Genomic DNA, 57,671 nt, shown 5'->3' with positions numbered 1-57,671 from the left:
GGCTGGCGAGAATCCCGCGCGGGGAAACCAACCGCGCCCTGATCCGACCGCCAGGTAGTGGAACGCCGCGGCATCCCACGACGAGAACGATCGACCTGCCGAATGCGCATAGTGGGCGGGATCGACGGTTCCCGGCGTGAGGCCGTACCGGCGGCAGATGGCGCGCGTCCAATCCGGCAGCATTCGAGCGAGGGCCGCAGCCGCCTCGTTGCGGCCACGCACAGCAGAGAGCAGCAGGTCGCTCGTCGTCCTCGGCGATCGCCGGTCGCTCACTGGACCACCCAACGATCGCGCAGCTCGAGCAGCGATTCCAGAAGCCGGTCCGTATCCGCGGCCAACTCGCTTGGCAGCACATGGCCGCGGCCGAGCCGACGCAGGCGTGCCGCCGGCGCACCGATATCGAATGCGATCACGGGCAGCCCCTGCTTCAGTGCCGCCGTCAGCACGAACGACCAGGTTTCCGGCCATATGGCCGGAAGCAGGACCGCGTGGGGAGCTGCTTCGACGAGCAGCCTTTCCAGGTCCTCCGACAGGAAGGCGCCACTGACCGTCACATTCTGCGGCAGCGGTTCCGAAGCTGGTCCCAGGACCGACAGCACCACGGGCGCGCCGGCCTGCCCTGCCGCGTCGGCAAGGGCTTGTACGACGCGGAGGCCCTTGCTGACGTTCAGGGAGCCCAATGTGACGATGCGCAGCGGCTCGGTTGCCAGGACACGCGGTGCACGCTCGGGCGGATAGCCCGCGTCGCTCTCGGGCTCCCACACGGTGATCGGCTTGGGCAGGTGGTCCCGCATCCGGGTGGCGACATCGTCACTCGGCGCCACGATGCGCTCCGCGCCTTCGAGGAAGGCCAGGTGGTCACGTCGCCAGGACAGCGGATCGAATTCCCGCACCTCGGCACCGTAGTTCACGACACACTGCGCGCAAGTCTCGGGCGGTGCGACATCGCAAAACACCCCTTCCCCTGTGATCAGGTCGATCCGCGGGCACAGCATGAAATAGTCGTGCAGGATAACGTCATAGGGTATGTTCAGTCGCTCGCCGAGGTCGCGCACCCACGCCATCATCTCAAGCGGACGATCGATGAGGTGATTGACCACTAGCCTCGTCACGCGACGCTGGCGGGCAAAATCGATCAGCAGATCGCGACCGGACGAGAGGTTGAACGTTCGATCGTCGATGACCGCGAGAATCGGCGCCTTGAGGATCGTTCTGGCACGGAGGACATTGCGCCCCGTGTGCTCGATATCATGCTCGAAGAGATCGAGGAAATGGCTGCTGCCGCCGCCGCGCCCATGATGCAACACAAGCACCGCCTCAGCGCCTTCCCGCCACGGCGGACGATCGGTCCGAGCCTCCACTTCGTTGCGTGGGGATTTCTGCGAGGGCGGTTTCTCCAGATGATGGAACAGGGGATCCATTCCCCGCGGCCGCTGCAGGTTTCGGCGCCGGTAGAAGGCGGGATCGAAACCGGGGGCCGGCGCGCGGCCCGTCCGCCAGCCCAGAAGCGCGTAGTGGAGCAACGGAGCCCGCGCGACGCGCTGGCGGTGTGCCTCTTCATCGAACTGGCGGAGGTAGAAATCCGGGTCAAAACCGCGTTCGAGCACAGCCAGCCGCGGCGCCAGGACATGAAGCATGGCGGGCCAGAGCACACCGCCGAACACGCGCCCGAGCACCATGCCTTCGACGAACAGGGTGCCAACTCCCGCAGAGACCGCTTCGATCGCGACATCGGCCGCGGGTCCAAGCCGTCCGGTCCACCGTGGGTAGGGCTTGTATCGCGAGGGCGTGCGGACGCGCATCGCGCTAGCGATCCAGGCTCGTGCGCCGCGCCGTGAGTGACAGCGCCGGATGGAAGCAGGGATCGTCGAGGATGGCATCTTTCCAGGTCTCGAGGAAATGCCGTCTCTCCTTCGCGTAGCGCCTCGCCACATTCGATCTGCCTCGCGTCGCTGACTCGTGATGCGTCAGTACGGCGTCGGGTGTGAAGACCGTCGTCCATCCGCGCTGCCTCAGTCGCAGACAAAGATCAACGTCGCCGAGTTCGATCGGATATCGCTTCGCATCGAAGCCGCCGATCGCGTCGAATTTTCCCTTCTCGACGGCCAGGCAAGCTCCCGTGACGGCTGAGACTTCGTGCGGAACCGTGAAGCGGTCGAGATACCCCCGGTGCGTGGCCCCTTCACCAATGTCGATATGGGCTGCATAGCCGCCGAGGCCAAGCACGAGCCCCGCGTGCTGAAGGCGCCCGGACGGATAGAAGAGCTTGGCTCCCACCGCGCCGACGTCGGGTCGTACGGCCCAGTTCACGAGATTCGCCAGCCAATCGGGTTGCATCGCCACCGTATCGTTGTTCAGGAAGACGAGAACCCGTCCTTCGGCATGTTCGGCAGCTCGATTGCAAAGAGCAGAAAAATTGAATGGTCCTGCGACATCGAGGACCCGGGCCCAGGAGTGCATTCTCGTGCGATCGAGGAGCTCGCGTGTGGCCGGCTCTTTGCTGCCGTTGTCGACAATCACCAGATCGAAGTCGCGGGGCCTGGTTTTCTCGAGGCTGGACAGACACGCTGCCAGCAGGTCGGCGCGGTCGCGCGTTGGAACGATCAGCGTCGCGGTGGCCCTTTCCGTGGCCGGTTTGGCCAGGATGGCGGGAGCGCCCGACTCCGCTGGCTTCCACGGCTTCGTGAGCAGCAGCCGGCGTACGTGACCAACGGGGCCGACCTGGCCGGCAAAAAGCGCGTTCCAGGTGGACGGGCGCAACAACGTCGCCGAAGGGACTTCTGCATGCGCCTCGAGCGCTTGGCGGCGAAAATAGACGGCGCGGCCGACATAAGGCCGTGCCCGATGAAAGATCGGGCTCCAGTCGGGCTTGAGTTCGGGCGCGACGTACCTTCGTCCCGTGTCGATCGAGTCTTCGTCGGCATAGAACATCGGGCAGTCGGAGCGACCCGACGCGAACTCTACCAGTGCTGCCATCGCGTAGTCGGCGACGACGTCGCCGGCCAAGACCGGCATGACGATGTCGGACGCTTCGAGCCCTTCCCACAGGAGCCCGGCCCTCGCGCCGCCTTCGACACGAAACGCCTGTCGGTCCCCGTTATACGTCATGTCCGTACCGACGAGAGCGAGCGACCAGTTTGGGTAACTCTGCCGATGGAGCGAGGCAATGGTCTCATCGGGCGCTTCGGCACCCTTCTCGCCAACAGCATGGACGATTACCCGGATATGCGGCCCCTCGCGCCAGCTATCCCGCCGCGCATCCAGCCCCGCCAGGTCCGGCTCCCGACCCTTGAGCGCCCGCCAATCGTGATAGCGTTCGAGTGAGGTGGCTCCGAGGATCTCCTCGAGAGTGCTGTTCATTTCGCCACGACGGCCGATTGCGGCCAACCCCGCCACCAGGAGGGCCTTGCCCGCGCTCCCATTCCACGCGAGGCGAAATACTTCCCTGAGTGACAGGACTTCGCAGGAAGCGAGGTTGAAATCGGTAACGGCATAGCCCGCCGGCAGAACTATGCTGACCCGGCGAGTTCCCTCCGGGATCAATCCAACCCACTCTCCAGCCCCGAAAAACGCAGCTGGCATCGCGGTTTGCACGTCTCCCCCGTCAGCACCGAAGCGAATGGCAAGGCGGCTGGCCGAGCAATAAAGGGACGTCGAATATCGCAACCGTATCCACTGGCCAGCCGGCAAGTTATCAGTAAAAGCCAGCTCGAATTGCACATTAGTCGCAGTTGAATTGTAAGAATCGATACTCTTCAGGGAGAAGCTGCGTTCAACCACGATCAACGGCCGACAAGGCCCCTAAAACTGACGCCGTTCTCACAACTTTATCACTCCCTGAAGCACATATTGCATCGCACAATTTCATGGCATTGTTTATCATATGGCCACTGAAAGCTCTCTGGAACGGAGAGGCCTGCATATCGATAGCTTCGACGCAAGGACAACACAATTTCGCGCTTTGGTAGGGTCAGTAGTTTGATGTTACTTACATGTAGTGTGGGGGCATCGAGCCGGGGAGAAGAAATTTGATGTTGTGCGCAGGGTCGAAGATGCCGTTTTGCTGCGTCGGCGAACGAGCCTTCCAATGACCCGCCGGGACGAAGTTGCGATTGTCGGTTATGCCTGCCGCCTTCCCGGCGCACGGGACAGCGAAGGCTTTTGGAAGCTCCTGCGCCACAACCAGTGCAGCGTCACCCAGATCACGCCCGATCGCTTCCCAACTCAGTCATTCTATCACCCCTCTCCCGACCAGATTGGCCGCAGCTATTCCTTCGCAGCCGGCGTGATCGACGATGTGTGGGGCTTCGATGCCACGGCGTTCGGCATGAGCCCCCGAGAAGCCGAGCAGGTCGATCCTCAGCACCGTCATCTCCTCGAAGTGGCCCACGACGCGCTCGCGAATGCGGGCATCCGCCCGTCGCTTCTGGCCGGCAGTCCCGTCGGCGTCTATGTGGGTGCTTCCTCGGTCGACCACGCGGCACGCTTTTTCGCCGACCCCTCCGCTGCCGGAATGCACATGATGACGGGCAACTCGCTCAGCATCATGGCCAATCGCATTTCCTACACGTTCGATCTGAGAGGTCCGAGCCTGGCGGTCGATACTGCCTGCTCGTCCTCCCTCGTCGCGCTGGATCTCGCGGCTGAAGCGATTCGCAGCGGCGCCATCGAGACCGCGATCGTCGGCGGGGTCAACCTGCTCTTGTCGCCGTTCTCCTACGTCGGTTTTTCCCGCGCTTCCATGCTGTCTCCGACCGGGCTGTGCCGTCCGTTCGACGCGTCGGCGGACGGCTATGTCCGTTCCGAAGGCGCGATTGTCGTGGTGCTGCGCTCGATGTCCTCGGCGCTGAAGTCCCGCAGCCGCATTCATGCGGTGATCGTCGGCTCCGGCGTGAACCAGGATGGCCGCACGACCGGAATGTCGCTGCCCTCCGCCGATTCACAGCGGCGCCTTCTGGAGCAGGTCTACGGAGATTTCCGTGTCGACCCCGCCGACCTGGACTTCGTCGAGGCGCACGGCACCGGCACGCGGGTGGGCGATCCCATCGAGGCCGACGCGCTTGGCAAGGGCCTCGCGCAGAAGCGTACGCAGCCGCTCCCCATAGGCTCGGTGAAGTCGAATGTGGGCCACCTCGAGCCTGTGTCGGGGCTGGCGGGTCTGCTGAAATCGGTCATGGCCCTCGATCGGGGACTCGTTCCCGCGACCCTGCATCAGCGCGCGCCGAATCCCGACATTCCATTCGACGAACTCAACCTTGAGGTGATTGCTCAGAATCGCCGCTTGGCGGATCGGCGGGGCCCGCAACTCGTCGGCGTCAACTCGTTCGGATTCGGAGGCACCAACTCACACGTCATCCTGCGCAGCGAAAAGGCCGTCGCGCACCTCGTCCAGGTCAGCAATGCTGCTACGCCCCCGCCGCTGCTGTTGACGGCGCACAGTGGCGACGCCCTGACAGAACTGGCAAGCCGCTATGTCGAGGCGTGGCCAGCCACCACACGCGAAGCCACCGCCTTCATCTCCGCTGCCGCCTACCTGCGCGATGCGCTGCCGCACCGCCTCGTCGCACGAGGCGATACGACGGACGAGGTCCGGCATCATCTCGCCTCCTTCGTGAAGGGCGAGGAGTCCGCTGCGGTGCTCACCGGCCAGGCGCTGGGCATCGACCAACCGCTCGCCTTTCTCTTCTCGGGTAACGGCTCCCAGTGGGCAGGCATGGGCCGCGACGCGTGGGAGAGCAATCCCGTCTTCCGCGATGCGCTCAGAGATGTCGACGGCCATTTCGCAAAAGCGCAGAAATGGTCGATCGTCGACACTCTGTTCGCCGATGATCTGGCCCCCCGCCTGCGGCGGGCAACGTATTCGCAGCCCCTGCTTCTTGCGCTGCAGGTCGCCACAGTACGCGCGCTCGAGGAGCGAGGTGTCGTGGCGAGCGCCACCCTGGGTCACAGCGTTGGCGAGATTGCCGCCGCCTGGTGTGCCGGCGCGCTCAGCCTCGACCAGGCCATCGATGTCGTGGTCGCCCGCAGCCGCAATCAGGAAAGCGTGCGAGGCAGCGGGGGCATGGCAGCGCTCATGCTGAGCGACCGCGAGGCTCGACGCTTTCTCAAGACCGCCGGCGCGCACAGCGTCGCGATCGCGGCCATCAACAGCTGGCGCAGCGTCACGGTCTCAGGAACCTTTGCCGACATCGACCGCGTGCTACAGGCGGCGGCCGACATGCGAATCAGTGCGCGGCGGCTCGACCTGGACTATCCATTCCACTGCGCGTTGATCGATCCCGTTCGCGGTCCGCTGTTGAACGAACTGCAGGGCCTGCGCCCGTTGCCTCCCCACAAGAAGTTCGTGTCGTCCGTCACGGGCGGCGCCGTTGCTCCGGAGACGCTCGGCGCAACCCACTGGTGGCGCAACGTTCGCGAGCCTGTCCAGTTCGAACCGGCGTTGAACGCCCTGTTGAGCGACGACATTCGCGTGTTTCTCGAAGTCGGACCGAGGCCCATTCTGGCCAGCTATGTACGCGACATGCTCCGGGAAGCCGGAGCGCGGGGCGTCGTCATCGAGACGCTGAGCGAGACCGATGGACAGTCCGCCTTCGATCCGATCGAGCGGGCGGCGTCGAAGGTTGCGCTGGGCGGCGGCAAGATCGAGATGCAGCGTTTCTTCGGCCCTGCTCCGGCTTCCGCCATCGCCCTGCCGCTCTATCCCTGGCAGCACGCCCAGTTCAAGGTGTCGACGACCGACGAAGCGAGCACCACGCTGATGCCGCATGCCCATCCGCTGCTCGGCGCAGGTCTCCGCAAAGACAGCCTCGAGTGGTATTCCACGGTCGATCCGGAACTCTACCCCTGGATTGGCGACCACAAGGTCGGCGATGTCCCGGTGCTTCCGGCGACAGCCTATGTCGAGATCATGCTGGCGACGGCACGCGAAACCCATACGGAAGGGGCTCTGGAGCTTCGCGACCTTGATATCCTTCGGCCGCTCGTCTTCGAAGGCAAGATCTCTTTCGAGATATGCGTCCGGCTGGCGCATGAGACGGGAATCGTCGAATTGCTCTCGCGACAGCGCGGCGGAGGAGCAGGCGCCGACTGGACCTTCAACGCGCGAGGCATCATCGGCCGGTCGCCGGTCGCCGGCAAGACGACCGTCCCGCCTGCGACGCCGGCTCATGCCGTCATCGTCCCCCAGAGCAGCGTGTATGCCTGGGCTCGAGATCTCGGCTTCGACTACGGCCCGACGTTCCAGCGCACCCGCCAGGTCGTCTTCCCGGAGCCGAAGTTCGCGATCGCCACCCTCGACCAGCCCGAAGCATTGGTACACGGGACGCGTATCATCGATATCACGGCTCTCGATGCTGCATTCCACGCCCTGTTCGCTACCGAAGAAGCAGGCGTGGCAGACATGCCGATGAAGCGAATGCTGCCTGTCCGCTTCGGCTGCGTTCGCGTGTTCCGGTCTGGCACAGTCGCCACACGCGTCACCGCACGCACCCTAAGGCAATCGCCCAGCTCGCTCGTCGTCGATATCGACCTGTGGGACGAGAGCGGGTCGATCATCGCGACAGCCCAGAATGTGCGGCTTGTCGAAGCCCCGGCCGAGTTGGCCGCTGATCCCAGGTCGCTCACGTACCGCACGGAGGCTTGGCATCTCGAACGCGCCGGCAAGCGCTCGACGATGGCATCGAGGCATATTGGCCTGGAACAGCCGGTGGGTAGCGCTGCCGCTCTCTCCGAAGCCTTGCTTCTGCTGGAGGCCGGAACGCTCCGCGCAACCTGGTCTGCACTCCACAACCGCGGGCCCGGCGAAGCACTGGACCGTCAGGGCCCGGTCGGCGATGACGACGGCGCATCCTGGGCTGCGTTTCTCCGGACTGCGCTGCTCTGGCATCTCGAGGCGAAGAACCTCGCCGTGGATCTCGATGGCGTTCGCAGGCTGGTTCCTTCATGTGACCTTCCCGAGATCGACTCCATCGTCAGCACGCTGCTGCTGCGCCACCCGAAGATGTCGGCCGAAGCCGCCAGCGTTTCGCGTTTCGAGAGCATCATCGGTCGCCTGAGCGTCGGGGACCCGACGGCGGTGAGCGAACTCGGCTCGGCGCACTGGCGCAATCTGGGCGTGGCCTCGAATCAGATTGGCTTGCTGCGCGATGCCGTGGTGCGCGACGTCGCGGATTCGCTGTCGCGTCATGACAGCGGCTCCCTGTTGCGGCTCCTGATGTTGGGCGCCGATCATTTTGCCACGGCCGTCGATCTCAGCATGCGTTTCGCGAACGTCGAGATCATCGTGACCGATCCGGACGACGACCGCCTCGAACAGGCACGGGCGGCCATCGGCGATGGCGCCCCGCTCGTGCGCTGCCTGACCTGGGGCCAGCTGGAGACCCTGCCTCCTGCTTCGCTGGACCTCGCCTTCGCCGTCGATTGTCTGAGCGAGATTGCCGCCGGCAGTGACGGCGGGATCGCGAACATTACAAGGTTGCTGCGTCCCGACGCGCCGCTCATCGCCGGCGAACTGGCCCCCGGCGCCTTCTGGGATATCGTTCGCGGCAGCCGGCGGCGCTGGTGGGCGCGCTCGGCCAACGCCGAATTCCCGGTCGGGGCTTTGCTGACCGACCAGGAATGGATCGACGAACTCGAAACGGCAGGATTCACTGGCACATCGGTGTCTCCGGCCTTCGGTGAAGCTCGCGTCGGGGTGGTCGTCCATGGCCTGGCCGGGAGCAGCATCGACCGCGATGCGACGACCGCGGCTGAACCGGCCAGTTTCTCGTGGCAGGGTACTGCGGCAGCCGATCTGCAGGCTCTCGTGGGCCATCGCGGATCCGAGGCCACGCGACCCGAGCCGGTCGCGTCGGCCGATCACGTGCTTTCGATCTCGCCGGACGACAGCTCGGCTGACCCGGTCGAGGCTCTCAGCGAGCACCTCGATGCGATAGCCGACCAATGTCGACAGCTGGCGGACGCGTCCGGCCGCCTCTGGGTCGTCGTTGACTTCGGCCCGGTGGACGGGCTGGTGCCTCTCGAGCAGCCGCTCTGGTGTGCCCTCATCGCCGCGACCCGTGTTGCGCGCAACGAATATCCGGGCCTGCAAATACGCTGCATCGGATTGGCGGGCCAAGCGCGTCTCAGTGCGATCAAGCGAGCTGCCGACGAAATGCTTGCCCCCGGCGAGGAACGCGAGCTGTTCTTTCTCGGCGACAACCGTATCGTCTTCCGCGTCGAGCGGGGAACCGCTGCTCCTCGGCCGCCCCAACCCGTTGCAAACGACATGGCCCTGCGCCTTGTGACACGTCAGGGCTCCGGGCGCGGCGCGCTCGGATGGATTCTGGAAAAGCGCCGGGTACCGGAGGGCGGCGAAGTCGAAATCGAGGTCGCCACCACCGGCCTCAACTTCCGCGATGTGATGTGGAACCTGCGCCTTCTGCCGGAGGAGGCCCTGGAAGACGGTTACGCCGGTGCCGGCCTCGGTATGGAATGCGCGGGCACGATCGTCCGCACGGGACCCGATGTCGAAGGCCTGGCAGTCGGTGACCGCGTCCTCGCCTTCGCACCGGGCGCCTTCGCCAGCCACCTCGTCGTGAAGACTTTCGCGGTGAGCAAGCTGCCCAGCCAGCTGTCGTTCGAGGACGCGACGACCCTCCCCGTCGCATTCCTGACCGCCTACTACTCCCTCGTCCATCTGGCCCGCCTCGAGCCCGGGGAGACCGTCCTGATTCATGGTGGCGCGGGCGCGGTCGGATTGGCCGCCATGCAGATCGCCAAGTACCGGGGCGCAACCGTCATCGCGACGGCGGGCAGCGGTGAAAAGCGCGCCCTCCTGCGCAGCCTCGGCGCCGACTTCGTCTGCAACTCCCGCACCCTCGCCTTCGCCGAGGAGGTGATGAGTTTCACGGATGGGAAGGGCGTCGACGTGGTCCTCAACTCGCTGGCCGGCGAGGCGATGATCCGTTCGATGGACTGCCTCAAGCCGTTCGGTCGCTTCATCGAACTGGGCAAGCGCGACTTCTACGCCAACACCCATCTCGGGCTGCGGCCTTTGCGCCGCAATCTGAGCTATTTCGGCGTCGACATCGACCAGCTCATCGGTGCCCACAAGGCGCTGTCGCACCAACTCTTCGCCGATGTCGTCGCCCACTTCGCGGCGGGCGATTTCTCGCCGCTTCCGCATCGTGTCTTCGACGGTGCGCATATCGCCGAGGCGTTCCGGTTGATGCAGCGGGCTGGCCATATCGGAAAGATCGTCGTGACGCCGGCCCGGCGGGCCAGCGTCTCGGAGGTGCCTGCCAACACCTTTCCAGTCAGCGCCGACGGTTGGCACCTCGTTGTCGGTGGCACCAGCGGCTTCGGCTTCGCGGCGGCCGAATGGCTGGCCGACCGGAATGCCCGCCACATCGCGCTGATCAGCCGCTCGGGCCAACTCTCCGACGCCGTCGCCGCTCAGGTCGAGGCCTTGCGCGAGAATGGCGTGACCGTAGAGGTCGCGGCCGTTGACGTAACCGACGCGGGCGCCCTCGACCGATTCGTCGACCATCTCGGCCGCGATCGCCCGATCAAGGGTATCGTCCATGCCGCCATGGTCCTCGACGACAGATTGATCCAGGGGATCGACCGTGAGTCGATCGAAGCGGTCCTGCGGCCCAAGGCAAGCGGCGCCTTGCACCTCGAGCAGATCGCCGGGAATCTGGCGCTCGACTACCTGCTGCTTTTCTCGTCGGCCACAACGCTGTTCGGCAATCCCGGGCAGTTCAACTACGTTGCGGCAAACGCCTATGTCGAAGGCGTCGCCCGCCGCCTGCGCGCGAAGGGGCTGCCCGCGCTCGCCGTCGCCTGGGGCGCGATCGAAGATGTCGGCTATCTCGCGCGGCACATCGAAGCCAATGCGGGTCTGAAGCGGCGTTTCGGGTCAACGTTGATGCCCTCCCGCACGGCGCTGGACGGGCTGGACTGGGCCTTCGACGCCGAAGGAAACCAGATTGCCGACGTCTGTGCGATCGCCAAGGTCGACTGGGCCATGGCCAAGCGGGAACTCGCGGCGGTACGCGCCCCGACCTTCAACGCAGTCGACACCGGCGCTGTCTCGCGCCAGTCCGGACAGGCTGCCATCACCCTCGAGCGGTTGCGCGCCATGCCGCCTGAGGAGGCGACGGAGGCCCTGCTCGAGATCGTTGTGGAGGAAATCGCACGCGTTCTGCGCCTGCCCCCCAAGGAAGTGGACCGCCATCGGCCGCTGGCCGAAATCGGCATGGACTCCCTGATGATGCTCGAGTTGCGCACGACCGTGGAGGCATCGCTCCAGATCGAGTTGCCGATGATGTCGCTGGCAAGCGGCATCACGCCAGCCGATGTGGCCCGTCGCGTCACGCCGCTCGTGACCGGCGAGGCGACGCGCGAGGCCGTGCCGAGCGCGCTGGCGACACTGTCTTCAAGTCACTTCGCTGAACAGGCGGCAGAAGCGGATGCCACGGAGCGGCGCGCTGCCGTCAACGCGGTGATGCAACGCGTCAAGAAGATCGACGGGCCGCTATGACCCAGCAGCGATCGAACGCCGCTCAGGAGACGGTCGATCGGGTACGGCAGGCGCTCGGCCAATCCACCGCTTCGCAGGGTCGGCCTGGCTCCGGTCTGGCAACGGGCGGACGACGGGAATTCGATTTCACGACGCTTCCCGAGTACGAAATCCTGAAGATCTGGAAGGCGGTGGGCGATATCACCAGGATCGGCAACCCCTTCTATCGCCTGCACGATGGCCGCGCCGGGAACACGACGTCGATCGACGGGCGCACGGTCACGAACTTCTCCTCCTACGACTATCTCGGCCTGAACGGGCATCCCGACATCGCAGCGGCGGCAAAGGACGCGATCGACCGCTTCGGCACCTCGGTGTCGGCCAGTCGGCTGTCGGCCGGCGAAAGGCAGGTTCATCGCGATCTCGAGGCCGCACTCGCGCGTCTGAGCGGCACCGAGGATGCCATCGCCTTCGTCAGCGGCCATGGAACGAATGTGTCGGTGATCGGCGAATTGCTGGGGCCGGAAGACCTCATCGTGGCGGACGCCGTCATCCATAACAGCATCGTCGAGGGCGCAAAGCTGTCGGGTGCCAAGCGCATCCTGTGCCCGCACAACGACCTGGACGCGATAGAGCGCGCGTTGCGACTCAACCGGGCGCGCTATCGACGGGCCCTGATCGTCGTCGAAGGCCTCTACGGCATGGACGGCGACGTCCCGGACCTTGCCGGCCTGATCAAGCTCAAGCGCCGGTACAATGCCTGGCTCATGGTCGACGAGGCGCACGCGACCGGCGCGCTCGGGCTTACCGGCCGCGGTGTCGCCGAGGAACAGGGTGTCGATCCGGCTGAGGTCGAGATCTGGATGGGCACGCTCAGCAAGACGCTGGCGGCAGCCGGCGGCTATATCGCGGGAAGCCGCGCCCTCGTCGAACTGATCAAGTACACGTCGCCGGGCTTCGTCTTCAGTGTCGGACTTTCGCCGCCGGTGGCTGCGGCGGCCACGGCTGCCGTCGACGTGATGATGCGTGAGCCCTGGCGTGCGGCGGCACTCCGTCGCAATGGGCTGGACCTGCTCACGAAGGCCAGGGCGCGCGGCCTCGACACGGGCCTGAGCATCGGCGCGTCGGTCGTCCCGGTCATCGTCGGCAATTCACCGCAGACGGTGATGTTGTCCGAGCGCCTGCTGGAACGGGGCTTCAACGTCGTGCCGGCGGTTTTTCCGGGCGTTGCCGAGAACCAGGCGCGGCTCCGGTTCTTCGTGACCTCGGAGCATACGCCTGAGCAGATCGACGCCGTGATCGACGCCGTGGCCGAGGAACTGCCGAAGGTTCGCAGCAGCTCTTCATTCGTCAGCACCATCGCCGGTCGCTGACCGGGACATGGATTTCAGGACGATCGTCATCGCCGGCGCGTCCAGCGGCATCGGCGCACCGCTCGCCCGCACGCTCGCCTTGCTGGGCCGCGATACAGGGCGCCTCGACGCAGCGGCGGCCGACTGTCGGTCAAAGGGTGCGACGTGCAGAACCGCCAGCACGTGCAGGACCGCCAACCTCGACGTCCGATACCGATACCACCTCTCGGCTTTCCTGGTGGATGTCGGGTGAGAGGCCGAAGTCTCGCGGACCTTCCATCTCGCAAGCGCCGGTTTTGGCCTGACAGAGGTGCGCTGCCTTTTCCTCGCACTCAATATCGCGTTCTATCTGAACCGACCTCGGCCTCTATGGAGGGGGCATGATCGGCCTGCTCGGGCAACCTACCGGGGACGAGCCGCCGACCGGGAAAGTCCGCTAAAAGGGGATGCCAGCACCGGCATGAGCTGTCAGAGATGGATCAAATGAAACGGCATATTTCCGTCATCGGGCTGGGCTATGTCGGCCTGCCCGTGGCCGTCGGTTTCGGCCGGGCCGGGTACCAGGTTCTCGGCTTCGATATAGACAGCCGCCGCATCGCCGAACTCTCCCGCGGTCACGACCGCACGGGCGAAGTCGAGCCGACCCAACTCAAGGCGCCCGGTCTGCGCTACTCGTCCAATCCGCAGGATCTTGCCGCTGCCGATTTCCACATCGTGACCGTGCCGACTCCGATCGATGCCAGCAAGCAACCCGACCTCGCCCCCTTGAAAGGCGCCTCCGAGACCATCGGCCGGACGCTCAAGCGCGGCGATATCGTGGTCTACGAGTCGACCGTCTTTCCCGGTGTCACAGAAGACATCTGCATTCCCGTGCTGGAGAAGGCTTCCGGACTCAAATGGAAGTCCGACTTCAACGTCGGCTACTCGCCGGAGCGCATCAATCCCGGCGACAAGGAGCGCCGCTTCGACAACATCCTGAAGATCGTGTCGGCCGACACGCCCGAGACGCTCGACATCGTCGATGCAACCTACCGGGCCGTCGTGACGGCCGGCACGCACCGCGCCGAATCGATCAAGGTCGCCGAGTTTGCCAAGGTCCTCGAGAACACCCAGCGCGACGTCAATATCGCGCTGATCAACGAGGTGGCACTGATCTCCGACCGGCTCGGGATCGACACGCGCGACGTACTGGACGCCGCTGGCACGAAGTGGAACTTCCTGCCCTTCAAGCCCGGCCTCGTCGGCGGCCATTGCATCGGTGTCGACCCCTTCTACATCGCCCACAAGGCCGAGGAAGTGGGCTATCATCCGCACGTCATCCACTCCGGTCGCCGCGTCAACGACAGCATGGGCGTCCACGTGGCCAACCGCGTGGTGCGCAGCGTCATGCGGCATGCCGGCAATGGCCGCCCGGTCGTCACCGTGCTGGGTGTGACGTTCAAGGAGAACGTCCCCGACATCCGCAATACCCGCGTGGTCGACATTGTCCGCGAACTCGCGGATTTCGGGATCACGGTCCAGCTTCACGACCCAATGGCCGACGGCGGACTTCTGCGCGAGGAATACGACCTCGGGCTGACACCGCTCGCGGAACTGAAGCCTGCCGATGCCGTGGTCCTGGCGGTTGCCCATCGCGCCTACCGCGAGGGCGGCTGGTCGCTCGTAAAGCCCCTGCTGAAGCCGGCGGCCGGCGGCTTCGTCGCCGACGTGACAGGCCTACTCGACCGTGCCGCCACGCCCGAGGGCGTTACGCTCTGGCGCCTCTGAGACGCCGGAGCCTGCATCGACAGGGTGAGACCACTCTGCCGACCTGCAGGCCGTGGCGAACTAGCTCTTCGACGCCAACGTGAGTGGCGGCCGGCCGGAGGCGTTGGCCGCGACGTCGATGCCTGAGCCGTAGTAGCCACGATACCGAGAGTAGTAGTCGCCATGATCGCCGTAGCCGTAGCGAGCGTGCTTGGCCAGGTTGACGCGATTTATGACGATCCCCACATGGCTGCTGACGTTCAGCAGCGCCGAAATCGCCGTCTTCACCACCTCGCGCGGTGTCTTCGCCCACTGCACAATGAATACCGTGTAGTCGGCCAGACGCGAGATGATGCGTGCGTCCGAGACCGCCATCACTGGCGGCCCGTCCAGGATCACGAGATCATAACGCTCCGCAAACACTCCGAGGGCCGCCTTCATGGCGTGCGACTCGAGGATTTCCGGTGCGTTGGGCGTGCTCGGACGGGCGCAGATATAGTCTACGCCCGACAGGTCGTGGCGCCGCGTGCACTCTTCCAGCGTCTTGATGCCCATCAGGTATTCGTCGATCGTACCGCCACGATCCTTGAGTCCGAGCGCCGCCGACAAACGAGCCTGCCGGAGGTCGAGATCGACGACAAGCACGCGTCGCGACGCGTTCATCTTCGTCAACAATCCGCCGAGGGCGGCGACGAAGGTGGTCTTGCCCTCGCTCGGCGTCGACGAAGTGATCGCGATGATGCGCGGCGGCCGGTCGAGGCTGCCGAGGCTGATCGCAGTGAACACCGCTCGTATAGACTCCGCCGCGGGAGACGTCGTGTTCTCGAGTACGTGCGCCACGACGTTGGAACGCGTGGTCGCCGGTCCCTTGACCTCCGGCACCATGCCGAGGACGCCGACGCCGGTCGCTTCCTCGACCTGCGAGGCCGAGCGGAACACGCGGTCCAGCTTCTCGGCGGCGACCGCGCCGGCCATGCCGAGCAGCGAGCCGATCATGAACGCCGCCATCAGGCCGGTCTTGTAGTTCGGCGACGACGGCGCGCCCGACGGGTGCGCGTAGGCGAGAATTCGGGCATCGGCGCGCTGGATGTCCTGCTGCTCCCGCAGTTCCTTGAAGCGCGTCAGGAAACCCTCGTAGAGGGTGCGGTTGGACTGCGCTTCGCGCTCGAGCTGCTTCAATTCTGCTTCGTACTGGCTGGCCGCGCCGGAAATCACCGAGGCCTTGTCGACCAATTCCTTGAGCTCGTCCTCCTCCGACTTGGCCGCGTCGAGTTCGGCCCGGACCGCCAGCGTGATGCGCTGCGTCTCGGTGATGAAGCGAGCCCGGATCGAGGCCAGTTCGTTGCGGACCTGCTGGATCTTCGGATGGTTCTCGCCGAGCTGAGAAGAAAGCTCGGCGCTCTCGCGGGTGAGATCGACGTCTTGGATGCGCAGCGCCGACAAAGTGGCGTTGCCCGAGACTTCGGGGATGTTCGCGAGTTCGCCCGGGTTGAGGCTCGCCTTGCTGAGTGCGATCAGACGGCCTTCCCGCTCGATGCGACGGCCCTTGGCGGCGGTGTAGCGAGCGTTGAGATCGGACAGCGTCTGGGTCGAAACCGCGCCCTCCGGGCTGCCAGCCAGCCCCTTGTCGCGGCGATAGGCGGCGACCGCCTCCTCCGCAACCTGGAGGTTGCGACGCAACTCGGCCAGGCGCTGCTCCAGCCACTCCGTTGCCCGTCGGTTGGCCTCGTTCTTGGTCTCGATCTGGTCGGCGAGATAAGCTTCGGCGAGGGCGTTGGCGATGCGCGACGACATGGTGCCGTCGGGGCTTTCCACGGTGATCAGGATGACGAAGGTACGACCAAGCAGCGTGACGCTCAGGCGGCCGGCGACGGCACCGATCGCCGCGCGACGGCGAGGATCAGTGTCCTCGGCCGGCCGGCCGGTGCGCACCGGCGCGGCCGCGGGCGTCGCCTGCTGCGGCTTCGGCGGCGGCGCCAGCAGGGTGGATATGCCGGTGCTCCACAAGTCCCGCAGCGGCTGCAGGGCATTGTCGATGAATCCCGGCGGCTTGGTGCCGTTGAACTCGGGATTGTTCGCAAGGCCGAGCTTGTCGACGACACGGCCGATCAGAAACTCGGACTGGATGACCTCCAGTTCGCTCTGGATCGCGCCCATGTTGAGCGTGTCCACGCCCGACAGCGCCGCCTCGGTGCTGACCACCTTGAAGGTTCGCGTATCGAGCATGAGGCGCGACGATGCCTTGTAGAGGGGCGTCGCCTGGGCGATCACCAGCGCCATGAGCGCGGTCGCGATGAGGCCACAACCTATGATCAATGCCTTGCGGCGGTTGAGCAGTCGCAGCCATTCCCACAATTCGTTCGGGCTTTCGACAGGACGCACGGGCGCAAGCGCTGCCGCTTCCGAAGCAGGCACCATTCGAGTTTGGTTCGGTTCATCCGCCATGTGGTCCGCCCTAGGCAACGATCCCATCCCACTACACTCCGCGACAAAGACAACTCGCGCCGACACCCGACCGCGCTGTGTACCGCTTCGGACCCTTTCGGGCACGCATCAGGTACGCCAACGATCCAGCGGGCGGCCCCACACCACCCAGCCCCAAGACTTACTACGCTTACGCCCTAACTGAGCGCCTTACGCCAACCTCTAGAACCAACGCTCCGGCACCCGGATGATGTCACCCAGCCCCACCGGGGAATCTTCCGTAACTGTCTCTTCTTGACCCTGCTGCGCATTGAACCGCTGGATGGTGATGCGCGTCTTCGAAGCGCGCCGCGTGTACCCACCGGCGATTGCGATCGCCTGCACAACGTTGATCCCCGATACATAGGGGAAAGATCCCGGACGGCTGACCTCACCGATGATGTAGAATGGACGCCGGGACACCAGGTCGACGCTCATCCGCGGGTTGCGAAGATAGCCGCCTGAACGATAACGGTCGGCCAGCATCACCTCGATCTCCGGCATGGTCATGCCCAGCACGACCACCCGGCCCGCCATGCGAGGCGCAATCATGCCGGTCGAGTCGACCTCGTATTCCCCGGACAGCTCGGTATCCGACAGGACCACCACGCGCAACCGGTCGCCCGGCGCAACGCGATACTCTCCGAGCCGCAGGTTCTGCGTACCCTGCGAGGGCTGCTGGATGGTCGTCGTCGACATCGGCGGTTGCGGATCGCAGGCGCCAAGAGCCAGCGCCATTGCTACGAGGAGCGGCCCGACGCAGCGGGAAAGGAAACTAGTCAGATTCACCGGATCACCGCGCTCCAACGACTCGAATAGAGATCACTTCCCTGGTGAACGATGGACCACCGCTGGCGACGTCCGTCGACGATCCAGTGGTGTGTTCGTACAGAGGGCCGATCTGGACCTGCGGGCGCAGGGAATACAGCAAACCCAGAGACGCGCGCCAGTAATAATCGGTGCGCGGGCCCACTCCGGAGCCGGGCGCCGGGTTATATTCCGCGATATTGAAGCCCGTTCCACCCACCATCTTCCAGGCATCATGGATGTCGTAGGTGAAGTCGATGCCAAGCGTCGTCGATACGTAGTTCTGATAGTTGCTGTAGGCCGATTCGTTGATGGACCGCATGAACGCCGGCCGGATCGTCAGCGGCTCATAGCCGTTCCAGCTGCCCGTCAAACCAAACGTGAAGGCCGGCGTCGACGCGCCGTCCGCCAGGAAGGTCTGGTTGGTGTAACCGACGAATCCTTCCAGTCTGGTCTTTTCCGTGAGCTTAACGGTCGCGCCGACGTTCACGTACCAGCCGTTCGAATCGCGCTGCTGTCCGGCAACATTGATGAACTGGTCGTATATTCGCTGATTCAGGCCAGGCGTCACCCACACGTCGACACCGTCGATGATCTCATAGCCGATCCGGACACTCTCATCATACTCCATGCGATCGCGACTGGCGCCCGGCAGGCCGCCCACGGGGATGATGCTGTTGTCGATGTATCGATAGCGGGTTGCCGAAACCCTGGCATCGTAGAAGAAACGGTTGAAGCGCTGATAAAGACCGATCTGCAACGGGATGGAGTCGACGACGGTCGGTGCACTTGCGACCAACGCATTGGGCGTCCCGAGCGCTTCCGTCTGTCGCCGGATACCAATGAGGCCGGTGACGTAGAAATCCTCCCGGATGTCGAGCCGACCGTCTGCCTGGACGTAGCCGTTCCAGTAGTTCTGGGAGGTTGCATTCGAGTAGAAGCCGAAACCGCCGCCCGCCACCACGCGCAACGAGTGGTTCAGCCATTCGGACTTCAACTCCACGACCGGCTTGATGAGCGTGTAGGGCGATCCCACGGTTGGCGCCGAGGTAGCGTAAACGTTGCTGTCGAAGCCGCCCTGCACCTCAAGCGATGGATAGAGGGTGAAAGCGCCGAGTGCGATGCCGACCTCGCCGGTCCCGAGTCCCGGCGCCGCCGAGGAAACGGGCACGTCCGCGGGAATATCCACGGCCGGTGTCTGCTCGAAGAGAATCTCGGCGGCCGGCGACGCCGACTCCATCTGCGCGTGCGCAACCGATCCCGCGCACGTCAACAGGACCCAGCCGACAAGAGGCGACCAAATCAGCTGCGATCGATTCGCACGAATTGCCATAGGTTCTTGTGGCCATCCAGGTAGCGGTCCGAGGGTCGGCTGGAAAAAACTTCCCCGCAGACACCCCTGAACACTATCTCGGGCTCTGCTGCTGCGGCGTCGTCGGGTCATAGATAACCGGTGGAAGGGGGCCAGGCGGCCCCGGGAACGGCGGCGACGGGGGTTGCGGATTCGAGACCGGCGTATAAGGCGACGCCGGCGGCGGCGGCGGAAGAGTATTCACCAGGCTGGCGAGCGTCGTCCCCGAGGTCCCTCCCGGTTGACCCAACTGTTCAGCAATGAATTGCTGCCAAGTCGGTCCACCGATTGGACCATAGTTGGCAGCATTGTATTGCGTGTCATTGGGCGGCGGGATCAGGGGATCACCAGCCGCCGTCAGGCCGTCGAGCCCGCCCGGCGGGCCACCATCCGGAGCCGTATTCTGCAAGGGCGCCGCATTCTGCAGCGGGCCAGCGTTCTGCAACGGACCGTTGCTCTGCAACGGTCCAGCGCTCTGGAGAGGGCCTGCGCTCTGAAGCGGGCCGGCTGTCTGTATTGGACCCGAGCCCTGCAATGGGCCGGCATTCTGCAGGGGACCACCGCCCTGTTGCGGAGCCTGTTGAGCCTGCTGAGGATCGGTGGCAGGACCACCGTTGCTTGCCGGGCCCCCGGGGCCTGCCCCCTGCATCGGGCCAGATCCCTGCATCGGACCCGTACCCGGCTGGCTGGGACCTCCGGTCGGCTGGGAGGCGCCGGGCGGCGCCTGCGCGACCTCGGGACCGACCTGCGCAGCCGCACTCACAGCCCAAAGGAGGACCGAGATAGCCGCGAAACCCTGCGTCCGGACTGCAATTTTTGACATCGAACCCAACCCAACCACGCATCTTGTGACGACATGGTCAATTTTTGCGGAGGTATCACACCCACTTGGCCCACCTCGAGAATCTCGATTTGGTCCCATCCAAGCCAGTAAACAAATTAGCGAATTACCTGCAGAAAGCCAAGGCCCCCCTGGCCACCCCTGACTTCCCCGCCCAACGCCAACATTTGCGATCCGCGGACGGCTGGATCAGGAGGATTCTCTGCCAGCGAATTGTGTCAGAATTCAAGAACAAGCTGCAGCAAAAACGCAAACAGCGGATTCGGGCGAGCATTCCGCGCGTCGGTCGTTCACGTCTTCGGTTTCGTGGGATCGGATAATGCGGGTATCGATCGATCCGCCAGCGCTTCGAGCGCCGAAGCGAACCCGTCGACGTCCCCACACGAAACCCGCCAATATCCTTCAGGTATCGCGCGAGCAAGTAGATCCACATCGGAATCGGCACTGCCGACAAAGAGCACGGGCTTGGCCGATTCGAGACAGGCGTAGATCTTGGACGGCATGACATAACCGACGAATGAATCACGCAATGTCACGAGGTGCGCTGCCGGCGCTCGGAGCAAGCCGGCCAGCTTCTCCAGCGCCACGGGAGATGACCGATGGAACGGCAGCCCGGCGGTCCCGAGCCGGCAGGCAACCTCCTCGGCACCGGCCCCTGTGGCAGATAGCCACAGGTGAACGCGCCCGCTTCCTCGCCTGTGATGTAGCTCGTAGCCGCGCACGACGGTCTCGACCTCATGGGCAACGCCGTAGTTGCCCGAATAGAGCAGCACGCACTTGCCGGCGAGTTCCGCAGGCAGGGGCTCGACCGGACCATCGGGCACAAAAGTCACTGGCGAGCCGTCCCGCACCAGGGCAATGCGCCCGGCTGGAACGCCGGTGCCGTTCAGACGCCGGCGCTGGTCCTCGCCCAGGACCTCAAAGCCATCGACACGGCGGCGCCAGAAGTTCGTCAGTCCCAGGAGAAGTCTCAGGGCCCGCGAAGGTCGGTCCCGCGCCGCGATCAGGCATTCCGGGTGGAAATCGGTGATCCGGTAGATCAGACGTCCGCGCCACAGCAGCTTCAAGGGCACCAGAAGGTGAATGAGGAATGGCGGCGAGCCCGTGAACAGGATGCCGTCCGCCGCCCGCAGTGGCCCAAAGGCCGCGAGGATCAGGCGCAGATTGGTGGCGATCGTCCACAGCATCCGACCCAATAGCGACCCACGGGGGACCGGGCGTGCCGAGAGACGGATCTCTGTCAGGCTCCCCTTGCCTCTTTCCCGACGTGACTTCGATCCGGACCCTGTCGACAGTCCGACCAGCGTGACGTCGTGCCCCTGCTCTGCCAGCCCCTGCGCGCGCATCTGCATGTACTGGCCGACGGCACCGAAATCCGGCGGCAACCAGTCCGCGATGATGACGATGCGGCGCTCCTTCGCCGGATCGAACGGGCTCTGCTCGAACAGCTCCGTCATACGCCGGCTCCCGGCCGCGCAGCGCCGGCGATCGAACGGTAGAGTTCGGCCATCCGCCGGGCGACGGCAGGCCAGCCATAGTGATCGATGACATGCGTTTGCCCGGCCTCGCCGCGACGGCGGCAGAGGGCCGGGTCGGCGAACATCTCGCGCAGGCCCGCGGCAATAGCGGAAGGAGTCGGGTCGACCACCAGTCCGGCCCGCGTATCGCGCACGATCTCCGACATACCGACATCCGGCGTGGCCAGAACCGGCACGCCCCGTCGCATGGCCTCGAATGCGGCAATGCCGAAATTTTCCGACAGCGACGTCATCGCGAAGAGTCGCGCCGCCGCGAACAGCGCCTCCTTGTCGGGACCCGAGACATGCCGCGCGATGATCGTCACCCGGTCGGCGACACCGAGGCGGGCCGCCTCCTGAGCCAGGAACCCGGCGTGGCCACCATCGTCGCCCGCTATGACCGCCCGCACCGCCGGCGCCTCGGGAAGGGCGGCGATCACGCGGTCAAGCCCCTTCTCCCAACTCAACCGCCCAAACGACAGAACCATCGGACCGCCTGAAATCGCGGCGGCCACATCAGGGGACAGAGCCGCCTTCGACGGCGCCGGCGGATCGTCGACGCCATGCGGAATCATCGCGATGGGCGGCAGGCGCCAGCCGAAGCTCGCAATGTGCCGAGCCTCGATGGCCGACGTTGCATGGACCGCCGCGGCGGCCTCCAGGTTGGGACGGTCGACCAGGCGGATCCAGGCTTCCTTGACCCAGCGGCTCTTCCGCCGGATCAATTCAGGAACGAGCATGCCTCGCGGCGAGATCACATAAGGGACACCGTGAGCGCGCGCTGCGCGGGCGCCGGCGAGGATCGGCCACAGGAACACCGAATGCAGGTGCACGGCATCGAAGCCTGCGGTCGATGCCGCGAGGGCGCGCCCCATCGGCGGAGACCAGTAGAGCCGGCGCAGCACGCGGCTCGGAAAATACGTGACCTTCACCCCGTCGACGTCGACTGGAGTCATCAGCGGCACGTCGCTGTCGGACGGGCCATCGACGCTGGTGGTGAAGACCTGCACGTCATGGCCGGCCGCGGCGAGCTCCCGGCAGAGCGCATGGACGGAACGGATCGGCCCGCCATATCTCACCGCCGGCAGATAGGTCGGAACGACGTGAAGAAGGCGCAACGGCTCGTCCACTGATTCGCAAGGGCTTGATGTATCGGGGCAATTGATAGCATAGGTGTTGCAGGAATGGGCTCCGCGATCGAATGAAGCTCCGAATCGATTTCCGGCCGTCGATCGTCGTGGCGCTGCTTGCCGCCGCCGCCCTGCTGTTCTGGCTGGCAACACGCGTCCCGGGCGCTTTCTGGATCGCCGTGCCGTTCGCGCTCTTCTACTCGATGCTGCTGGCCGTCGCCGCTCTCGCCCTGCTGCGAATCCGCATGATCGAGCGCTGGATGGACTGGAACGAGCCTGGGCGGCTGCTGATCTTCGCCCCCCATGAGGACGACTGCGTCATCTCGGCCGGCGGACTCGGTCTGCGCAACAGCCGCCTGGGCGGCGTCACGCGCGTGGTCTACCTGGCGCAGGACGAAACGCCCGCGCTGCCCGAGCGGCGCAAGGCGGAAGCGCGAGGCGCCTGGAGCGTCGCCGGCCTGGGCGATGACGACCTGCGCTTCTTCGATCTCATGCCGCCGCTCGAACGTCGCGATCCGGAGAAGCTGCACAAAGCAGCCGCGGTCCTGCGTGAAATCATCGACGAGTTCGAGCCGACTGCGCTCGTCACGCCGGCTTTCGAGGGCGGCCATGTCCACCACGACATGGTGGCAGCTTTGGTCGACCGGCTGGTCACGCCGGCAGACCGCTTCGCGGTGTTCGAGGCGCCGGAATACAGCCCGTATGTCTCGCTCGTGAACACGCCGCACCGCGTCCTCGCGCTCGCCGCACGCTGGCTGTTCGGGCTGGTTGCCTATAACGGGCCGCCGGACGGTGTCGATGGCCGCCCGATCCTGAAGCTTCGACTGTCGCCGCAGGAACTGGCCGACAAGCGTCGCATGCTGGCCGCCTTCGTGAGCCAGAATGCCCCGTCCCTGGTGGCGACGCGCAGCTACCCCGACCGGTTGATCGCCTGTGCGAGCGGTCGCAACCGGCGGCGCCCGTTCGACTTCGATCGGTCCTATCTTCGCCTCGTGCTGGCCCTGCGCCGTCGCCTGCCGGCCCGTCTCGTGGACCGGATCGCGCCGATTCAGCTCGGCACGGTCGGCCGCATGGGTACGGTCACGGACTGGGATGCCGAATGGGGCAAGGCATGACGGGCCTGGCCCCGGACCTCTCCCGTTCGGCTTACGAGTCGCCCGACATCGTGGCGCTCTATGCCCGGCCCGACGGGCTGCAGAAGCCGGAGCAGACACTGCTGGCGCAACTCGCTCCCTCGCTCGGCACGATCGACATGCTCGACATCGGTGTCGGCGGCGGGCGGACCACCCGCCACTTCGCCCCGCTCGTCAGGACCTATCTCGGGATCGACTACTCGGCGGCCATGATCGAGCATTGCAGGCAGGAGTTCCCCTCCTTCCGGTTCGCCGTGGCCGATGCGCGACGCCTCGAGTTCGCAGCCGACGAAAGCTACGATTTCGTCCTGTTCAGCTACAACGGCATCGATCACCTCGACCGACACGAGCGCTTGACGGCGCTCAACGAGATGCGCCGCGTCCTCCGGCCCGGCGGCCTGATGGTCTTCTCCAGCCACAACGCAAACTATCTGCCCGCGATCACCGACCGCTTCCGCTTCCGCGTCCACGCCGGACTGCGCGAGACGTTGCGGTCGTTCAAATGGTCGTGCGTGTTCTGGGCGAAGAACGGCCTGTTGCAGTACCGGATGCCGCTCGCCGCGGGCCGCGTCCATGACGGCACCCATTCCTTCCGGTCGTCGGCGCTCTATTACGTGCGACCCGACGTCGGCGTGGCCGAATTGCGCCGCCTCGGCATGGTGGACATCGCCTGTGCCGGCAACGAGAGCCACGACTTCGTGCCGGGCGACGATCCGCGCCTGCCACGGGATTCCAATCCGTGGATCTACTACATGTCGCGCAAGCCGGAACAGGCCTGACATGGCCTTCTCCGTCGAACTCGTCACCTCGGTCGAAGCGTTCGAACGCCTGCGGTCCGAATGGAACGAGCTCGTCGATGCGATGGAATTCCCGGAGATATTCTACCGCTGGGAATGGAGTTTTCTTTTCTTCCGGCACTGCCGGGCCGGCGACGCGCTGTTCATCGTCGTGGCTCGCGATGCGACGAACGGCCGGATCGCGGCCCTGGCGCCGCTCTGCCTTCGGCGCACGCGTACGTTTGGCATTGGAGTCACGGTCGCCGAGACGATCGTCGCGGGCCTCGCCGACTATCAGAATATCCTGGTGCGGGCGGGGGTACACAGGGGTCGCGCCGTCACCGCCATCCTCGGTTTCCTCGAAGCGCAGAGAGGTCGCTGGGACGTGCTCGACCTGCGGCAGTTCTGCAGCCGCGATCCGACCACGTTCCAGATCGTCAATGCCGCGCAGGCGCGTCATGACTGGACGGTGCGTACGCACATCGAGACGCCCGTCGCCGTACGAGACCTCCGACCCGGGCAGGCGACGGAAGATGGCGGGCGGCTGCGCCGCATCCGCAGCCGGCTCGAGGCGCTGCAGGCGCGCGGCTTCGAGGTGCGGGTCGGATGCGGCGACTTCGACACGCTCTGGCCGGCTTTTCGCGATCTCCATATCCGGACCTGGCCCGGCAGTCCCCTGGGGCGGGAGAAGGAAGGGAAATTCTTCGACGCCCTGGTCGCCAGCGAAGGCATGCGCGACCACATCGATCTCTCCGTCGTCGCGTCGGCAGGAAAGATCGCCGCGGCGCATTTCGGCTTCGCCGACGAACGCAAGGCCTACTACTACATGCCGGCACGGAATCGGGCGTTCGAGAAGGATCGTGTCGGCGCCGTGTTGCTGTTGGCACTCGTCGACCACTACGCGAAGACGCGAACGATGTTCGATTTCATGCGCACGCTCGGCGCCTACAAGACCTGGTACACAGACACGATCGACGTGAACTACCGGATCGTCATCCACGCCAACGGGAGTTTCAGGGCCTTTGCCTACGGCCTGCTCGACGTCACACGCCGGTTCTTCGTGGAGCTCGGCCTGCCGCGCGCACTGCTTCGCCTCCTGAAGAACAAGCGCCGCGCACCACCGGTCAACTAGGGCCGTACATGTCGACCAGCGCCAGGTAGGCCATTGCCTGTCCTTCGAGCGTCAACCTCTCGGCGATCATCTCGCGCGGCGCATAGAGGCCTGCTTCAACGCCAAACCAGAACCTGTCGAAGGCCGACTGGAGGTCGGCGCCGCCCTTGAACTTCATGCCGCACCGTTCGTCCCAGTACGGCACCGAGGTCACCGGCCCGAATCGCACGAGATGCGGCGCATACTTCGGATCCTTCCACAGGCCACCCTGATCCCAGGCAAGGAGCGGAACGTCGGACGCCAGCATCTGCTGCGCGGCGAGGCCCTGCGTCTCGTGGTGGCTGAGGTAGATCATGGCCCGCGTCCGCCGGCTGAGATCGTGAAGCCGCTCCTCGCGGTAGTACCCGTAGCGAAGCGTCTCCACGCTGAGGCGGCGCCGCCGGAGTTCGTCGAGCAACGGCTCGACGATCGTGCGCATGTAGCGGCTGCGATGCCGGACCACCTTGTCGTAGATCAGGACGTCGACGTCCTTGTTCGCGCGCTTCGACGGAGACCAGCGATCCGTGTCGATGCCGGAAGGCCAGACACTGATATTGCCCGGCCAGACGGCCGAGAACATCCGTTCGACCCATCGGCTCGGCACCAGGACACGGCAGATCTTCCGGCGACGCAGAAGGTCCGGATCATCGCTGGGGTGATTGTAGATCGACGTGCCGAACAGGATGGGGGTTTCCAGCGGAATCTTCGCCAGAACGTGCGGCTGGCCAATCACGCAGGCCAGCTCGTGGGGATTCTCGTGGATGTATCCATAGTCGTTGACGCGGTACGGCACGTTCAGACGGTCAAGGCCGTCGCACAGATTGAGATAGACGCGCATCGTCCCGCCGGGCTGCTTCGGACCCCGCAGCGCCCACCGCACCATGCGCCGGGGATAGCGATCGAAAGGCACCCAGCGATCGGAGTCCGGCTCTTCGTAGAAGAGATTGAGGGGCGCGCGTGGCGGCACTAGGACCACGCCTCGGCGACTTTCGGCCGATCAGCCATGATCTCGCGATAGAGCGTGGCCATTTCCGACGCAACGTCGTCGATCGACCTCGTACGGCGCATGTTGCTCGAAAGCCGCGCAACCTCGGCACGATCGGTGGCGGCAACCCGGATGGCCTCGGCCCATGGCCCGGGATCGTCGAACGGCAAGAGCCATCCATCAAGACCATGATGAACTCGCTCCGAAATGCCGCCCAGATCGGCACCCATCACCGGTATGCCGAGAGCCCGTGCCTCCTGAACCACGATCGGACCGGTCTCCATGTAGCGCGACGGCACCGCCAGCACGTCGATGTCTGCCAGAAACTCCGGCACCATTTCGTGCTCGACGAGCCCCATCAGCTGAATGCGCGAGTCCTTCCGGGTCGCCTCCTCCATCCGACGGGCAAAGCGGGCGTCCTGACCGACACCGGCGATCCGCAGAAGAACCGGCAGGTCGGCGGGGAGCCTGGCCAGTGCGCGTACGAGCAGGTCGGCGCCCTTGTAGCGCTCGAGCCGGCCGAGGAAGCCGATCACGATCTCGCGACGGTTGCCTCCCTGCAACGGCCGCTGCTTGCGGTCTGAAAATTCCGCACTGGCGGACTGGCCCGAGACCACCACCTTCTCGGGCGGAATGGCATTCTCCGACAATGCCGCCCGCACCCATTCGCTGGGCGCCACGATTCGTTCGCTGAGCGCAGCCATCGAGCGCAACTGTCGGGCCTTGGTAGCGGCCGCCGCCCGCGCCGAGAGCAGCGTGGCCGCGCGCGGCGAGAGGCGCGAGACGACGCTGTCGGTGACATCCCACCGCGGCAGCCGCGACACGAGGTAGGCTGCCGGTGCCGGCAGGCCGCGATCGAGCGCCCAGCACCGGGCGCAACGGCGGTCGTCTATCCGACCGTCGCACGGGCGTTCGTCGTTGAGCAGCATGGTGCCGCGCATGCAGATCGGCGACGGCACATGCATGGTGACGACACTGGGAATGCCCATCCGCGCCACTTGCCGGAGATGACGCAGGCCGGCCCCGATCGTCCACGAATGCAGGTGGAACAAGTCCGGCTTCGTGGCCTCCACGATCTCCTGGAACATGGTGCGCCGCTTGCGCACGTCCTTGTCGCGGACGCGTTGGACCTCCGGCGCATCGATCGGATAGCGAACGACCTCCACACCGTTCCAGGAGTATCGGTGATAGTCGCCGTCCGTTGCCGCGATGATCGTGCTGTCGACCGCGTATCGCGACAACGCCGAAACGAGGTCGCGGACATAGACCTCGGTGCCGCCGGTCGAGTCCGGGAAATAGAAACCGACACAATGAACGACACGCAGCCGACTGCCTGTCGCCTCCGCTTTTTCGTCAGCCGGAGACGTCATCGCTGCAACGCCCTGAAACCCAGCAAGCGCTCCGTCGCGGCGAAGCCCAGCCATTTGTAGGCGAAGGCGATCGCGGGACGCACCGGCGGCTTGAACTCCGGATCGAGTCGATAGATCCAGTCGAGGATTTCCGCCGCCTCTCGCGGATAGGCCCGCGCGAACGCCCGCACATTGGGCCACAGCATGCGAATGGCGGCGCGCTTGCGGCGGAGCGTGAGCTCGCCGCGTGCCTCGAGCAGGCCGAGCGTCTTGCGATAGATCGAGATATGGGTCCAGAAGCCGAGATCGCGCCTGAATCCCGAAGTGTGCTGCAAACGCTCGCCCGCATGACGGCGGTGCACGAAGGCCGGCTCGCGATAGATGGCGAGGCGGGGATGGCGCATCGCGACTTCGAGGATGAACAGCCGGTCGTCGCGCAAGGCAAAGTCCTGACGATGCGGGATGCCCCGGATCAGATCACGGCGGAACAGGAAGGCCGAATAGTGCGATGACCACCCCTCGCCCAGCTGCTGGGCAATGAAGTCGTCGCAATCGTCCCAGGCATTGACCCGCCGCTCTCCGGTTTCGTCGTCGTAGTCTTCGTAGCCTGCAACGACGAGATCGGCACCGGTCTCGCGGGCGAGCGCCAGCTGGCATACATTGGCATCTTCGCAAAGCCAGTCATCCGAATCGAGGAAGCGCACGAATTCGCCGCGCGCCGCCTGGAGTGCAGTCTCGACGGCCCAGTCCTTGCCCCAGTTCTCGGCGCGGATGGCGACGATGTCGCGCTGCGCCTGCAGCCAGTCCCAGGTCCCGTCCGTGCTGCCGTCGTCGACGACGACGATCTCCACGTTTCCGCCGGTGGACCGGCACGACTCCACGGCCTGCGGCAAGGCCCACAGGCGGTTAAAGGTCGGAATGACGACGGATATGTCGCTCACGACGTCACCTTAGCGGGTTCCCGGAGGCAAGGGCATCGGCTGCTTCGAGCAGGCCTTCGGCCGCCCGCGCCGGCGAATAGGTTTCCATGCGCTCGGCCAGCGCGCGGCGCGTCATGCCAATGTCGAGCGCGAGAACCGATGCGATCGCCGTCGCCAGCGCCGGAACGTCGTCGAGCGGGGCCACGGCACCCGTGACCCCTGGCTCTATCAGGTCGGGCCCGCAGCCGACGGCATCGGACACCACCGCAGGAACGCCGCAGGCCATGGCCTCGTTGACCACGAGCCCCCAGGTCTCCACCGCGGTCGACGGAAGCACCACCACGTCGGACGAGGCATACACGGACGGCAGTCCACTCTGGTTGACGAACCCCAGGAAGCGCGCGTCCACGCCGACGGCGCGGGCGGCCTCTTCCATCCGGGACGAAAGCTCACCCGCACCCGCAACCACGAGTTCGAGGGGCATCCCCGCCGAGACGAGTTTGGAAACGGCCTGCATCACGTCCAGCGGCCGCTTGCTTTCCACCAGTCGGCCGACGAACAGCACACGCTTGCGTCCATCTGGCGCGCCCCGGCTGCCGGCCTCCCGCGCCGCGTCGCTTCCACGCTTGAAGGCGTCGTTGTCGACGCAGTGCGGCGAAAAGAACATCCGGCCGGCCGGCACGCCATAGTGTTCGAGGTAGTCGCGATTGCGTTGACCGACATACAGGCAGGCGTCGAACTGCTTCAGGAGGTGTGGGAAAACCGCGCCCTTGACGCGCCGAACCGCCCCGCCGCGCTGCCCCGCGAGTTGCGAATCGCCCCGCACCATGACGGGCACGCGCGCGCGACGGCACGCTCTCACCGCCTGCCAGTAGGACCGAAGCGACCATCCCGGCACCACGAAGGCATCGAAGCGGCTCTCCGAAATCCGGTCGGCGATCTCGGGCGTGTTGCAGCCTGCGAAGGACTGGGTGGACGGCACACGGGCGACGTTCGTCAGGAAGCGGCTCTCATAGCCGGACAGGAGATCGACGTCCCAGTCGAAGGCGACGCCGTAACCCGCCTGCCCCTGTCCCGCCGCGTCCTGACGATGCGCGAAGAAAACGGTGAGATCGCAGTGCCCCGCAAGCTCGCGGAAGAACGGCGCATAGTACTGAATCGGATGGCTGACCAGGAAGCCGATGCGTCGCCTCATGTGCGTTCGCTTCTCGCGCAGGCCCGATCCAGCGCCTCGGCAAACAGCCGCGTCGATTCCCGCGCCGAATAGCCTTCGAAGACGCTGCGGTCCACGGAGGCCGCCTCATAGGCAGGCCGTTCGATGAACCTCCGAAGCGAGGTCGCCACGGACTCGGCTGACGGTAGCTCACCCTCGGTCAGAGTGAGGACCTCGCCGACATGGGCCGAACGGATCATGGCGACCGCCGTGCTGTCACGGTGGAGCAAGGCGAAGACCGGCCGCTCCGACAGCATCGCCTGGAACACCTTCGACGGCGTGTAGTGCGGCTCGGTCGATCCCAGCACGAGTACCGCGCTGCTGTGCATGAGATGGTTCAGCGTATCGACATAGCCGATGCGATGGGGATGCTCGTCGACCATCTCCCCGACGCCGGCGGCGCGCGCACGCGGCAGTACGCGATGGCCCTGCGGATCGTCCGGCGAACTGCCAGTTCCGACGAAATGGACGGCAAGCCGCGCGGCCACCTGCGGCGCCTGCTCGCGGAGGCTGCGCAACCCGGCCAGGAAACTGTCGAGCACGACGAAGCCGGCGGGCAGCAGCGCACCGGCATAGATCAGGTGGAAACGCCCGTCTGCGGCGTCGAACAGGAAAGGCGCCCGCCCGAGGCTGCGCACCAGCGCATAGTCTTCCGGCGCCGTGCCCATCGGCATGTAGGCCAGCTCGGATTGCGACGAGACCCTGGGATTTCGCTCCAGCATGCCGGCCACATAGCCCGGCGCCATGCCGGTGATGAGGGCGGCATCGCGCACCGACCAGGGTTCGAGGATTTCGGCCAGCTTGTTCGATGCCCAGGCGCGGCTGAACGGCTTCTCGTCACCCGTCCAGCGGTTGACCCAGGGATCCTGATAGTCGATCCCGAATGGCAGTCCGTGGCGCAGGTGCACGAGCCGACCGACCGGCGCGAGATAGTTGGAGGGAATGGTCACCATCACGAAATCGATCTCGCGCGCCTTCGCCATCTGCGCGAGCGCCTGGTAGCAGCCCCAGAAGGAACGAATGCCGATGTCGCCGACCAGTCGCACGGGACGCGTCGACAGGGTCTTCGCATGGACGACCTTGAGGCCCGGCATCACCAGCCGCTCGAGGTCGGGATCCGGTCGCTCCTCGTATTGCGCCGGATCGCCGGTAACGACGACCGGCTCCCAGCCGAACTCCGGCAGGTAGCGCGACCAGAGCCGTGCTCGTTGGGCGCCCACGAGGTTGCTCGGCGGAAAGTGTCCGCTGACGAGGGCTAGTCGCCGGGTCATGATCGCGCCGGACGGGCGCGCACCTTCGAGTAGAGGTCGATGTAGCGCGCCACGACGGCCCCGGCGGAGAAGTGTTCGACGGCGCGGCGACGACACTCCGTGCGGTCGAGTGCGCCAACGCGCTCGACGGCATCACACCCTTCCTCGATCGACTTGATCAGGAATCCATCGACACCGGGCCGCACGATCTCCGGCAGAGCGCCACGCGGGCACGAGATCACCGGTGCGCCGCAGGCCAGCGATTCGGCGAACACGATGCCGAACGGCTCGTCCCACTGGATCGGCACGATCATGGCCCGTGCCGCGCCCAGCAGGGCATTCTTCTGCACGTCGTCGACCGGCCCGACATACTCGATGCCGCCCTTGCCGATTTCGGGCGCGATCTTCTCCCGCCAGAAGCGGCCCTCCGGATCATCCCGGTCGGAATGGTTGCCCGCGATGACCAGCCGGCGGCCGGTGCGTCGCGCGATCTCTATCGCCCAGTGCGCGCCCTTGATCTCCTCGACGCGGCTCAGGAAGACCAGCGGTGCATCGTCCGGCACGGACCGGCTTCCGAGCGTGAGACCGTCTGTGTCCGCGAAGTTCGGAATACCGTGCCACTCGCCGCCCGCCGCCCGGCCACGGCGCGCAATGTAGTCGCTGCATCCGGTGAAGGTGAGCCGTCCAGGTGCCGCCAGCCGGACGGCGAGTGCCACGGTACGGTGCGTCGGTTCGCGCTGGAAGGACATGATGAGCGGAGTGCGCCCGCGCAGATGCGGCAGCAGATAGGCGATGCGCGAGAAGCTGTGGACGAGATCGGGCCTGAAGGCCCGGACCGCGCGAGCAAGTGCGAGCGTGTTGAGCACGGTGTCACGCCTCGACAACGAGCTGAGACCCGGCCACGGGAAGTACGCGTCGTTGGGGCACTCCGAGCCCGGACGCGCCACCAGCCCGACCGTATGGCCGGCAGCGCGCAGCCGGCGGACGAGCACGTCCACGATGCGCTCGATCCCGCCGTAGAGCCGCGGCGGGACTTCGATCTCCGGATCGGCCGTCAGCAGCAGGCGCATCAACGTATCGTCTCCCGTCGCGCGAAGGCGGCAGCCACCGATTGCAGCAGCACGTCCTGCTCCTTCTCCCAATTGTAGCGTTCACGGCCGAGACGCCACGCGGTCGCCGAAGCCTCCGCGAGGATGGTCGGCGAAGCAAGCGCGTCGAGCGTCTCGGCCAGACCCGCCGGATCGGCCAGGCTGCAAAGCCGGGCCGCCGGGCCGAGATCTCTTGCCAACTGAGTCTGGGCCGGCGTGTCGCTCATCACGACGGGAACACCGGCGAGCAGGTAGGTGAAGATCTTGTTGGTGAGGCAGATGCGGCGATTCTCACTCACGTCGGTCTCCAGCGACAGGCCGACATCGTAGTCGGCAGCCAGCCGGACCATCTCGCCCGGCGGAGCCATCGGCAGCAGCCTCACCCTGTCGACCAGGTCGAGCGAGGAGGCCAGCGCCAGCAATGCATCGCCATGACCCCACCGGTTGCTGCCCCGGATATCGAGCGTCACGCGCGTCCTTGTGCGGGCCATCGCGTGGATGAACGCCTGCAGGCCGCGATCAAGGCCGATCGTCTGCGAAAACCAGTAGGCCCGGATTGTCGGCGTCCCATCCTGGGTTCGAACGGGTTCTGGCTGGGGCGGCGCCATCGACAGCGGGAAGACGTTCAGCACCGTGGCCGGCTCGGCCAGGCCGTAGCGCGCGGCGTAGGCCTTGCCGATCAACGGCGCCGCGGCCGTCATGTGCGAACAGGACGGCAGGACGGCCTGCTCCACGATCTCGATCATCTTCGTCCGGAATGCGTCGTCCGGCGCCCCGGTGCCTTCGCCCGAGTGGAAGTCTTCGGCGTCGAACCCGAGGAGAGCGCCGTGCCGTCGAGCCGCCTCGGCAGCGGCCGGCAGGGCCGCCACATAATGCGCAATGTAGAGATCGGCCGGCACCTCCGGCGCGCGCCGCATCAATGCGGCAACCGGCGTGCGGGCGCTGCGTGCCGCCACGCCGACCGGGACCGCGAATCCCGCGGCCGAAAGCACCCGTGCCAGGCCCGCGGCCATGCGTGCCACAAGCCCTTCGTAACGGGCACGCGGCACCCGGATCACCTTCCACGGCGCCGCAGCCTCGATCTCGTCGTCGGCCTGGCGCAGCGCTTCGTTGTAGTCGCAGACCACCGTGGTGACGTCGTAGCCGGCGCCCTGCAAGGCGTCAGCTTCCTTCAATACCCGCGGATTGGAAGCGAGATTGCCGGGACTGACGATGCAAACCGTGTGGCGCATGGCTCGGCGATCAGGCCGGCTCCGACGATGCGGGCTCGATGCGCAATGGCGAAGCGAGTTGCATGGCAAGGACGCCATGGCCCAGGCTCTGCTTGAAGTCGTAGGCGATGCCGCCCGGACTGGAGGCGGCCACCTGGAACGGAATGGCGTTGGCGACGCCGTGATCGACGACGATGGTGAGTGAGTTCGTGGAAATGTCGAAACTGTATTCGCCCGAGGCCAGGAAAAGCGGCTGCAGGCTCAACCTGCACACATGGCGCCCCTCGCTCGGCAGCGGAGTCTGCGAAAAGATGCTGGATGAATAGAAAGCCACCGGCAGGTTGTTGGCATCGCGCAGGTGAAGTTCGAGCCCCAGTCCAGGCATGTTCGCCGTCTCGACCTCGACCTGAAGATTGAACGGCGTTCCCGGCTCGTAGGTGTCCGTGGGCCGCCCCTGCGCGTCGAGCAGGTCAGCGGAGATGATCGCCGAATGATGGCCGCGTCCCCAGTCTCGCGCCGCCTTGCCCTTGCTCAGCGACGCGGAATACTGCGCGATCGCGTTCTCTATCGGTCCGTCGAAGATGAGCCGGCCGCCCTTGAGCACGATGCCGCGCCGCGTGAGCGCCGCCACGGCCGCGAGATTGTGGCTGACGAACAGGACAGTCCGCCCGGCGCTGGCGACGGCCGACATTCGATCGAGGCAGCGCTTCTGGAATTCCGCATCGCCGACCGCCAGCACCTCGTCGACGAACAGGATCTCGGTCTCGAGATGGGCCGCCACAGAAAAGGCCAACCGTGCATACATGCCGACCGAATAGCGTTTGACCGGCGTGTCGATGAACTTCTCGACCCCGGAGAAGGCGACAATCTCGTCGAACCGCGCCAGCACTTCCTGGCGCGTCATGCCGAGGATGGCGCCGTTCAGGAAGATGTTCTCGCGGCCCGTAAGCTCCTGATGGAAGCCCGTGCCCACCTCGAGCAGGCTGGCGACGCGGCCGTTCAGCTCGACGCGGCCCAGCGTCGGCTCGAGAATGCGCGACAGGATCTTGAGCATGGTCGTCTTGCCGGCGCCGTTGTGGCCGATGATGCTGACCACCTCCCCGCGCTTGATCTCGAAATCGACGTCGCGCAGCGCCCAGAACTCCTCGATCTCGTCGCCTGCGACGACGGCACGGCCGCGCAGCATGTCGGCGCCGCGGCGCAGGAGGCCACGGGCGCTGCGCACCAGCGCCTCGCCCAGGATCGCGGAGTACTCGACCTGGTGCCCGATGATGAACTTCTTGCCGAGCTTCTCGGCACGGATGACGACGTCGGACATGCTCAGATCAGGTCGGCGAAGCCGCGCTCGGTGCGGCGGAACGTGTGGATGCCGAGCCAGAGCATGCCGGCGGCTACGAGCATGCTGACGGCGAACCCCGGCAGGTAGAGGGGACTGTCGCCCCCCAGGATGGCCCAGCGAAAGCCATCGATCACGCCCACCATCGGGTTCAAGCTGTAAAGGAGCTGCCATTCCGGCGGCACGACCTTGGTGGAGAACCCGACCGGCGAGACGTAGAGGCCGACCTGAACGACGAACGGGATGATGAAACGGAAGTCACGGTACTTGACGATCATCGCGGCCGCCCACAGCGCCGGGCCGATGGCCACCAGCACCGCCAGCACGACGAAGACCGGCAGCAGCAGGATGTGCCAGTCCGGCACCACGCCGTACCACGCCATTACACCGACCAGGATGAGCAGGCTCACGCCGAAGTCGATCAGGCCGACCATCACCGTGGCGAAGGGAATGATGATGCGTGGGAAGTAGACCTTGCTGACCAGTTGCGAGTTGGTGATGACGCTGTTCGAGGCGTCGCCAAGGATCGACGAGGCGAGCGTCCACGGCAGCAGGCCCGCGAAGACCAGCACCGCATAGGGCGCGTCGCCCTCGGTCGGCAGCCGGGCGAGCTTGCCGAACACGACCGTGAAGACGACCATGGTCACGAACGGCCGGACGAAGGCCCACGCCAGGCCGATCACCGTCTGCTTGTAGCGCACCGCGACATCGCGCCAGGCCAGGATGAAGAAGAGCTCCCGATACCGCCATATGTCGCCCCAATACTGGCGATCGGCACGTCCGGCCTCGAGGATGAGCCGCTGCGAAGGGCGATCACTGGATGTCATAGGCCGGAACTCATACGACGCGGCTGGGCTGCTAGGCGAGCATAGAGTGCTCGCGCGGCGGCGACAAAATGGGATCGCCGATAAGGTTCCACGGCAACCGGGTCGGCCTTGCCTCGCGCCAACTGCTGCTCGATCGCCGAGGCCAGCGCGGCGCGGTCGACCGGATCGACGATCACACCGACACGCTCGTCGGGAATGGAGTCGGCCGTGCCGCCGCCCTTGCCGCCGATGACCCGCAAACCGCAGGCCGCCGCCTCGAGATAGACGATGCCAAAGCCCTCCTCCGTGCTCGGCATCACATAGAGGTCGGCCAGCCGGTACAGATCCGGCAAGTCCGCGTCGGGCACGAAACCGAGGAAGCGCACGGCGCCGGGTGCCAGCTCGGCAGCGGCTGCTTCGAGACGCTGCCTGTCATCGCCGTCCCCCGCCACGACATGGACGAGATCGGGGTATTTCGCGCGCAAACCGGGGAGAACAGAAAAGACCGGCTCGTGGCCCTTGTAGCGCTCGTTCGAAGCGAGCCGGCCGACCGTGAGGAGGATGGGCCCGGCGCCGAGGTTCAGCCTGTCACGCAGCGCCGCAGGCGCCGGGCCTGGCGTGAACACATCCTGCACCGTATCCGGGAGAACACGTACGCGCTCCGGCGGCAGGTCGACCCAGGCGAGCAGGATGCGGCGCGTCTCGCGGCTGACCGTCGTCACCAAGTCGGCATTGCGAATCAGCCACCGCACGAGTCCGCGGCGGTCCTGCCAGACGTCGGTGCCATGTGCCTGAACCCAGTAACGCGCACCGAAGAGCCGGGCGAGCAGGAAGCCCAGCGGCGCCATGAACACGTGACCGCAGAACACCGTGTCGATCGGCCGGAAGCGCCACGCTGCGACGATCGCCGCCAGCGAGAAGCCGAGCCGGCCGAAGATCGAAGGGTTCTGCCGCACGCCGGCCGGAAGCACCATCCCGCTCGCATCGCCGTGGCGCGGGAGGATCAGGATTTCCGTGCTGCCGTCGGCCAGCGCATCGAACAGATCCTGATTATAGCGTGCGATACCGCCGCGCGCGCCATAGCAATCACTGACGAGAGCGAGGATGCGAGCCCCCATCGCGTCGCTAGACCGCCGCCGGACCGGACCAGCCGGCCCGCCAGACATTGAGCGCCCACGCCCGCGATGCCGCCGACAGATCGATCCCCGACTGCCGGGATGCGCCCGCCGCCTCCTGCAGCCAGCGTCCGTGCGGCGTTGAGAAGCCGGTCTTGCGACGGTGTCGTACGCTCTCGGGCAGCGGCGGATCCGGCAGCCCGGCGATTGCGTCCTTGGCATTCATGCCGGCCAGAACGGCGCCGGCCGGAAGCGCCGCGAGGAAGAACGGGTCGACGAACGGCACCCGGATTTCCACGCCGTGCGACATGCCCGCCCAGTCGGCATCCCGCAGAAGCTGGTTACGCATGTAGAGCGATGTCTCCAGTGCCGCGACGCGGTCGAAGTCGGCCAATGGCTGCCCGCCATCGACCGTGGCGGCGATCCGACTGAGCGGCGCGAGGCGACGCAGCCCGTCCCTGACCAGCGCCGGATCGAGCACGCCCTCGAGTTCCCATGGCATGTAGAGACCGCGCCGCAGCAGGTAGGCCCCGGGCCAAGTGCCGCCATACTGCAGTACGCCCGGCGTCTTGGGATGGAGGCGAAGTCCGGCGGCGATGGCGCTCGACAGGCCCCATCGTGCCAATGCTCCGAGGCCGGGCAGCCACGAGACCGGACGCAGCCAGCGCACGCTGCGCGGCACGTCGGTGAAGGACGGATAGCCGCCGAAGCACTCATCGGCGCCCAGCCCGCTCAACGCGACCTTGATACCCACCTCATGCGCGGCCTTGGCGACGAACCACGTGTTTATGCCGTCGACCGTCGGCAGGTCCATCGCATCCATCATCGCCGGAAGGTCGCGCTCGAATTCGGCGCGATCGACGGTGCGCACGATGTGACGCGCCCCATAACGCGCCGCGACCTCGGCAGCCAGGGGAGCCTCGTCGAGCGCCAGGCCCTCGAACTCCTGGAAGCCCAGCGTCACGGCAGTGATGTCGCGCACACCCAGCCCGGCCATCGTTCCCAGCAGGGCGCCGGAATCGATGCCTGCGGAGAGGAACACCGCCACCGGGACATCGGCCACGAGGTGATGGCGAACGGAATCGCGGACGGCCTCGCCGACGCGTGCGCGGGAATCACCCGAATTTACGGTTGCCCCTGCCCGCTCGGCCAGCGCCGCCGCTACGTCATAGTAGCGGTGCGGAGTGCCGGGGCCGGTGGCATCGACGGTGAGTGTTGTCCCGGCCGGCAGCGACTGGATACTGCGCCAGACCGTGAAAGGTTCGGGCACGCTGCCGAAGAGATGGAATCCCACGATCCCGGCAGGATCGGGATCGCGCGACACGGCGCCGCCCGCCAGCAGCGCCTTGGCCTGCGAGGCGAAGCGCAGGGTCCAGCCGCCGTCGGCCCAGTAGAGCGGCTTGATGCCGAGCGGATCTCGCGCCAGCAGCAGCGTCCGCTTGTCCGCGTCCCACAGGCCGAAGGCAAACATGCCGCGCAGCCGGCTGACCATGGCGGCGCCGTACTCCGCATAAAGTTGCAGCAGGACCTCGGTGTCGGATCCGCTGCGGAAGATGCGTCCCCTGGCCTGCAGTTCGGCCCGCAGTTCGCGGTAGTTGTAGATTTCGCCGTTGAAGGTGATCGTAAGTCGCCCGTCGCTCGCATGCATGGGCTGCGCGCCGCCCTCGGACAGGTCGATGATGGCGAGCCGGACGTGGCCGAAGCCGGTGCGACCGTCCCCGCTCACCCACAAGCCGCTGCCGTCCGGCCCGCGCGCGACCATGCGCTCGTTCATGCGAACCAGCTCGCCACGGTCGACCCGGGGCGCAACGTCGAGATAGGCGTGAATGCCTGCTATGCCGCACATGATTTGCGCCGCAGCCTAGCGCGCGCCGGTGCCGCGGAACACCACCGCGAAGGTCCTGAGGAAGATCACCAGATCGAGCCACAGCGAGCAGTGCTTGAGATAGTAAAGGTCGTATTCGAGCTTCGAGCGCATTGCGTCGGCTTCGTGGGCATAACCTTGGTTGATCTGCGCCCAGCCGGTGATGCCCGGCCGCACGATACCGCGCAGGGCGAAGTACTCGATATCGCGGACATAGCCCTTCTCCAGCGTTGCCGCCTCGGGCCGCGGGCCGACCCAGCTCATGTCGCCCTTCAGGATGTTGAAGAGCTGCGGCAGCTCGTCGAGCCGGCAGCGCCTCAGAAAGCGGCCGCTTCGCGTGATGCGGGGGTCGGACGACGTCGTGAAGCTGGGGCCTGGTACCCCGACGAACATCGTGCGGAACTTGATCATGCGGAAGGCGCGTCCGCGGCGGCCGATCCGGGTCTGCAGGAAGAACACCGGTCCGGGACTGTCCAGCCGCACGATCAGCGCCACGACCGCGAGGATCGGAAGCAGCAGCGGCAGAAAAAAGACTGTCAGGCCCCATTCGAGCGCTCGCCGGACGACGAGATACTGGCGCGACGGCAGCAGCGATCCGAATTCGTTGGGCGTCAGGCCGCTGAGCGGCGTGCGGCCGGTCATGTTCTCCACGACATAGCGCCGGTCGAGCACCGGCACGCCCGCGATGGCCGCGTCGGCGAGCGCGGCGAGCTGGCCCTCTCCGAGATCGTCGCTGAGATCGGCCACGATCGCATCGACCCTCAGGCCCCGCTGGCGCACATCGTCGAAATCGAGCCACCGGCACGTCGAAAGCCGCGGCAGCGAGGCGATCGCCGAATGGGGCGTCACGGCGTAGTTGCGGACCAGGTAGCGCCCGCGGAGCTGTGCGATGACCGCCATCCAGAGCACGGTGAGCATTCCGCTGCCGAAAAGCTGGACGCGCGAATAGTCCAGGCGCAGCAGCAGGAGGATGGTGGCAATCAGGGCGTAGGTGATCACCGCCACCGTACCAACCTGAGCCGCATTGAGACCGGCCCCCGGAAATGCATCCAGCCGACGGCCGCAGTACCAGACGATCGCATAGGCGACGACGGTGGCGACAATGGTGAGTTCGGACGCATCGAACGGCCCGAAGAATGGCTCGTCGGTCGCATAGAGGGGGATCGGCAGCACGACGCAGAACAGAAAGCCGAGAAGGGCATCGACCCAGGTTTCGATGAAACGCTGGGGCGCCGACCTCATGCGCGGCGTGCCGGTCGTCCGCTGCTCCTCGGATGACTCCTCTACCTCAGCCGTGATGGCTCTCGGCACGTCGTCTCCCCATGTGGCCTCACCGGCCATTCCCTCAAGACTCGGCCGCGCGTCTCAACGCTCATACGCTGCGTTTCCCCGCCCGGACTTCCCGCTCCGGCGCATGCTTCTTAGCATACTTGCACCCGAGATGATCATATCGCGATCAGGTTTGCTGCGTAAAGCTCTGCTCCGGCCTTTCCCTGCGGCCGAAAGACTGCGCCCACCCCATGCCCAGCAGGGCTGCCGTCACGAAGCCGATGGCCGGCATCTGCAGGCTGAAATCGACGAGCGAATGGAGGATCGGAACAGAGGCGACCGAGAAGGCCGCAGCCGGCAGGTAGCGATGGGCAAGTCGGCGCGTCAGGGCACCGCGCAGACAAACGGCCCAGGGCAATGCCACCACGACGATCGCGGGGATTGCCGCGAACACGCCGAGTTCGACCACCGTCTCGAGCGGCGTCGAGTGGGCGATGTCGTTGGGCTGCAGGCTGTTGGAGGGCTGCAGAAGCGCGAAGGCGTCGCCGAAACCGCCCAACCCCCAACCCAGCCATGGCGACATCGCGATCGCCTGGAATGCCGCGGACCAGATTCTCAGACGCGATGAATCGTCAGCCGAAGCGGCAAACTTGTAGAGCATGCCGCTGCCGGCAATGCCGGCGACGACGACGAACGCTGCAAGCCCCACAAAGAAGATACGGCCGAGTTCGGGCCGCGATCTCCAGCGCCCCCGCATGAGAAGCAGGCCGAGGAACAGCATTCCAGCAATCGACGCCCCGAACCCCGCGCGTGATGCCGACATCAGCATGCCCCCCAGCATCAACAGCGAGAGCGCAAGGAGGACGACCCGCGGGAATGTGAACCAGTCTATGACGCGGACATGCTCAGCTTCGTCGTAGCCGTACGGGACGCTGATCTTCCTGCGGTGACTGCTGAAAACCAGCGCGAGGGCGGCGACCACGCACATGCCCATGTAGCAGGCGAACGAGTTGCTGTTGACGAAGGTGCCGCCCATCAGGCAGCGGTCGCCGGGGGTGAGCTCGAACTGCTTGCGCAGGTAGCTGCCGAGATAGCAGGAGTTCGTCGATATCTGCATCGCGATGCCATAGCTCACGACCAGAACGCCGCTGGCCACCAGCGCGATGAGAAACCACCGCGCGTTGTCACGGTCGCGGCACAGGGCCCGTGCCATCAGGAATATCAGCGCGCAGGCCAGGCATTTCAGAAGCGAATTGCGGGCCGCGTCGGCGGCAATCGCCGGGATCGGCGCATGGGCACTGCCCAGGATCTCGGCGGCACGGGTAAACAGCCAGGCGTCGGCCGTGAGCGGCGTCCATGTCGTCATCTGCCACAACGCGAATCCTGCAAACAAAAGCCAGCAACCGGTCAGCACCAGCAACGGCAGACGTTCGAGCGTCCCCACGGCATGCCCCCCGCGGGCACCGAGCCCCAGCGATACCGGAATCGCGATCAGGCCGAGCAGCACGCAGAGCGGCGCCCACGCCCAGTCTCGATTGCCGCCCATGGGAAGTGCGGCCAGCACGACCATGGCGAAGAAGACGAAGACAGCGGCCTTGTCGATGGCGCGGCGGACGAACCACTGCCAATCGCGAAGCACGACCACACCCGGTTCGTGGCCCTTCTCGGTCCATTCCGTCATGACTTCCTCTTTCGGCGCTCCGTCAACAGACGCGTGAGCTCGTCCTGCGCGCCTGCCTCGTTGCGCACGAAATAGCGGATCAACAGCTCGTCGACCGGGGTACGGATGGCGTCAGCGAACGAGTCGTAACTGGACGAAAGCTGCCAGGTCCGCGCGACATAGAGGGCGACCCTCTCGCGTTGCTCCCTCGTCAGCGCCTGCCAGTTGTCGAGGATCAGCCTCAGTCGCACCGGCCACAGAGGCAGGAGCATGGGCGCGGTATCGATCGACATCAGGAGGGGCGCGACAGACCTCTGGGAGGGGCCCTCCAGCGCCAGCCGTACCGACGAGAGGCGCAGCCACTGAATGCCGCGGGCGGGATCGTCACCCAGGCCTGCCCGGAGATCGTCCTCGGCACGCTTCAGCCATTCGGTCCGCTGCTGGGCCGTGGGCGCGAAAAAGGGAGACAGGGCGGCACCGGCCAGCAGCTCGGACCGCTGGAAATAGCGAATGGCGATCGGATCGGACTCGACCGCACGGTCGAGCCTGTCGATGGCACTCAGCACTTCATCCAGCGAGATCTTGTAGTTAAGCCGAAGTGCCGTCGTTGCCGCGTCGGCCTGCTGCGCCTGCCACGCGCTCTTCATCACCGGCCATGCGAACCAGACGAGAAGAAGTCCGCCGAGGCCGAGCAAGCCGCGCACCAGCCCATTGATCGAGACGCCCAGAAGCCACTCCCCCATTATCGCCGGGACGTGCCATAGCCCCATTTTGCACTCAACCGCCGTATTTCTACGATGTCAAAGGGCTTGGAAAGGTGCGGTCTGAGGGGCTGCCGATACAGGCGGTGGGGCCGGAGCCTCCGACGAACCCGGCTCCAGCGGAACGGCCGCATCGGCGACGGGCGCGGGCGTAAGTGTATGGACTTGGACGTCGACCGAGGCATTGACGGAAACCTCGGACGATCCGGTGAAGGTGCCCTTGATCGGCATTGCCTGCTCCGGGTCCCGTCCGACCGCCACGCGGATCAGGCGCTCGCTTCCGATGATTCCGTTGGTTGGGTCGAACTCCACCCAACCGGCGCCCGGCAGGTAGACCTCCATCCAGGCGTGGGGATAGGCATGGGTCGTCGCCTCACCCGGCGCGGCGTCGAGCGCGGGATCGTAGAGGTAGCCGGTGATGAAGCGCGCCGCGAGGCCCAGCGAGCGGCAGCATTCGATCATCAGCAGGGCGTAGTCGCGGCAGGTCCCGCCTCCCGACTCGAGCGTAACAGCCGGCACCTGCGTGCCGATCTCGAACCGCATCGCGTATTTCAGCTTCTGCTGAACACCCGTGCAGACCCGCTTCAGCAGCCCGAACGTATCGTTGCCACCCTCGCCTTCCATGAACTGCTTGGTCCAGGGACCGACGATCGAACCAGGGTCCGGATAGGAGCGCTCGATGTAGCGTGCCAGGTCAGGTGCCTCCTCGGCGGCGTAACTGAACGGCACCGTGCGGGCGAACTCCTCAATGGGCGGCAGCTCCGGGGGTACACCGAAATGCTCGAGCTGGATCGTGCTGACAAGCTCCAGAACCTGGGTCGTTCCCTCGAACGAGGCGATCGCGATCGAATTGCCGAAGGGATCGTGGATCCAACGCACCTGAGCCGCAGGTTCGATAACCAACCCCGTGCGAAGAAGCCGAAGGTCATGGCTGTCGCGCGGCCGGAACATCAGCCGGTGATCCCCGAGCGACACCGGCTCGGTATATTCGTAACGAGTCCGGTGGACGATCTCGAGGGTGCGCATTGGACCAGCATAATGCCGGAACAGTTCCACGCTTGCACCCGCGAAGGATATCGCACGAGCCGGTCGACTTCGTGTGGGAGGCGAGGCTTTCGAACTCAGGCAGCCCGCTCAGGCGAAGGGATAAGGTCCCGGAAATATCCCGATCGGGACGAAGTGCGTGACGAGCCCTGTCCCTTCCCGCCAGTGATGCAGAAGCATCGCCGGCGGCTCGATGTGCGAGGCTGGCTTGGCGTCGGGCTGGAGCCGGAGCGCTATGGTCGTCGTCGTGGACGGCGCGGTGCATAACATCGTGCCGGCGAACCGTAGCTGCATTGCGCGATGAACGTGGCCGCACAGGATGCGCTCGACCTGCGGGTGTCTCGCGACCACCGAAGCGAGCCGCTGTGCTTCCCGGCACGAATAGAGATCCATGTAGGGAATGCCCGTGTCGAACGGCGGCTGGTGCATCATGACGATCGTCGGCCGCGACGGTTCCGCCGCCAGCACCAGATCGAGCCAGGCCGCGCCCTCTTCGTTCACAGCGCCGTGGTGCAGTCCCGGCAAGGTGACGTCGAGCGCCACGAGGCGCACGGGGCCGCGGTCGCCCACCACATAGTCGATCGGTCCCTGCGCCGGCAGCCAGGACTGTCCGGCGAACGCCTTCCGGAAGGCCTCGCGTTCGTCATGGTTGCCCGGAATCGCCAGCACGGGCACGACGAGCGGCGCCAGCAGCCGCACCAGCACGGCGTATTCGTCGGCATGGCCATGATCCACGAGGTCGCCGCTCAGCAGTACGAGGTCGGGAGGCGGATCGAGTGCGTTGACATGGGCGATCGCAGCCGCGAACTGTGCGTTCGAATCCACCACGCCCTGATAGAGTACGCCGTCCGGTCGGACGTGCGGATCGGAGAGATGCGCGATCAGCATTCAGCCGGCTTGCGGTCGAACCGCTCCAGGCCTTCCCGCCCCTTAGGCGTGATCGCGTAGACACCGCGTTCCACCCTCTCGAACCAGCCATAGACATCCTGTTGCAGAATCTGGGCCGCTTTGGGCGCGTCGCAGGCCGCGCGCAGGGCCGCCACCTTCATCGGCCCGTTCGCCGCCAGCAGTTCGGCGCAGCGCAGCGCCTCCTGCCGATAGGCGGTCATCAGCGGGGCCCGCATCGCCTGGCCGCCGAGATTGGGATCGCCGACACGACGCTCATGCTCGCCAAGCAGCCGGCCCACCTTGCGCTTGTTCTGCCGCGGCGCATAGGGCGCGGGATCGAGCACCACGTCGGCCTTGCCGTTGCCGACCACGATGAAGCCCAATCCCAGCCGGCGGCAGAGCTTCTTCACGTTCTTCATCTGCTTGGGCCATTGCCCCACGGCAAGATAGACCAGATCCGTCAACGCAAGCCGGTCGACACCCTGCAGCACGAGACCCAGCCCGAACGTGCGCTTCAACTCGACCACGACAGGCGGCTCCTTGTCGCGGACCGCCACGACATCGCAGCCCCGCACCTCGCCCTTGACGACGTAACCCTGTCCTTCGAGCAGCGCCTTCACCGGCGCGTATAGGTCGCTCTCCAACGTCATGGCGGCGCACGCTATCATGCCGGGGAAGTGAGCAAATGAGGAAAAGCCGATGACCGAATTGCTGGACCAGGGCGCCGCCGCCATCGCCGCCGCCGTGCGGGCAGGAAAGACCAGGGCCCGCGACGTCGCGGAGATGGCGATCGCCCGCGTCGAGGCGCGGAACGGGCAGCTCACCGCCATCGTCGACTTTAATCCGGTTGAGGCGCGCGCCTCCGCCGACGCCGTCGATGCGAGACGCAGCCAAGGCTTCGACGGCCCCCTGCTCGGTGTCCCCTATACGGTGAAGGACACGACCTGGGTGCAGGGCCGCACCGTCACCAACGGTTCGCTGCTCTACAAGGATTTCAAGCCGCCGCGCGACGCCGTCGCCGTCGAGCGCCTCAAGGCCGCCGGCGGTATCTTCCTCGGCATGACCAACACGCCGGAGATGGCGGCCAAGGGTCACACGGAGAACAAGGTCTATGGCCCCTCGCGCCATCCGATGAATCCCGCCCTGACCCCGGGCGGTTCTTCCGGCGGCGCCGCGGCAGCGCTCGCCGCCGGATTCAGCCCGATTGCGCTCGGCACCGACGGCGGCGGCTCGGGCCGGCGGCCGGCTTCGCATTGCGGTGTGGTCGGCCTCAAGACCTCCGCCGGCGCCATTCCCGCGCCCTTCGGGTTCGGCGGCGCCTACGGGCCGCTCTACGGCGTGACCGCACCGATGGGTCGCACGGTCGCGGACGCCAGGGTCGCCTTCGAGGTAATGGCCGGTCCCGACCGGCGCGACCCTCATTCGGTGGCGCTGCTCGACGTGCCGCCGCCCAGCTGCCCGCGCATCGCCATAAGCCCTCGGCTCGGTCTTGGCGTCGCCGTCGATCCCGATGTCATGGCAGCCTTCGATGCCGCCGTGGCGAAGCTGCGCGCCGCCGGCTGGCGCATCGAGGCGGCCGATGTCGCGTGGCCCGGTGACACCTCCGAGACCGCTTTCGCAGCCGTGAACAGTTCGGCCTCCGCCCTGCTCTATGGCGAGCAACAAGCTGCCGACAAGGACCTGTTTGGCGACAACATCTCGGGCCTGATCGAGCGCGGCCGGTCCGTGCCGGGCACCGACGTCGTCGCCGCCTTCCGCTTTGCCGACGCCTGCGCCCGCTCGGTGGCGCAGTTCTTCACCGCGTACGACTACCTGCTGACGCCAACGACCGCCTGCGTCTCCTGGCCCGTCGAGCAGGTCTTTCCGAAGATCATCGAGAACAGGGAGGTAGGCCCACGCGGCCACGCCGCCTTCACGCCGCTGTTCAATCTGGCTCTCGCGCCCGCCATCTCGATCCCCTGCGGCACGGGTCGTGACGGGCTTCCCGTCGGCCTGCAGATCGTCGCGCCGCGGCTGCACGACCGTCCGTTGCTGGCAATGGCACAGCGCGCCGAGACGGCGCTCGGCGTCGGTTAGCTCCCCACAGCACAGGCCCCCGGAATCATGCAGCTGACCGAAATCCTCATCGTCGTGAGCGTGGCGTTCGTCGTCGCCATCGCCATCAGGGTCTTCCGCGCACGCCGGGCGGCGCGCAATCGCGGGCCTGCCCATATCCACGAAGCGCTGATGAAGCGCGCCGAACCTCACACCGGACGCAGTCCATTCCTCAAGAAGGTCGTGAGCGAGTTCAAGGCCAATGGGCACGTCTCCAACCGGCAGGCCGAGGCGGTTGCAAAGGCTCTGAAGCGGTTCGAGGGGAAGTGAGCGGCAATCCGCATTGAACGCAACCGTCACCTGACCGATAGTCGCCGCGCAGTGGGGAGCGCGGGACAAAGGCATGACGCAACCGGCGAAGACGACGACGGCCACCCTTCCGCTCTGGAAGAAGATTCTCTTCAGCCTGATCCTTCTGGTGGGATTCCCCGTCGCCGGCATCCTGGCGATCGAGGGCGTGGGCTACGCGATCATGCACTTCAAGTACGGCGTCCCGGGCAAGACCTACGGCCTCTGGACCCACGACGCCGAACTGGGCGCGATTCATTCCCGCAACGGCTACAACTCGAATTCCGAGACCAACAATTACGGCTTCCGCAACAAGGAGGACGTCTTCGAGCCGAAGCCGCCGGGCTCGATCCGCGTCATCGCCTACGGGGGCTCGACCACCTTCTGCTACAATTTGGATACCGACCAAGCTTGGCCGATCCGGCTGCAGGAAGAACTGCGCAAGCATGCCGGACCGAAGTCTCAGGTCATGAACGCCGGCGCCATCGTCTGGTCGATCGGCCAGGAGGTGGCCCGGGCGAAGCGCGACCTGCCGAAGCTCAAGCCTGATGTGGTCATCATCTACTCGGGCCTGAACGAGGAGGCCAACGCGGGTCACCTCCAGCGGGAGGGGGTGAGCCTCAAGGACGCGGTCGCCCAGGGCAAGCACGGCCTGTTCGCGACGAACCTCGACCAGTCGCGCTGGCTAAAGCGCAATTCACTGATCGTGCGCTACATCGAATACCTGAATCCCTTCGGGCAGACTCACAGTTCCGAGCCGGTGCCGGAATATCCGATCGTCCCGGAGGTACGCGAGAACTTCAACCGGACGCTTCGCGAATTCATCGAGCTCATCCGGCAGAACGGTGCCAAGCCGCTCTATGTCATCATGGGCGGCCTGCACGAAATCGGCCAGAATCGATTACTGCTGCGCTACTCGCGCGAGGGGGCGGCGGTGGCCCGCGAGATGGGCGTGCCGGTAATCGACTCGAATGACGTCATCAGGGACTACAAGGGCAACAGGGGCGATCTGTTCTCGCCCAGCGGAGCCCACTGGTCGGCGCTGGGCGCCGAATTGCTCGCGAAATTCATCGATGAACAGGCATTGAAGGTCATGGTCAAGCCGAACTGAGCGCGAGCGGTTTGGGAATGCGCCCTTATCCAATGGCCGTTGCCGCCACGTGTGGATTAGTGTGGCGAAGTGTCTTCCCGGAAAAACAAGATCGGCGCCGCCGCCGCCAGGCGCCTTGCCCTCGCGGCGCAGGGTTTCGGCATTCAGCGTTCCGACGGCGTCGCGAACCTCGGCCATGTAAAGCGCGCCATCGACCGGTTGGGTCTGCTGCAGATCGATTCGGTCAACGTTCTGGCGCGCGCCCACTACCTCCCGCTGTTCTCTCGGCTCGGCAACTACGACAGCACGCATCTCGACGGGCTGGCCTGGGGCCGCAGGAGCAGCCGCGGTCTGTTCGAATTCTGGGCGCACGAGGCCTCGCTGCTGCCGCTTGGCTCCCAGCCGCTGCTGCGCTGGCGCATGGCGCGCGCCGCTGCCGGCACCAGCAAGGGCAAGCTGCAGGAGTTCCGCCGCGAAAAGGCAGCCTACATCGAGGAGGTTCGCCGCGAGGTCGAAGATCGCGGCCCCATCGCCGCGTCCGAGCTTGCCAGCGGCGGCCCGAAGCGCGGGCCCTGGTGGGGCTGGAACGACGGCAAACTCGCGCTCGAATGGCTGTTCTTCGCCGGCATCGTCACGACGGCCACGCGACGCGGCTCGTTCGAGCGCGTCTATGATCTCACCGAGCGTGTGCTGCCGGCGGACATCCAGGCTCTACCGACGCCGTCACCCGAAGAGGCTCAACGCCAGCTGCTGCGCCTCTCCGCCCGCGCCCTCGGCGTCGCCACGGAGTTCGACCTGCGCGACTACTATCGCCTGCCCGTCGCCGACACCAAGGCGCGACTCGCCGAACTCGTCGAAGCCGGCGATCTGATCCCGGTCGAGGTCGAGGGCTGGAATCGACCTGCCTTTCTCGATCCCGCGGCCCGTCAACCGCGCCGGATCGAAGCGCGCGCCCTGCTGGCGCCGTTCGATCCGCTGATTTGGGAACGCGACCGCACGGAGCGTATCTTCAATTTCTTCTATAGGATCGAGATCTACACGCCGGTCGCCAAGCGCAAGCACGGCTACTATGTCCTGCCGTTCCTCCTGGGCGACAGGCTGGTCGGACGCGTCGACCTGAAGTCGGACCGGGCGAACTCGAAGCTGCTGGTGCCGGCCGCGCATCTCGAACCCGGGATCGAGCCGCGCGACGTGGCCGCCCCGCTGTACGAGGAGCTTCGCCTGATGGCCGACTGGCTGGACCTAGAGGGCCTCGCCCTGCCGCTAGACGGAGCTTTGGGGCGCGAATGGAATAGGATGGGCAAGTGATGTGCGTTGGAAGGAAGCAGCGAGCATGAACGATCTGGTTCTCAAGGGCGGCCGCGTGATCGACCCCTCGCAGGGCATCGACCGGGTGACCGACATCGCCTTCGCCGGCGGCAAGGTCGCCGCCATCGGCGATGGCCTGTCGGGCAAGGACGTGCGCGACGTTGCGGGCAAGATCGTCTCGCCGGGCCTCATCGACCTGCACACGCACGTCTACTGGGGTGGCACGTCGCTGGGCGTCGAGGCCGAGCTGCTCGCACGCTCGGGCGGCGTCACGACCTTCGTCGATGCCGGCAGCGCCGGGCCCGGCAACTTCCACGGCTTCCGCAAGCACGTGATCGAGCCGTCACCGGTCCGCATCCTGCCGTACCTCAACGTCTCCTTCCCCGGCATCTTCGCCTTCTCGAAGGCGGTGATGGTGGGCGAAAGCGCAGACATGCGGCTCCTCGATCCGCGCGAGGCGGTGCGGGTGGCGCGCGAGCACAAGGACCTGGTGCTGGGCGTGAAGGTGCGCGTCGGCAAGTCGGCGAGCGGCGATTCGGGCATCATGCCGCTCGACATTGCGCTCGACGTCGCCGAGGAGATCGGCCTGCCGATGATGGCGCATCTCGATTCGCCGCCGCCGTCGCGGCACGAGGTTGTGAGCCGCCTGCGCCCAGGCGACATCCTCACCCATTGCTTCCGCCCCTTCCCCAATGCGCCGGTTCAACCGGATGGCAAGGTGCGCGACGAAATCCTGGCGGCACGCGAACGCGGCGTGATCTTCGATATCGGCCATGGCGGCGGATCCTTCGGTTTCGGCACGACGCGCAAGATGCTGGCCGCCGGCTTCCTTCCCGACGTCATCTCCTCGGATGTGCATGCGATCTCGATCGAGGGCCCCGCCTTCGATCTCCTCACCACCATGTCGAAGTTCCTCTGCCTCGGACTGGACCTCGCCACGGTCATCAAGCTCACGACCCAGAACGCAGCCGCCGCCATCAAGCGTCCCGACCTCGGCACGCTCAAGGTCGGCAGCGTCGGCGAGGCCACGGTGATCGATCAGGCGGGCGGCACGTTCGACTATGCCGATTCGATCGGCGAGAAGCTGATCGGCGACAAGCGACTCCTGTCGGCGGGCGTCGTGCTCGCAGGCCGCTGGTGGCATCCGCTGTAGGGCTGGCGATGCCTGCCGACGATCCCGCCTCTCCGGCCTGCCTCGCCCATGAAGCCGACGACGCTTACATGGGCTTTGCGACACGCGAGGAGATCGTCCAGCTCCTGGCGGAGTTGGAGGCGGCGTCTGACGGCCAGCGGGCCGATATGCTGCGCAGGATGTTGCCGAGAATTCGGGATGACGTGCTCCATGCCGAGCTGAGCGCGCGCTTGGCGGCAATAGGCGGCACTGATTCAAAGACTTAGGGGGCCATTATTTCGGCGGTGGGCGGCAACCTTCATGCGGCAGGTGCCGTTGACGGGTCAGGCCGGATATTTGGCGTTGCCTCTGCCCCCGCTCAGCGACGCCTCTCTCCCGTCCGGCCTCAAAGCCCGCTCCCGAGCCACCTCGGGGGCGGGCTTCGTCGCGTCGGGCCTACCTCAGGAAAGCGACCGCGAACAAGCGGGCGGGATCGGTCCAGGTGTGGGCGATCGAGAATCCGCCCCGCCGGGCCAGCTCCGCAACGTCCGCATCGTCATACTTGTAGGAATACTCGGTGTGGACGCGTTCGCCTTCGGCAAAGGCGAATCGGCGGCCGGCGACCGTAACCGTCTGGGCGCGGAGACTGCGGAAATAGATTTCGATGCGGCCCACCGCCTCGTTGTAGAACGCCTCGTGGGCGAAGGCCGAGAGGTCGAAATTGGCCTCCAGTTCGCGGTTCATGCGTCGCAGCAGATTCAACGTGAACTGCGCCGTCACGCCCGCCGCGTCGTTGTAGGCCGCGTGCAGGCGCTGTGGATCCTTCTTGAGGTCCACCCCCAGGATCAAGGCGCCGTCGCTTCGCAGCAGCCGGCGGGCGCGGCGCAGATACAGCACCGCCTCCCCCGGAGTCAGGTTGCCGATCGTGGAGCCCGGAAAGAAGCCGATGCGACGGGCGCCGTCGATCGCGGACGGCAGTGCGTCCAGCGCCATGTAGTCGCCCGCTACGGGATCGACGCGCAGCCACGGATAATCTTCGCGAAGGCGCCGGGCCGTCCCATCGAGGTGCTGACGCGAGATGTCGATCGGTACATAGGCGTGAAGATCCGGCATCGCGTCGAGCAGGAGCCGAGTCTTCACGCTGGATCCGCTGCCATATTCGACCAGCGCGCATCCCGGCCCGGCGAGGCGCGCGATGTCGCCTGCGCACGCGCGCAGGATCTGCGTCTCGGTCCGCGTTGGATAGTATTCGGGTTGCTCGCAGATCGCGTCGAACAGCGCCGACCCTCGGGCGTCGTAGAGGAACTTGGCCGGAATCGCGCGTGGCGAGCTGCCCAGGCCCGCGAGGACGGCCCGACGGAAGTCTTCGCGATCGGCGGCATCGCCATGCTCGATGGCCAGTAGCGACACGTTCATCGAAGATCCTCCGCGAGACGAATTCCGCCGAACATCCAGCGCGCGTCTGGCGGAAAGAAATTGCGATATGTCGGACGCACATGACCCGGGGGCGTCGCCGCACATCCGCCGCGCAGCACCATCTGGCTGGCCATGAACTTGCCGTTGTATTCGCCGATGGCTCCCGCTGCTTCGCGATACCCGGGATAGGCGACGTAGGGACTCGCGGTCCATTCCCAGACCTCGCCAGTGCCCTGAACGGCGCCGGCCGCGATCTCCCATTCCGCTTCGCGCGGCAGCCGCTTGCCCGACCATTTGGCAAAGGCGGCGGCCTCGAAGGCGCTGACATGGCAGACCGGCCGCAAGGGGTCGACCGGTTCGAGGCCCGACAGGGTGAAGACGTGCCAGATGCCGTCCTTTTTCTCCCAGTAGAGAGGCGCCTGCCAGCCCCGCTGATTCACACAGTCCCAGCCGGCTGACAGCCAGAACTCCGGCCGGCGGTAACCGCCATCTTCGATGAACTCCAGGTACTCGCCGCAATTGACCGGACGCCTCGCCAGCGCGAACGCGTCGAGCCACGAGCGGTGGCGGGGTCCCTCGTTGTCGAACGCAAAGCCTCGCCCATCATGTCCCGTCTCAACCAGGCCACCCTCGAACTCGCGCCAGCCCATGGCTTGCACTGCCTGCACCCAGCCGCCTCGCGCGGCGCGATAGGCGGGCTGCAGCGGGTTCATCGAAAGAGCATGCTTGATGTCCATCAGGATCAGTTCCTGATGCTGCTGCTCGTGGTTAAGTCCCAGTTGCACGAGATCGTGTACGGCATGGTCGCCCGTCAGGAACGCCAGCATGGCGGTCGTAACGTGGTGCCGGTAAGCCAGAACCTCTGCGACTCCCGGCCGCGTGATGAGGCCGCGCTGGGGCCGCGGATGTCGCGGACCGACCGCCTCGTAGTAGGAATTGAACAGATACTCGTAAGCCGGGTCGAACACCCGATAGCCGCGCGCGTGCGGCCGCAGCACGAAGGTCTCGAAAAACCACGTCGTGTGGGCGAGATGCCATTTCGTGGGACTGGCATCGGGCATCGACTGCACGGTCTGATCCTCGGCCGACAACGGAGCCGCCAGTGCCTCGGCAAGGGAACGGACAGTCCTGAAGGACTGGAGATCGTGCGGCTGCACGGTAAGCGTCGACGTATTCGGCACGGAACCTCCGGGGGCCTAACGTGGGGCTGCGCAGGTCGGTTGCAAGGGCGTTGCCCGACGATCACCCTGCAGCGTCCGCTCGTGGACATGAGGGAAGCAAGTGCCGATTTGCGAGATCGACCCGTGGCGCGCTCAATATTTCGAGAAGGTGGATTGCCCCGCAGACGTATTCATACCGACTGAAGACTCGGATGCGTGGCTTTGGAATCCGGAGCACCGCTGGGTCTATGACAAGTTGGCCGTCGCCACCCGGCAGGGTTTCGAGGCTGCGCCGCACGGCGTGGCGCCCAAGACCTTTCCGGTCTTTTCCAAGCCGATCTACAACCTCAAGGGCATGGGCGTCGGAAGCCGTGCCCTGCGTTCGCCCGAAGACTACGAAGCGGCCTATCGACCGGGACACATGTGGATGCCACTTCTCCAAGGCGACCATGTGAGCAGTGATGTCGCCCTGGTCGACGGGGTGCCGAGCTGGTGGCGGCATGCGAGGGGCGTCCCCGGCGACGACGGCACGTTCGACTACTGGGAGATCGGCGCCGGTTCGGAGCATGCCATTGAACGGTGGGCAGCCGACTGGTGCCAGCGCCATTTCACGGGCTACACCGGCATGGTGAATTTCGAGACCATCGGCGGACGCATCATCGAGGTACACCTGCGGTTTGCCGACCAATGGCCAGATCTCTACGGCAAGGGATGGGTGGAAGCGCTCGTGCGGCTCTATGCCTGGCGCCAGTGGCGCTATGAGGATGGCGACCGGCGCACCGGCTACAGCGTGGTGCTGTTCATGCCGCACGGCCGTCAGTACCGCCATCCGCCACAGGCCCTCCTGCAGCGCGTGAGGCGCATCCAGAACGTGTCGAGCGTGCAGATCACGTTTCACGAAGCCATGGCGCCGGAAAAGCACGCCATGCCACGCGGCGGCTTCCGGGTTGCCATTGTGAACTGCTGGGACCGCGGCGCAGGGAACGAGCCCCGCGCCCTGCTCCGCGCCCATTTCAGCGCCTAGCGATTGCGACGAACGAAGCCGGCAAACAGGCTGACAACAAACAGGACCAGCCCGATCACGAGAAACATCAGGGCCGAGTACAGCATCGGCTCCGCACCCTTTTTTGCACATTGGCAGGTGGTGTGCGGCAAACGTCGGCGCATGAGCGCGGATTACCGCCGGGGCAACCCAGCCGGAAGCGAGGCGTTGAGGAACCAACCTAAGGCCCCAACCCTGGAGCGACCCTCATGCAGTCCGAAGTTACCCCGACCGAAGCCCGCGGTGGCGTCGTCACTGGACGCGTCATCACCGTTCTCATCGTCTCCTTCATCGGCGCCGCCGGAGGCATGGCACTGGCCTGGTACTTTCTCACCCAGTAAGCTTTCTTCATGAAAACCCTGATGCTCAGCTACCTCGTCGCGCTCGTCGTCCTGGCGATTCTCGACGCATTGTGGCTCGGCGTCGTCAGCCGCGAATTCTACAAAGCGCGACTTGGTCATCTGCTCCTGGACAAACCGATCTGGAGCATCGCCATCCTGTTCTATGTCGTCCATGCGGCAGGAATCGCGGTCTTCCCGGTGCAACTCGCCCTGGCTGCAGGCACCTGGTCGAGCGCCCTTCTCTACGGAGGACTCTTCGGCTTTTGCGTTTATGCGGCGTACGACCTCACGAATCTCGCGACGCTGCGGGGCTGGCCGATGGCCGTCAGCGCGGTGGATCTCGCCTGGGGGGCTGCGGTCACCGCGGCAGTGACGCTGGCGACATTCCTGGTCGTGAGGCCCTGATCAGCGGTTGCTGTCGTCGAACTCGGGATGACGCCGCACATAGGCGACGACGAAGCTGCAGGCCGGAACGATCCTGAAACCCTGGTTGCGCGTATCCTCGAGCGCGGCCTTCACGATCCGCGCACCGATACCCTTGCCTTCGTCTTCCGGCGGCACTTCGGTGTGGGTGAAGACCCGCGCGTCTCCCTGCTCGCGATAAACGGCAATCGCCAGGCCATGCTCGACCGGTAGCTCGTACCGCTGCTGTGCGACATTGTGAGTGACGGTCATATTTCACCTGTCGTGGGACGCGCTCACCCCGCAACGAGGCGAGCGCGTTGACGGTTGCTCCTAGCGGTCGACTTCCCAGAACATGGGGTAGGACGACTGGATGAGGTTTTTCAGGTCGCTGCGATATCCGGCGGGCCTCGTGAACTGCCCCCACATCACGGCCGGGACCAGATCATAGGCGAGCACTTGGATGTCGGCAGCGATCTTTCGGCGTTCCTCGAGCGTGCTGGCCCGCGTGTAGGCCTTCAGCAGGTCGGGAATACGGTTGTCGCAGGACCAGCCCGGGAAGTCGTTGCAGGTCGCCGCGATGTAGAAGTGCGTGAGCGGCGAGTACATGTCCGTGCCGTTCGAGTAGACCGGAAACATCGACCAGCCGTCCTTCTTGGCGCGACGGGCAAGGACAGTCGGCCAGTCGCGCGGCTGCTGCTCTACGGTGAAGCCGATGTCCTTCATGTTCTGGACCAGCACCTGCGAAGCGGTCTGGCTGATCGACCCGGCGACTTCGAGGATAATGACCGGCTCGCCCTTGTACCCGGACGCCTTCAACTCGGCCCGAGCGGCAGCGAGGTCGAACTTGTTTCCGCCGGCGCCGGCATCCGTCGAGAACGGCGCGCCGCACATCCAGAACGAAGCGCAATTCTGGGTCTGGTACTTCTCCGGTACGCCGATCGCCATCAGCGTCGCGCTCGGGTCGACCAGCTTCCACATGACCTTGCGCACCGCCGGATTGTCGAAGGGCGGGAAAGCATGATTCAGTCGGAAATTGCCCTGGAACTGATGAATACCGCCCAGGCCCAAAAGCTTGACGGACTTCTCCTTCTCCAGGACCGGCAGCATGTCGAACGGCAGGTACTGCATGTAGTCGATCTCGCCCGCGATCAGCGCGTTTGCGCCGGTCGACGGGTCCGGCATCACGCGCAGGGTGAGTTGGTCGATCTTCACGTTCTTCCCGCCGGTCAGAAAATCCGGCGCTTCCTTGCGTGGCACATAGGCGGCGTTGCGCTCCAGCACCATGGAATCGCCAGGCCGCCACTGGTTCTTGAGGAAGCGGAACGGACCCGATCCGATCGGCTCGGGAATACGCTGGTCGGCAGGAGTCGCGGCCAGGCGGGCCGGCATCATCACCGGCAGCGGCGCGTTCGGCTTGCCCAGCACCTCGAGGATCAGCGGAAAGGGCTGCCTCAGGACGAACTTGATGGTTTTCGGATTCGTCGCTTCCAGTGAGGCCGTATCCGCCATCAGCATCTTGCCGAGGGGATCGCGCACCGACCAGCGCTTGAGCGAGGCCACGCAATCCTCGGCCGTCACCGGATTGCCATCATGCCACTTCAGCCCGTCCCGCAGGACGAACGTCCAGGTCAGCTTGTCGGGGCTGCTGTCGTAGCTCTCGACCATCTGCGGCTTGATCTCGCCTTTGTCGTTCATGGCGAAGAGCGTGTCGAAGACGTGGGTGCCGAAGGTGCGGGTGATCGCGGCGGTGGTCGCGTGCGGATCGAGGATCGTCACCTCGGATTCGAGGACGACCGTCAGTCCCTTGGCCGCCCGCGCCTCGCGAGGCCTAATCAAAGAAGCGCTCGCCATGGCGACACTGCCCGCCAGTGCCGTCCGACGCCCCAACCCAATGCTACGCATGTCAAATCTTTCCCTTCATCCCGAAGCGAGACCGTAGCGCGCTTTGGTCCCAAACGAAACGGGCCGGCCTCCCCTTTCAGGAAGGCCGGCCCGCGCTTCGCTGGCCGGAAGAAGCGACCGTTAAGCCGGCGACAGGAGACGGCAGGTCACCCGATCGACGAACGTGGACACTGGCGGCCCATAGACAGGAACGCCCCAGCGCTCACCGGGGCCGGCCGGGGACAGGACGATGCGGGTGTCCTGAACCGGACGCCCACCGTTGGTGAACGTACAGCCGACGACCGGATCGACGACGTTTGCGCTGTTGTTGGTGACATAGAGAACGGACAACCAGTTCTGCTGCGGCACGGCCTGCAACCACGGACTATCGATCACGACCGCAGGCACCGTCGGGCCGGCGGTGATGGGCACCGTTCCCATCAGGTTGCCGCGCGGCCGTTGCACGACGATTTGCGTCGCGACCGACTGGCTGTTCGGATCGAACGCCTTGTCGGCCGGGGTGGTCGGCATGGCCGCCTGCTGCTGCGGGGTCTGATTGTCCTTGCTGACGTTCTCGGGCGTCCAGACCTTGCCGGTCCGCTCGTCCTTGAACTGGGCCACGCCGTCGGCCGAGACCCCGGCGCCGATCGTGCCGGGAGTCTGGGCGGCCGGCACCTGGGCAAGCGCCGGGCTCATCGTGGCCAGCGCCAGAGCGCCGGCCACGGCTGTGAGAACGATGTACCGGTTCATCTCCGTGCTCCTCACATGTCCTTCAGGCGGCCCTTTTCCCAGGCGCCGACCTGCGCCTCGGCGGCTTCACGGGAAATCCCGTAGCGCGTTTGAATCTTGCCCACGAGCTGGTCGCGCCGCCCCTCGATGGCCAACAGATCGTCGTCGGTGAGCTCGCCCCACTGCTCCTTCACGGCACCCTTGGTCTGGTTCCAGCTGCCCTTGACCTTCTCCCACATGGTCTGGGCGTCATTCTGCGTCGTGGTCTGGGCGGTCGT

Annotated in this window: 46 protein-coding genes (1 of these 46 only partly in view); 15 read left to right on the top strand and 31 right to left on the bottom strand. The window is 65.8% G+C overall.

Going from position 1 to position 57,671, the window contains the following annotated elements; genetic code table 11:
- The 3 genes in view from Q7V45_RS07095 to Q7V45_RS07085 are tightly spaced (at most 4 nt apart) and all read right to left on the bottom strand, a layout consistent with a single transcriptional unit that may run on beyond the window.
- On the bottom strand, positions 1–273 hold the 5' end (the start) of the coding sequence (locus Q7V45_RS07095; RefSeq protein WP_304849206.1) for a glycosyltransferase family 2 protein. 1,311 nt of this gene lie to the left of the window's left edge; only the first 273 of its 1,584 coding nucleotides appear in the window; the start codon lies at positions 271–273; the stop codon falls past the left edge of the window.
- Positions 270–1,802 carry a hypothetical protein gene (locus Q7V45_RS07090; RefSeq protein WP_304849203.1) on the bottom strand — a complete coding sequence of 511 codons (1,533 nt, stop codon included), beginning with the start codon at positions 1,800–1,802 and terminating at the stop codon, positions 270–272. Before Q7V45_RS07090 ends, Q7V45_RS07095 begins: the two co-directional genes overlap by 4 nt.
- Positions 1,803–1,806: 4 nt before the next feature.
- Entirely contained in the window at positions 1,807–3,720 is a 1,914-nt protein-coding gene (locus Q7V45_RS07085) for a glycosyltransferase family 2 protein (RefSeq protein WP_304849201.1), read from the bottom strand.
- A 367-nt stretch (positions 3,721–4,087) separates the two neighbouring features.
- Here Q7V45_RS07085 and Q7V45_RS07080 point away from each other — a divergent pair, with 367 nt between their 5' ends.
- From Q7V45_RS07080 to Q7V45_RS07070, 3 genes are all read left to right on the top strand, one after another.
- Positions 4,088–11,524 (top strand): type I polyketide synthase, encoded by a 7,437-nt coding sequence (locus Q7V45_RS07080; protein WP_304849199.1) that lies wholly within the window; start codon positions 4,088–4,090, stop codon positions 11,522–11,524.
- Entirely contained in the window at positions 11,521–12,876 is a 1,356-nt protein-coding gene (locus tag Q7V45_RS07075; protein ID WP_304849196.1) for an aminotransferase class I/II-fold pyridoxal phosphate-dependent enzyme, read from the top strand. Before Q7V45_RS07080 ends, Q7V45_RS07075 begins: the two co-directional genes overlap by 4 nt.
- 462 nt (positions 12,877–13,338) lie before the next feature.
- Positions 13,339–14,622 (top strand): nucleotide sugar dehydrogenase, encoded by a 1,284-nt coding sequence (locus Q7V45_RS07070; RefSeq protein ID WP_304849193.1) that lies wholly within the window; start codon positions 13,339–13,341, stop codon positions 14,620–14,622.
- 60 nt (positions 14,623–14,682) lie between these two features.
- Here Q7V45_RS07070 and Q7V45_RS07065 read toward each other — a convergent pair whose 3' ends face one another.
- The 5 genes from Q7V45_RS07065 to Q7V45_RS07045 form a co-directional block, all read right to left on the bottom strand.
- Positions 14,683–16,983: an AAA family ATPase gene (locus Q7V45_RS07065; RefSeq protein ID WP_304849190.1), complete on the bottom strand. Its 2,301-nt coding sequence runs from the start codon at positions 16,981–16,983 to the stop codon at positions 14,683–14,685.
- Positions 16,984–17,247: 264 nt separating this feature from the next.
- Positions 17,248–17,802, bottom strand: a complete 555-nt coding sequence (locus Q7V45_RS07060) for a polysaccharide biosynthesis/export family protein (RefSeq protein WP_304849187.1) — start codon at positions 17,800–17,802, stop codon at positions 17,248–17,250.
- A 55-nt stretch (positions 17,803–17,857) separates the two neighbouring features.
- Entirely contained in the window at positions 17,858–19,204 is a 1,347-nt protein-coding gene (locus Q7V45_RS07055) for an outer membrane beta-barrel protein (protein WP_304849185.1), read from the bottom strand.
- Between the two features lie 1,149 nt (positions 19,205–20,353).
- Positions 20,354–21,520, bottom strand: a complete 1,167-nt coding sequence (locus tag Q7V45_RS07050) for a glycosyltransferase (protein WP_304849182.1) — start codon at positions 21,518–21,520, stop codon at positions 20,354–20,356.
- The gene (locus Q7V45_RS07045) at positions 21,517–22,698 is read right to left on the bottom strand and encodes a glycosyltransferase (protein WP_304849179.1); all 1,182 of its coding nucleotides are present in this window, start codon (positions 22,696–22,698) and stop codon (positions 21,517–21,519) included. Before Q7V45_RS07045 ends, Q7V45_RS07050 begins: the two co-directional genes overlap by 4 nt.
- Before the next feature lie 83 nt (positions 22,699–22,781).
- Here Q7V45_RS07045 and Q7V45_RS07040 point away from each other — a divergent pair, with 83 nt between their 5' ends.
- From Q7V45_RS07040 to Q7V45_RS07030, 3 genes are read left to right on the top strand one after another with little or no spacing between them, the layout of a single operon-like run.
- A complete protein-coding gene (locus Q7V45_RS07040) occupies positions 22,782–23,825 on the top strand; it encodes a PIG-L deacetylase family protein (RefSeq protein WP_304849176.1) in 1,044 nt (347 codons plus the stop codon).
- On the top strand, positions 23,822–24,622 hold the full coding sequence (locus tag Q7V45_RS07035; protein WP_304849173.1) for a class I SAM-dependent methyltransferase: 801 nt from the start codon (positions 23,822–23,824) through the stop codon (positions 24,620–24,622). The genes Q7V45_RS07040 and Q7V45_RS07035 overlap by 4 nt, the downstream gene beginning before the upstream one ends.
- 1 nt (position 24,623) lies before the next feature.
- Positions 24,624–25,751, top strand: coding sequence for a GNAT family N-acetyltransferase (locus Q7V45_RS07030; RefSeq protein ID WP_304849170.1), 1,128 nt, complete (start codon positions 24,624–24,626; stop codon positions 25,749–25,751).
- Here Q7V45_RS07030 and Q7V45_RS07025 read toward each other — a convergent pair.
- The 17 genes from Q7V45_RS07025 to Q7V45_RS06945 all read right to left on the bottom strand — a co-directional run bounded on the left by Q7V45_RS07025 (position 25,744) and on the right by Q7V45_RS06945 (position 45,178).
- Positions 25,744–26,736, bottom strand: a complete 993-nt coding sequence (locus Q7V45_RS07025; protein WP_304849167.1) for a glycosyltransferase family 1 protein — start codon at positions 26,734–26,736, stop codon at positions 25,744–25,746. The two genes, Q7V45_RS07030 and Q7V45_RS07025, sit on opposite strands and share 8 nt — an antisense overlap.
- On the bottom strand, positions 26,736–28,124 hold the full coding sequence (locus Q7V45_RS07020) for a glycosyltransferase (RefSeq protein ID WP_304849164.1): 1,389 nt from the start codon (positions 28,122–28,124) through the stop codon (positions 26,736–26,738). The genes Q7V45_RS07025 and Q7V45_RS07020 overlap by 1 nt, the downstream gene beginning before the upstream one ends.
- Positions 28,121–29,044: a glycosyltransferase family 2 protein gene (locus tag Q7V45_RS07015; protein ID WP_304849161.1), complete on the bottom strand. Its 924-nt coding sequence runs from the start codon at positions 29,042–29,044 to the stop codon at positions 28,121–28,123. The genes Q7V45_RS07020 and Q7V45_RS07015 overlap by 4 nt, the downstream gene beginning before the upstream one ends.
- Positions 29,045–29,048: 4 nt before the next feature.
- Complete coding sequence (locus Q7V45_RS07010; RefSeq protein ID WP_304849159.1) at positions 29,049–30,218, bottom strand: glycosyltransferase family 4 protein; 1,170 nt, start codon at positions 30,216–30,218, stop codon at positions 29,049–29,051.
- Positions 30,215–31,456 carry a glycosyltransferase gene (locus tag Q7V45_RS07005; RefSeq protein WP_304849156.1) on the bottom strand — a complete coding sequence of 414 codons (1,242 nt, stop codon included), beginning with the start codon at positions 31,454–31,456 and terminating at the stop codon, positions 30,215–30,217. Before Q7V45_RS07005 ends, Q7V45_RS07010 begins: the two co-directional genes overlap by 4 nt.
- A 47-nt stretch (positions 31,457–31,503) precedes the next feature.
- The gene (locus Q7V45_RS07000; protein WP_304849216.1) at positions 31,504–32,556 is read right to left on the bottom strand and encodes a glycosyltransferase; all 1,053 of its coding nucleotides are present in this window, start codon (positions 32,554–32,556) and stop codon (positions 31,504–31,506) included.
- Positions 32,556–33,806 carry a hypothetical protein gene (locus tag Q7V45_RS06995; RefSeq protein WP_304849153.1) on the bottom strand — a complete coding sequence of 417 codons (1,251 nt, stop codon included), beginning with the start codon at positions 33,804–33,806 and terminating at the stop codon, positions 32,556–32,558. The genes Q7V45_RS07000 and Q7V45_RS06995 overlap by 1 nt, the downstream gene beginning before the upstream one ends.
- A gap of 10 nt (positions 33,807–33,816) precedes the next feature.
- Positions 33,817–35,103: an ABC transporter ATP-binding protein gene (locus Q7V45_RS06990; RefSeq protein WP_304849150.1), complete on the bottom strand. Its 1,287-nt coding sequence runs from the start codon at positions 35,101–35,103 to the stop codon at positions 33,817–33,819.
- A gap of 2 nt (positions 35,104–35,105) precedes the next feature.
- The gene (locus Q7V45_RS06985; RefSeq protein ID WP_304849147.1) at positions 35,106–35,948 is read right to left on the bottom strand and encodes an ABC transporter permease; all 843 of its coding nucleotides are present in this window, start codon (positions 35,946–35,948) and stop codon (positions 35,106–35,108) included.
- The gene (locus Q7V45_RS06980; RefSeq protein ID WP_304849144.1) at positions 35,945–37,045 is read right to left on the bottom strand and encodes a glycosyltransferase family 4 protein; all 1,101 of its coding nucleotides are present in this window, start codon (positions 37,043–37,045) and stop codon (positions 35,945–35,947) included. Before Q7V45_RS06980 ends, Q7V45_RS06985 begins: the two co-directional genes overlap by 4 nt.
- Before the next feature lie 7 nt (positions 37,046–37,052).
- Positions 37,053–38,888 carry an asparagine synthase (glutamine-hydrolyzing) gene (asnB, locus tag Q7V45_RS06975; RefSeq protein ID WP_304849141.1) on the bottom strand — a complete coding sequence of 612 codons (1,836 nt, stop codon included), beginning with the start codon at positions 38,886–38,888 and terminating at the stop codon, positions 37,053–37,055.
- Between the two features lie 15 nt (positions 38,889–38,903).
- Complete coding sequence (locus tag Q7V45_RS06970; protein WP_304849138.1) at positions 38,904–40,217, bottom strand: sugar transferase; 1,314 nt, start codon at positions 40,215–40,217, stop codon at positions 38,904–38,906.
- A 145-nt stretch (positions 40,218–40,362) separates the two neighbouring features.
- Positions 40,363–41,856 (bottom strand): O-antigen ligase, encoded by a 1,494-nt coding sequence (locus Q7V45_RS06965; protein WP_304849135.1) that lies wholly within the window; start codon positions 41,854–41,856, stop codon positions 40,363–40,365.
- On the bottom strand, positions 41,853–42,605 hold the full coding sequence (locus Q7V45_RS06960; protein ID WP_304849132.1) for a hypothetical protein: 753 nt from the start codon (positions 42,603–42,605) through the stop codon (positions 41,853–41,855). The genes Q7V45_RS06965 and Q7V45_RS06960 overlap by 4 nt, the downstream gene beginning before the upstream one ends.
- 30 nt (positions 42,606–42,635) lie before the next feature.
- Positions 42,636–43,652, bottom strand: coding sequence for a transglutaminase family protein (locus Q7V45_RS06955; protein ID WP_304849129.1), 1,017 nt, complete (start codon positions 43,650–43,652; stop codon positions 42,636–42,638).
- 78 nt (positions 43,653–43,730) lie between these two features.
- A complete protein-coding gene (locus tag Q7V45_RS06950; protein WP_304849126.1) occupies positions 43,731–44,528 on the bottom strand; it encodes a phosphodiesterase in 798 nt (265 codons plus the stop codon).
- A complete protein-coding gene (locus Q7V45_RS06945; RefSeq protein ID WP_304849123.1) occupies positions 44,522–45,178 on the bottom strand; it encodes a DUF2161 domain-containing phosphodiesterase in 657 nt (218 codons plus the stop codon). The genes Q7V45_RS06950 and Q7V45_RS06945 overlap by 7 nt, the downstream gene beginning before the upstream one ends.
- A gap of 49 nt (positions 45,179–45,227) precedes the next feature.
- Between Q7V45_RS06945 and Q7V45_RS06940 the strand changes: the two genes are divergently transcribed.
- From Q7V45_RS06940 to Q7V45_RS06915, 6 genes are all read left to right on the top strand, one after another.
- Entirely contained in the window at positions 45,228–46,604 is a 1,377-nt protein-coding gene (locus Q7V45_RS06940) for an amidase (protein ID WP_304849120.1), read from the top strand.
- Between the two features lie 27 nt (positions 46,605–46,631).
- Positions 46,632–46,892 carry a hypothetical protein gene (locus Q7V45_RS06935; protein WP_304849117.1) on the top strand — a complete coding sequence of 87 codons (261 nt, stop codon included), beginning with the start codon at positions 46,632–46,634 and terminating at the stop codon, positions 46,890–46,892.
- Between the two features lie 73 nt (positions 46,893–46,965).
- Positions 46,966–48,021, top strand: a complete 1,056-nt coding sequence (locus tag Q7V45_RS06930) for an SGNH/GDSL hydrolase family protein (RefSeq protein ID WP_304849114.1) — start codon at positions 46,966–46,968, stop codon at positions 48,019–48,021.
- A gap of 69 nt (positions 48,022–48,090) precedes the next feature.
- The gene (locus Q7V45_RS06925; protein WP_304849111.1) at positions 48,091–49,308 is read left to right on the top strand and encodes a winged helix-turn-helix domain-containing protein; all 1,218 of its coding nucleotides are present in this window, start codon (positions 48,091–48,093) and stop codon (positions 49,306–49,308) included.
- 25 nt (positions 49,309–49,333) lie between these two features.
- On the top strand, positions 49,334–50,461 hold the full coding sequence (locus tag Q7V45_RS06920; RefSeq protein ID WP_304849108.1) for an amidohydrolase/deacetylase family metallohydrolase: 1,128 nt from the start codon (positions 49,334–49,336) through the stop codon (positions 50,459–50,461).
- A gap of 8 nt (positions 50,462–50,469) precedes the next feature.
- Complete coding sequence (locus Q7V45_RS06915) at positions 50,470–50,706, top strand: hypothetical protein (RefSeq protein WP_304849105.1); 237 nt, start codon at positions 50,470–50,472, stop codon at positions 50,704–50,706.
- A 169-nt stretch (positions 50,707–50,875) separates the two neighbouring features.
- On the opposite strand, the gene egtD is transcribed toward Q7V45_RS06915, so the two are convergent.
- A complete protein-coding gene (gene egtD, locus Q7V45_RS06910; RefSeq protein WP_304849102.1) occupies positions 50,876–51,835 on the bottom strand; it encodes an L-histidine N(alpha)-methyltransferase in 960 nt (319 codons plus the stop codon).
- The gene (egtB, locus tag Q7V45_RS06905) at positions 51,832–53,016 is read right to left on the bottom strand and encodes an ergothioneine biosynthesis protein EgtB (protein WP_304849099.1); all 1,185 of its coding nucleotides are present in this window, start codon (positions 53,014–53,016) and stop codon (positions 51,832–51,834) included. Before egtB ends, egtD begins: the two co-directional genes overlap by 4 nt.
- Before the next feature lie 100 nt (positions 53,017–53,116).
- On the opposite strand from egtB, the gene Q7V45_RS06900 reads away from it, so the two are divergent.
- From Q7V45_RS06900 to Q7V45_RS06890, 3 genes are all read left to right on the top strand, one after another.
- A complete protein-coding gene (locus Q7V45_RS06900; RefSeq protein ID WP_304849098.1) occupies positions 53,117–54,019 on the top strand; it encodes a hypothetical protein in 903 nt (300 codons plus the stop codon).
- Positions 54,020–54,246: 227 nt separating this feature from the next.
- Positions 54,247–54,378: a hypothetical protein gene (locus Q7V45_RS06895; protein WP_304849095.1), complete on the top strand. Its 132-nt coding sequence runs from the start codon at positions 54,247–54,249 to the stop codon at positions 54,376–54,378.
- A 9-nt stretch (positions 54,379–54,387) separates the two neighbouring features.
- Positions 54,388–54,783 (top strand): DUF2177 family protein, encoded by a 396-nt coding sequence (locus Q7V45_RS06890; RefSeq protein ID WP_304849092.1) that lies wholly within the window; start codon positions 54,388–54,390, stop codon positions 54,781–54,783.
- Here the strand turns inward: Q7V45_RS06890 and Q7V45_RS06885 are convergent, their stop codons facing one another.
- From Q7V45_RS06885 to Q7V45_RS06870, 4 genes are all read right to left on the bottom strand, one after another.
- On the bottom strand, positions 54,784–55,053 hold the full coding sequence (locus Q7V45_RS06885) for a GNAT family N-acetyltransferase (RefSeq protein ID WP_304849089.1): 270 nt from the start codon (positions 55,051–55,053) through the stop codon (positions 54,784–54,786).
- Positions 55,054–55,113: 60 nt separating this feature from the next.
- On the bottom strand, positions 55,114–56,634 hold the full coding sequence (locus Q7V45_RS06880) for an ABC transporter substrate-binding protein (RefSeq protein WP_304849086.1): 1,521 nt from the start codon (positions 56,632–56,634) through the stop codon (positions 55,114–55,116).
- 171 nt (positions 56,635–56,805) lie between these two features.
- Complete coding sequence (locus Q7V45_RS06875) at positions 56,806–57,414, bottom strand: hypothetical protein (RefSeq protein WP_304849083.1); 609 nt, start codon at positions 57,412–57,414, stop codon at positions 56,806–56,808.
- 11 nt (positions 57,415–57,425) lie between these two features.
- Complete coding sequence (locus Q7V45_RS06870) at positions 57,426–57,632, bottom strand: CsbD family protein (RefSeq protein ID WP_304849213.1); 207 nt, start codon at positions 57,630–57,632, stop codon at positions 57,426–57,428.
- Positions 57,633–57,671: the final 39 nt, after the last annotated feature.

It is taken from the genome of Reyranella sp. (assembly GCF_030651995.1).
Taxonomy (GTDB): domain Bacteria; phylum Pseudomonadota; class Alphaproteobacteria; order Reyranellales; family Reyranellaceae; genus Reyranella.
The sequence above is the reverse complement of the archived record's forward strand: the minus strand, read 5'-3'. Positions and strand labels throughout refer to the sequence as shown.

What these genes read in the sequence shown, in the direction of transcription:
- Q7V45_RS07090 (WP_304849203.1), bottom strand. Translation starts at nt 1,802, where the DNA reads ATGCGCGTCCGCACGCCCTCGCGATACAAGCCCTACCCACGGTGGACC.
- Q7V45_RS07080 (WP_304849199.1), top strand. Translation starts at nt 4,088, where the DNA reads ATGACCCGCCGGGACGAAGTTGCGATTGTCGGTTATGCCTGCCGCCTT.
- Q7V45_RS07075 (WP_304849196.1), top strand. Translation starts at nt 11,521, where the DNA reads ATGACCCAGCAGCGATCGAACGCCGCTCAGGAGACGGTCGATCGGGTA.
- Q7V45_RS07070 (WP_304849193.1), top strand. Translation starts at nt 13,339, where the DNA reads ATGAAACGGCATATTTCCGTCATCGGGCTGGGCTATGTCGGCCTGCCC.
- Q7V45_RS07060 (WP_304849187.1), bottom strand. Translation starts at nt 17,802, where the DNA reads ATGGCGCTGGCTCTTGGCGCCTGCGATCCGCAACCGCCGATGTCGACG.
- Q7V45_RS07055 (WP_304849185.1), bottom strand. Translation starts at nt 19,204, where the DNA reads ATGGCAATTCGTGCGAATCGATCGCAGCTGATTTGGTCGCCTCTTGTC.
- Q7V45_RS07050 (WP_304849182.1), bottom strand. Translation starts at nt 21,520, where the DNA reads ATGACGGAGCTGTTCGAGCAGAGCCCGTTCGATCCGGCGAAGGAGCGC.
- Q7V45_RS07040 (WP_304849176.1), top strand. Translation starts at nt 22,782, where the DNA reads ATGAAGCTCCGAATCGATTTCCGGCCGTCGATCGTCGTGGCGCTGCTT.
- Q7V45_RS07035 (WP_304849173.1), top strand. Translation starts at nt 23,822, where the DNA reads ATGACGGGCCTGGCCCCGGACCTCTCCCGTTCGGCTTACGAGTCGCCC.
- Q7V45_RS07030 (WP_304849170.1), top strand. Translation starts at nt 24,624, where the DNA reads ATGGCCTTCTCCGTCGAACTCGTCACCTCGGTCGAAGCGTTCGAACGC.
- Q7V45_RS07020 (WP_304849164.1), bottom strand. Translation starts at nt 28,124, where the DNA reads ATGACGTCTCCGGCTGACGAAAAAGCGGAGGCGACAGGCAGTCGGCTG.
- Q7V45_RS07010 (WP_304849159.1), bottom strand. Translation starts at nt 30,218, where the DNA reads ATGAGGCGACGCATCGGCTTCCTGGTCAGCCATCCGATTCAGTACTAT.
- Q7V45_RS07000 (WP_304849216.1), bottom strand. Translation starts at nt 32,556, where the DNA reads ATGCGCCTGCTGCTGACGGCCGATCCGGAGATCGAAGTCCCGCCGCGG.
- Q7V45_RS06995 (WP_304849153.1), bottom strand. Translation starts at nt 33,806, where the DNA reads ATGCGCCACACGGTTTGCATCGTCAGTCCCGGCAATCTCGCTTCCAAT.
- Q7V45_RS06990 (WP_304849150.1), bottom strand. Translation starts at nt 35,103, where the DNA reads ATGTCCGACGTCGTCATCCGTGCCGAGAAGCTCGGCAAGAAGTTCATC.
- Q7V45_RS06985 (WP_304849147.1), bottom strand. Translation starts at nt 35,948, where the DNA reads ATGACATCCAGTGATCGCCCTTCGCAGCGGCTCATCCTCGAGGCCGGA.
- Q7V45_RS06980 (WP_304849144.1), bottom strand. Translation starts at nt 37,045, where the DNA reads ATGGGGGCTCGCATCCTCGCTCTCGTCAGTGATTGCTATGGCGCGCGC.
- asnB (WP_304849141.1), bottom strand. Translation starts at nt 38,888, where the DNA reads ATGTGCGGCATAGCAGGCATTCACGCCTATCTCGACGTTGCGCCCCGG.
- Q7V45_RS06965 (WP_304849135.1), bottom strand. Translation starts at nt 41,856, where the DNA reads ATGACGGAATGGACCGAGAAGGGCCACGAACCGGGTGTGGTCGTGCTT.
- Q7V45_RS06960 (WP_304849132.1), bottom strand. Translation starts at nt 42,605, where the DNA reads ATGGGGCTATGGCACGTCCCGGCGATAATGGGGGAGTGGCTTCTGGGC.
- Q7V45_RS06950 (WP_304849126.1), bottom strand. Translation starts at nt 44,528, where the DNA reads ATGCTGATCGCGCATCTCTCCGATCCGCACGTCCGACCGGACGGCGTA.
- Q7V45_RS06945 (WP_304849123.1), bottom strand. Translation starts at nt 45,178, where the DNA reads ATGACGTTGGAGAGCGACCTATACGCGCCGGTGAAGGCGCTGCTCGAA.
- Q7V45_RS06940 (WP_304849120.1), top strand. Translation starts at nt 45,228, where the DNA reads ATGACCGAATTGCTGGACCAGGGCGCCGCCGCCATCGCCGCCGCCGTG.
- Q7V45_RS06935 (WP_304849117.1), top strand. Translation starts at nt 46,632, where the DNA reads ATGCAGCTGACCGAAATCCTCATCGTCGTGAGCGTGGCGTTCGTCGTC.
- Q7V45_RS06930 (WP_304849114.1), top strand. Translation starts at nt 46,966, where the DNA reads ATGACGCAACCGGCGAAGACGACGACGGCCACCCTTCCGCTCTGGAAG.
- Q7V45_RS06920 (WP_304849108.1), top strand. Translation starts at nt 49,334, where the DNA reads ATGAACGATCTGGTTCTCAAGGGCGGCCGCGTGATCGACCCCTCGCAG.
- Q7V45_RS06915 (WP_304849105.1), top strand. Translation starts at nt 50,470, where the DNA reads ATGCCTGCCGACGATCCCGCCTCTCCGGCCTGCCTCGCCCATGAAGCC.
- egtD (WP_304849102.1), bottom strand. Translation starts at nt 51,835, where the DNA reads ATGAACGTGTCGCTACTGGCCATCGAGCATGGCGATGCCGCCGATCGC.
- Q7V45_RS06895 (WP_304849095.1), top strand. Translation starts at nt 54,247, where the DNA reads ATGCAGTCCGAAGTTACCCCGACCGAAGCCCGCGGTGGCGTCGTCACT.
- Q7V45_RS06890 (WP_304849092.1), top strand. Translation starts at nt 54,388, where the DNA reads ATGAAAACCCTGATGCTCAGCTACCTCGTCGCGCTCGTCGTCCTGGCG.
- Q7V45_RS06885 (WP_304849089.1), bottom strand. Translation starts at nt 55,053, where the DNA reads ATGACCGTCACTCACAATGTCGCACAGCAGCGGTACGAGCTACCGGTC.
- Q7V45_RS06880 (WP_304849086.1), bottom strand. Translation starts at nt 56,634, where the DNA reads ATGGCGAGCGCTTCTTTGATTAGGCCTCGCGAGGCGCGGGCGGCCAAG.
- Q7V45_RS06875 (WP_304849083.1), bottom strand. Translation starts at nt 57,414, where the DNA reads ATGAACCGGTACATCGTTCTCACAGCCGTGGCCGGCGCTCTGGCGCTG.
- Q7V45_RS06870 (WP_304849213.1), bottom strand. Translation starts at nt 57,632, where the DNA reads ATGTGGGAGAAGGTCAAGGGCAGCTGGAACCAGACCAAGGGTGCCGTG.